The 57671-nt window shown below is 68.8% G+C and carries 47 protein-coding genes (2 of these 47 only partly in view); 25 read left to right on the top strand and 22 right to left on the bottom strand.

The features are described 5' to 3' along the window. Positions 1-434, bottom strand: the start of a protein-coding gene (locus DEJ21_RS13665) for a TM0106 family RecB-like putative nuclease (protein ID WP_111224937.1). It extends 3076 nt beyond the left edge of the window; the window shows 434 of its 3510 coding nt (coding positions 1-434); it begins with the start codon at positions 432-434; the stop codon falls past the left edge of the window. A 570-nt stretch (positions 435-1004) separates the two neighbouring features. Between DEJ21_RS13665 and DEJ21_RS13670 the strand changes: the two genes are divergently transcribed. From DEJ21_RS13670 to DEJ21_RS13680, 3 genes are read left to right on the top strand one after another with little or no spacing between them, the layout of a single operon-like run. Then, positions 1005-3104 carry a phosphotransferase gene (locus tag DEJ21_RS13670; protein WP_181435891.1) on the top strand — a complete coding sequence of 700 codons (2100 nt, stop codon included), beginning with the start codon at positions 1005-1007 and terminating at the stop codon, positions 3102-3104. After that, on the top strand, positions 3101-3814 hold the full coding sequence (locus tag DEJ21_RS13675; RefSeq protein WP_111224939.1) for an ABC transporter ATP-binding protein: 714 nt from the start codon (positions 3101-3103) through the stop codon (positions 3812-3814). The genes DEJ21_RS13670 and DEJ21_RS13675 overlap by 4 nt, the downstream gene beginning before the upstream one ends. Further along, positions 3811-5208, top strand: coding sequence for a hypothetical protein (locus DEJ21_RS13680; protein WP_146247783.1), 1398 nt, complete (start codon positions 3811-3813; stop codon positions 5206-5208). Before DEJ21_RS13675 ends, DEJ21_RS13680 begins: the two co-directional genes overlap by 4 nt. A 36-nt stretch (positions 5209-5244) precedes the next feature. On the opposite strand, the gene DEJ21_RS13685 is transcribed toward DEJ21_RS13680, so the two are convergent. After that, positions 5245-5463: a DUF1653 domain-containing protein gene (locus DEJ21_RS13685; protein WP_244993457.1), complete on the bottom strand. Its 219-nt coding sequence runs from the start codon at positions 5461-5463 to the stop codon at positions 5245-5247. 91 nt (positions 5464-5554) lie between these two features. On the opposite strand from DEJ21_RS13685, the gene DEJ21_RS13690 reads away from it, so the two are divergent. The 5 genes from DEJ21_RS13690 (at position 5555) to DEJ21_RS13710 (ending at position 8659) form a co-directional block, all read left to right on the top strand. Continuing rightward, positions 5555-6307: a hypothetical protein gene (locus tag DEJ21_RS13690; RefSeq protein ID WP_146247784.1), complete on the top strand. Its 753-nt coding sequence runs from the start codon at positions 5555-5557 to the stop codon at positions 6305-6307. A 91-nt stretch (positions 6308-6398) separates the two neighbouring features. After that, a complete protein-coding gene (locus DEJ21_RS13695; protein WP_111224942.1) occupies positions 6399-6878 on the top strand; it encodes a co-chaperone YbbN in 480 nt (159 codons plus the stop codon). Then, positions 6875-7354: a DUF4395 domain-containing protein gene (locus DEJ21_RS13700; protein ID WP_111224943.1), complete on the top strand. Its 480-nt coding sequence runs from the start codon at positions 6875-6877 to the stop codon at positions 7352-7354. The genes DEJ21_RS13695 and DEJ21_RS13700 overlap by 4 nt, the downstream gene beginning before the upstream one ends. 157 nt (positions 7355-7511) lie before the next feature. Continuing rightward, positions 7512-8060 (top strand): hypothetical protein, encoded by a 549-nt coding sequence (locus tag DEJ21_RS13705; RefSeq protein WP_146247785.1) that lies wholly within the window; start codon positions 7512-7514, stop codon positions 8058-8060. Next, on the top strand, positions 8057-8659 hold the full coding sequence (locus DEJ21_RS13710; protein WP_111224945.1) for a hypothetical protein: 603 nt from the start codon (positions 8057-8059) through the stop codon (positions 8657-8659). Before DEJ21_RS13705 ends, DEJ21_RS13710 begins: the two co-directional genes overlap by 4 nt. Position 8660: 1 nt before the next feature. On the opposite strand, the gene DEJ21_RS13715 is transcribed toward DEJ21_RS13710, so the two are convergent. Next, complete coding sequence (locus tag DEJ21_RS13715) at positions 8661-9089, bottom strand: hypothetical protein (RefSeq protein ID WP_146247786.1); 429 nt, start codon at positions 9087-9089, stop codon at positions 8661-8663. Positions 9090-9183: 94 nt separating this feature from the next. Between DEJ21_RS13715 and DEJ21_RS13720 the strand changes: the two genes are divergently transcribed. The 8 genes from DEJ21_RS13720 (at position 9184) to DEJ21_RS13750 (ending at position 16218) form a co-directional block, all read left to right on the top strand. Beyond that, positions 9184-9927: an ATP-binding cassette domain-containing protein gene (locus tag DEJ21_RS13720; protein ID WP_220036580.1), complete on the top strand. Its 744-nt coding sequence runs from the start codon at positions 9184-9186 to the stop codon at positions 9925-9927. After that, positions 9927-11219, top strand: a complete 1293-nt coding sequence (locus DEJ21_RS18305; protein ID WP_181435893.1) for a hypothetical protein — start codon at positions 9927-9929, stop codon at positions 11217-11219. The genes DEJ21_RS13720 and DEJ21_RS18305 overlap by 1 nt, the downstream gene beginning before the upstream one ends. Beyond that, complete coding sequence (locus tag DEJ21_RS18310) at positions 11216-11803, top strand: hypothetical protein (protein WP_181435894.1); 588 nt, start codon at positions 11216-11218, stop codon at positions 11801-11803. Before DEJ21_RS18305 ends, DEJ21_RS18310 begins: the two co-directional genes overlap by 4 nt. Before the next feature lie 56 nt (positions 11804-11859). Continuing rightward, positions 11860-12765 (top strand): MurR/RpiR family transcriptional regulator, encoded by a 906-nt coding sequence (locus DEJ21_RS18315; protein WP_181435895.1) that lies wholly within the window; start codon positions 11860-11862, stop codon positions 12763-12765. Between the two features lie 8 nt (positions 12766-12773). Further along, positions 12774-13712 (top strand): N-acetylmuramic acid 6-phosphate etherase, encoded by a 939-nt coding sequence (gene murQ, locus DEJ21_RS13735; protein WP_111224947.1) that lies wholly within the window; start codon positions 12774-12776, stop codon positions 13710-13712. Between the two features lie 45 nt (positions 13713-13757). After that, positions 13758-15269 carry a PTS transporter subunit EIIC gene (locus DEJ21_RS13740; RefSeq protein WP_111224948.1) on the top strand — a complete coding sequence of 504 codons (1512 nt, stop codon included), beginning with the start codon at positions 13758-13760 and terminating at the stop codon, positions 15267-15269. A gap of 94 nt (positions 15270-15363) precedes the next feature. Further along, positions 15364-15747, top strand: a complete 384-nt coding sequence (locus tag DEJ21_RS13745) for a very short patch repair endonuclease (protein ID WP_258375069.1) — start codon at positions 15364-15366, stop codon at positions 15745-15747. A gap of 72 nt (positions 15748-15819) precedes the next feature. Next, on the top strand, positions 15820-16218 hold the full coding sequence (locus DEJ21_RS13750; RefSeq protein ID WP_258375070.1) for a (deoxy)nucleoside triphosphate pyrophosphohydrolase: 399 nt from the start codon (positions 15820-15822) through the stop codon (positions 16216-16218). Here DEJ21_RS13750 and DEJ21_RS13755 read toward each other — a convergent pair. Continuing rightward, positions 16208-17329: a hypothetical protein gene (locus DEJ21_RS13755; RefSeq protein ID WP_146247788.1), complete on the bottom strand. Its 1122-nt coding sequence runs from the start codon at positions 17327-17329 to the stop codon at positions 16208-16210. The genes DEJ21_RS13750 and DEJ21_RS13755 overlap by 11 nt on opposite strands. Between DEJ21_RS13755 and DEJ21_RS18320 the strand changes: the two genes are divergently transcribed. The 3 genes from DEJ21_RS18320 to DEJ21_RS13765 all read left to right on the top strand — a co-directional run bounded on the left by DEJ21_RS18320 (position 17322) and on the right by DEJ21_RS13765 (position 23499). Continuing rightward, positions 17322-17474, top strand: coding sequence for a hypothetical protein (locus DEJ21_RS18320; protein WP_181435896.1), 153 nt, complete (start codon positions 17322-17324; stop codon positions 17472-17474). The genes DEJ21_RS13755 and DEJ21_RS18320 overlap by 8 nt on opposite strands. A 144-nt stretch (positions 17475-17618) precedes the next feature. Beyond that, positions 17619-18653: a 5'-nucleotidase gene (locus DEJ21_RS13760; protein ID WP_258375071.1), complete on the top strand. Its 1035-nt coding sequence runs from the start codon at positions 17619-17621 to the stop codon at positions 18651-18653. 58 nt (positions 18654-18711) lie between these two features. Next, positions 18712-23499, top strand: coding sequence for a type ISP restriction/modification enzyme (locus DEJ21_RS13765; protein ID WP_111224953.1), 4788 nt, complete (start codon positions 18712-18714; stop codon positions 23497-23499). 24 nt (positions 23500-23523) lie between these two features. Here DEJ21_RS13765 and DEJ21_RS13770 read toward each other — a convergent pair whose 3' ends face one another. The 5 genes from DEJ21_RS13770 to DEJ21_RS18020 form a co-directional block, all read right to left on the bottom strand. Further along, positions 23524-24141, bottom strand: a complete 618-nt coding sequence (locus DEJ21_RS13770) for a hypothetical protein (protein WP_181435897.1) — start codon at positions 24139-24141, stop codon at positions 23524-23526. Next, positions 24120-24689 (bottom strand): hypothetical protein, encoded by a 570-nt coding sequence (locus DEJ21_RS13775; protein WP_181435898.1) that lies wholly within the window; start codon positions 24687-24689, stop codon positions 24120-24122. The genes DEJ21_RS13770 and DEJ21_RS13775 overlap by 22 nt, the downstream gene beginning before the upstream one ends. A 288-nt stretch (positions 24690-24977) precedes the next feature. Next, complete coding sequence (locus DEJ21_RS13780; protein ID WP_146247789.1) at positions 24978-26558, bottom strand: hypothetical protein; 1581 nt, start codon at positions 26556-26558, stop codon at positions 24978-24980. Positions 26559-26574: 16 nt separating this feature from the next. Continuing rightward, entirely contained in the window at positions 26575-29100 is a 2526-nt protein-coding gene (locus DEJ21_RS13785; protein ID WP_111224957.1) for a DUF262 domain-containing protein, read from the bottom strand. 112 nt (positions 29101-29212) lie between these two features. Further along, the gene (locus DEJ21_RS18020; protein WP_146247790.1) at positions 29213-29842 is read right to left on the bottom strand and encodes a 6-phosphogluconolactonase; all 630 of its coding nucleotides are present in this window, start codon (positions 29840-29842) and stop codon (positions 29213-29215) included. Between the two features lie 476 nt (positions 29843-30318). Between DEJ21_RS18020 and DEJ21_RS13790 the strand changes: the two genes are divergently transcribed. Continuing rightward, positions 30319-31212 (top strand): excalibur calcium-binding domain-containing protein, encoded by an 894-nt coding sequence (locus tag DEJ21_RS13790; protein ID WP_258375072.1) that lies wholly within the window; start codon positions 30319-30321, stop codon positions 31210-31212. Between the two features lie 54 nt (positions 31213-31266). Here the strand turns inward: DEJ21_RS13790 and DEJ21_RS13795 are convergent, their stop codons facing one another. From DEJ21_RS13795 to DEJ21_RS13840, 10 genes are all read right to left on the bottom strand, one after another. Then, positions 31267-32142 (bottom strand): hypothetical protein, encoded by an 876-nt coding sequence (locus tag DEJ21_RS13795; protein WP_146247791.1) that lies wholly within the window; start codon positions 32140-32142, stop codon positions 31267-31269. A 290-nt stretch (positions 32143-32432) separates the two neighbouring features. Then, entirely contained in the window at positions 32433-33431 is a 999-nt protein-coding gene (locus DEJ21_RS13800) for a hypothetical protein (RefSeq protein ID WP_111224960.1), read from the bottom strand. Continuing rightward, positions 33431-36202, bottom strand: a complete 2772-nt coding sequence (locus DEJ21_RS18690; RefSeq protein ID WP_111224961.1) for a hypothetical protein — start codon at positions 36200-36202, stop codon at positions 33431-33433. Before DEJ21_RS18690 ends, DEJ21_RS13800 begins: the two co-directional genes overlap by 1 nt. Then, positions 36192-38591 carry a hypothetical protein gene (locus DEJ21_RS13810; protein ID WP_111224962.1) on the bottom strand — a complete coding sequence of 800 codons (2400 nt, stop codon included), beginning with the start codon at positions 38589-38591 and terminating at the stop codon, positions 36192-36194. Before DEJ21_RS13810 ends, DEJ21_RS18690 begins: the two co-directional genes overlap by 11 nt. A 39-nt stretch (positions 38592-38630) precedes the next feature. Beyond that, positions 38631-41231: a hypothetical protein gene (locus DEJ21_RS13815; protein ID WP_111224963.1), complete on the bottom strand. Its 2601-nt coding sequence runs from the start codon at positions 41229-41231 to the stop codon at positions 38631-38633. Further along, a complete protein-coding gene (locus DEJ21_RS13820) occupies positions 41231-44782 on the bottom strand; it encodes a tubulin-like doman-containing protein (protein ID WP_111224964.1) in 3552 nt (1183 codons plus the stop codon). The genes DEJ21_RS13815 and DEJ21_RS13820 overlap by 1 nt, the downstream gene beginning before the upstream one ends. 55 nt (positions 44783-44837) lie before the next feature. Continuing rightward, the gene (locus tag DEJ21_RS13825) at positions 44838-47609 is read right to left on the bottom strand and encodes a VWA domain-containing protein (RefSeq protein ID WP_146247792.1); all 2772 of its coding nucleotides are present in this window, start codon (positions 47607-47609) and stop codon (positions 44838-44840) included. Positions 47610-47644: 35 nt separating this feature from the next. Next, positions 47645-48058, bottom strand: coding sequence for a hypothetical protein (locus tag DEJ21_RS13830; RefSeq protein ID WP_111224966.1), 414 nt, complete (start codon positions 48056-48058; stop codon positions 47645-47647). Between the two features lie 70 nt (positions 48059-48128). Then, positions 48129-48326: a DUF4190 domain-containing protein gene (locus DEJ21_RS18625; protein ID WP_258375073.1), complete on the bottom strand. Its 198-nt coding sequence runs from the start codon at positions 48324-48326 to the stop codon at positions 48129-48131. Positions 48327-48779: 453 nt separating this feature from the next. Beyond that, a complete protein-coding gene (locus DEJ21_RS13840) occupies positions 48780-49712 on the bottom strand; it encodes an NADP-dependent oxidoreductase (protein ID WP_111224968.1) in 933 nt (310 codons plus the stop codon). A 139-nt stretch (positions 49713-49851) separates the two neighbouring features. On the opposite strand from DEJ21_RS13840, the gene DEJ21_RS13845 reads away from it, so the two are divergent. The 5 genes from DEJ21_RS13845 (at position 49852) to DEJ21_RS13865 (ending at position 54082) form a co-directional block, all read left to right on the top strand. Next, positions 49852-50424, top strand: a complete 573-nt coding sequence (locus DEJ21_RS13845) for a hypothetical protein (RefSeq protein WP_111224969.1) — start codon at positions 49852-49854, stop codon at positions 50422-50424. 163 nt (positions 50425-50587) lie between these two features. Further along, on the top strand, positions 50588-51427 hold the full coding sequence (locus DEJ21_RS13850) for an ABC transporter ATP-binding protein (protein ID WP_181435900.1): 840 nt from the start codon (positions 50588-50590) through the stop codon (positions 51425-51427). Further along, on the top strand, positions 51424-52221 hold the full coding sequence (locus DEJ21_RS13855) for an ABC transporter permease (protein WP_111224971.1): 798 nt from the start codon (positions 51424-51426) through the stop codon (positions 52219-52221). The genes DEJ21_RS13850 and DEJ21_RS13855 overlap by 4 nt, the downstream gene beginning before the upstream one ends. A 29-nt stretch (positions 52222-52250) precedes the next feature. Next, positions 52251-53453, top strand: coding sequence for a sensor histidine kinase (locus DEJ21_RS13860; protein ID WP_181435901.1), 1203 nt, complete (start codon positions 52251-52253; stop codon positions 53451-53453). After that, positions 53450-54082: a response regulator transcription factor gene (locus DEJ21_RS13865; protein ID WP_111224973.1), complete on the top strand. Its 633-nt coding sequence runs from the start codon at positions 53450-53452 to the stop codon at positions 54080-54082. The genes DEJ21_RS13860 and DEJ21_RS13865 overlap by 4 nt, the downstream gene beginning before the upstream one ends. Here the strand turns inward: DEJ21_RS13865 and DEJ21_RS13870 are convergent, their stop codons facing one another. The 3 genes from DEJ21_RS13870 to DEJ21_RS13880 all read right to left on the bottom strand — a co-directional run. Next, positions 54083-55294 carry a hypothetical protein gene (locus DEJ21_RS13870; RefSeq protein ID WP_111224974.1) on the bottom strand — a complete coding sequence of 404 codons (1212 nt, stop codon included), beginning with the start codon at positions 55292-55294 and terminating at the stop codon, positions 54083-54085. After that, entirely contained in the window at positions 55252-55557 is a 306-nt protein-coding gene (locus tag DEJ21_RS13875; protein WP_111058151.1) for a hypothetical protein, read from the bottom strand. Before DEJ21_RS13875 ends, DEJ21_RS13870 begins: the two co-directional genes overlap by 43 nt. A 264-nt stretch (positions 55558-55821) precedes the next feature. Then, positions 55822-57671 carry the 3' portion of a glycoside hydrolase family 36 protein gene (locus DEJ21_RS13880; RefSeq protein ID WP_111224975.1) on the bottom strand. The gene runs 289 nt beyond the window's last position, so the window shows 1850 of its 2139 coding nt (coding positions 290-2139); the start codon falls outside the window, past its right edge — the gene reads right to left on this strand; the stop codon is at positions 55822-55824.

Below are 57671 nucleotides of genomic sequence, written 5' to 3' on the forward strand. Positions count from 1 at the left end.
ATCTTGGCGTGGCGGGCGAGCTTGGTGTCGTAGACCTCGTACTCGCCGCGGTCGTTGCGGATGATGAAGTCCGCGAAGCCGATGAAGCCGGGGGCGTCTGCGGTCGGTGCTGCGTGGAACGTCGGCTGGTACAGCACGTCGGCACCGTCGGCGAAGGCCTGTCGTGCTTCGGCTGCGGCGCGTGCGTAGTCCGGCGGGGCGGGGCGGTCGAACTCGACGACGTCGCGGGTCTGCTTGAGGATGTCGAGGTAGTCGAGCTCGTGCTGGTCCCCCAGCCGTGCGGTGCGCTCGAGCATGTCGTCGTGCACGTCGGGCAGGGCTTCCCCGCGACCGAGCTTGGCGTCGAGGCGGCGGAGGAACGCCCACTCGCAGGCCGACCACGTGCTCAGGTCACTCGGGCTGAGCAGCACGTGCCCGTCGACGCCGATCTGCATGCGCTCCCCCGTCTCTATGGTGCGCTGAAAGCCTAGGGGTGGGCGCCGACACCGAACGAGAACGGGTCGGACCCCTCATGGGTCCGACCCGTCCCGATGTGCACTCGGCTTACCAGCAGATGAACAGGCTGATCGAAGAGAGCAGGATGTGGCCGCCTTCTTCGGGCGCATCCGGCTCGATCGCCTGGAGGTCGTGAGCGTTCATCGTCGTCGTCCTTTCGTTGGTCGGTTGACGATCGTGAACGTACACACGTCATGTTTGACATGTCAATACTCCACTGGCACCATCTCGTCATGGGCATCGGGTGGGCAGGCTTGGACGGCGACTGGGCGGACTGGCGGATCACGAGCGACTCCGATTGGACGCACTACGGGCAGCCCGTCGGAACGCCGCCCGACCAAGGCTGGAAGATCCACTTGTCGGCTCGCCTGCAGGATGCCGAGCGGGTTCGATCGCTGGCTGCCGAGTTCTGCAGGACCGCGGGATGGTCGTTCAAGCACCTGGCAGACAGGACGGTCCTCGAACGGGCCAACGCGAAGGATGCGCCTCGCACGAGCAGTGGAAAGTTCGTGACGATCTACCCTCCAGGGTCCGCGGTCGACGAAGCGCTGCTCGACCACTTGACTGCGACCTTCGGTGACTGCCGCGGACCGCGGATCCTCGGCGACCTCCAGTGGCGGAACTCCGTGGTGCACGTCCGCTACGGAGCGTTCCGTTCGCTCTCCGACTGGGACGGCAAGCCCGCCATCCGAGATCCGAGCGGTGCCCTCGTGCCGGACCGCCGAGGGGTCGTGTTCGACCCGCCCGACTGGGTCGAGCTGCCGAACTGGGTCGCGGCCGAACGGTTTCGATCAGCTGGAGCCGACGAGCCGCTCTCACGGATGCGCGTCTCCGGCGCGTACTCGTTCTCCAACGCTGGCGGCGTGTACCGAGCGTTGCACGATGCGCACGGCGAAGTGGTCCTCAAGGAAGGCCGCGAGTACGTCGGAGAACAAGCCGGCCGCGACGCTGCTGGTCGCGTCGAAGACGAGTACGAGGCCCTTCGCCACCTGGAAGGTTCAGGGGTGGCACCGCGGGCCTACGGGACGTTCCGCTCCGGAGGTTCGGCGTTCATGATGAGCGAACGGGTGCCGGGCACACCGTTCAACCGCGCAGTCATGTCGCAGAACCCGCTCACCGCCACCGAGGCTGACCGCACGGCGCTCGACGAACACGCAGCGAGCGTCCACCACGTCGTGCGGGCGATCGAGCGCGAAGTCGAGCGGTTGCACGCGCTCGGAGCCGTCCACGGTGACATCTCGCCGAGGAACGTGCTCGTGGAGTCTCCGACAGCCGCGCGGCTGATCGATTTCGAGTCGTGCACGGTCGGCGACCAACCCGGGACGATCGGGCCAGCGACGCCGGGTTTCAGCGCACCGAACGCGGTCCGTGGGCCAGACCGCGATCTGTTCGCGATCGCATGCCTGCACCTCGCCGCCCTCGTTCCCCTCACGACGCTCTTCCCACTGGACCCCGGGAAGATCGATGAAGTACTCGCCGCGGCCCGGGTCTGGTTCCCGACCGCGCCGGTGGACGCGCTGCGTGTCGTCTTCGGTCGATGCGTTGCCCTGCCGGACGGGAACACTGTGCGTACGACGCCACCCGGTGTTGCCGAGCTCCGTGACGCGATCAGATCGCGGAGGGAAGCGCCCGGGTCGGTGCACCGGTCCGGCCTCCAGCGTGGAGCGGACGGCGTCACGCTCGCACTGCAACGGTCCGAGCCCGACACGAGGACTTCCCCGAGCCCGCCCGCGAGCCAGGCATCCTCAGGCGCAGGCCTGTTCTCCGGCCGGGCTTCTGCGGTGCTCCTGGGCTGGACAACGCCGGCGTTCCTCGCCCGGCTGCGGGGCGAGGTCCTCGGCATGCTGCGCGTCGATCTCGAGGACGGGCTCGCGGGGATCGGCCTCGCGCTCCTCAGCGCACCGACACGGGCCGTCCACCGGGAGACCATCGACGTGATCGCCCGGCGGCTCACCGACTTCAGCCACGATCAGGACCGGACGGAGCAGCTGCCAGCAGGGCTGCTCAACGGCCCGTCCGGCATTGCCCTGTTCCTGGCGTCGCACGGACGGCTGCACGACGATGCGGCAGCCGTCGAGGCCTCCCGACGCCTGCTGCAGATCGACGTGCGCCGCCTCGAGCTCCGACACGGGTGGGGCCTGCAACTCCGCCACAGCGGCCGCCTCGTGCCGTTCCTCGGCTCCGGCTCCGCCGGCGTCGGGACGGCACTCGTGCAGGTGTTCCGCGCGACGTCCGACCAGGACCTCCTGCGGGTACTCCACGGCGTGGCCGATGCAGCGTCGCCGGAGTTCACCGCGCATTCGGGTCTGCTCGACGGACGCGCCGGACTGGTCCACTTCCTCGTCGACGTCGGCGAGCTCGGGATCGCACCGTACGATCCCGAGTCCGTCGCCGCGCGCTTGGACGAGCACCGTCGGCGTCTCGCGTTGCACCGCCTCCAGACTCCTGAGGGGGTCGCCTACCCGGACCAGCATCTCCGAGCAGTCGACGACGGTTGGGGACATGGTGGAGCAGGCGTCCTCACCGCTTTGGCCGCGATCGAGGACTTCGAACGTGGGCGCGACGTGCAGCACGATGTTCCGTCGTTCCTCCGCGGCGGACACCGATGATCGCGCTCTCCGTCCTCGGGATCTCGTCGCGCTCGATCCGTCCAGACTGCCGCAGGATCATCAGCGACGTGAGCTTCCGCGCCGAGCCCGGCAGCCTGACCGCCATCGTGGGACCGTCCGGGGCCGGCAAGTCGACCCTGCTCGACCTGATGACGGGGATCGAGCTGCCGGCGACCGGCTCGGTCCTGCTCGGCAACACGCGCATGCACCCCGCCACGGACTCTGCAAGAGCACGGTTACGAGCGCGCATGTTCGCCGCAGCACGACAGGGTGACGACCTCATCGATGCACTGTCGGTCGACGACAACGTCCTGCTCGGTCAACGTCTCGCCCGCAAGATCGACCGATCGTTCGCGGAACGCGTGTGCGCGGCGCTCAACCTCGACCGTGACGTTCGTCGAACGCCGGTACAGCACCTGTCGGGCGGGCAGCGGCGGCGAGTCGCCCTCGCGCGCGCTTGCGCGGCCGGTACGGCAATGCTGGCCTGCGACGAGCCGACCACGGCACTGGACGACTCGAACGCCGGGCTCGTCCGTGGAGTCCTCCGGAGCGCGGCGACCTCGGGCAGGACAGTGGTCGTCGTCACCCACGACCCGCAGCTGGCGGTGGATGCCGACCGGATCGTTCAGCTGGTCGACGGCCGGACGACTGCGCTGCTCGATCGTCCGACTGAACAGCAGGTCCGCCGCCTCATGACGGTGCCCTCGTGATCGCTGTCCTCGCACTGGCTTGCACGGTCCACAGTGATCCTCGGCCGGCGCTCGGATTCGTGGTCACGGTGGTCGTCGCCGCGCTCGGACTCGACGTGGTTGTCGGAGGCGGGCTCGACATCGCGGGCGCCCACCCGGACACCGCTCGAGCACTCGAAGCGGTCATGCAGCTCACGTCGCTCAGCTCGTTGGTCGCGTCGTTCGTGTCAGCACGAGGACTCGCGATCTCGCTGCTGCCGGAGACGCGCTCCCTCCGAGCACTCGGCGTGAGCTGGACGACGTCCTGGGCGTTCGGAGCCGTGGTCATCTCCTCCGCAGCGGTCGTCGCCGTGCTCTTCGGGGTCGTGGTCGGACAACGGCTTCGGACCAGCTGGGTCGGAGGTCTCACGGAGGTCCTCGGCCTGACGGCTCCACGCTCAGGCGGCATCCCGAGCGGTGTGATCACGTGTCTGCTCGCCGTCGTCTGTGCAGCGGGTTGGTGGAGTGGGCTCCGAGCTGGCCGGTTCGCCGTCGTCCGGTCCGGTCGCGTCTGGAGGGCGGTAAGTGCGTTCGCGGTGGCAGCGTTGTTCGTGGTGCCCTCGGTGCTCGCGGTTGCGTTCGCGCCAGTCCTGATGAGCATGGTCAGCGGCGCCGGGGACGAGACAGCTGCCAGCCGTCTGACCGTGCTCGACTCGTCGGACGGACCGCTCATCGTGATGTCCGCCGCCGGGTTCGGGTTCGTCGGGGCGGCGGCTGTCATCGCTTCGGACGCGTCCCGGACCATGCTCGGCGTCGCCGCTCACCTCCTGCGTTGCGGCCCGGTGGCACCGTTCATCGGCCTCTGCTTGGCCCGGGCGCGCATCGGTTCGTTCGGCGCGCTCACGACGTTGGTCGCAGCCGGGGTCGGCTTGACCGTCACGAGGGCCATGACAGCAACCGTCGCGAGCAGCCTGGCGAGCGAGAGAGCCGGAGCGGGCATTGTCGAACTCGGGCTCACGCTCGGTCCGGCGCTCTGCATCGCTGCCGCAGCTTCGGTGGGTTCGGCTCTCGCGCAGAGCCGCGGGACCGGTAGTGACCTCGCCACGCTCAGGCACATCGGTTCCACCCAGGGCGGCACGATCGTCACACTCTCCGTGGCAGCCGTCGCGATCGGTGCGAGCGGGTCCCTGATCGGGCTCGGTGCGGCCCTCGGCGTCGCTCTGGTCGCGTTCGCGAGCGGCGTGGATGCCTCCTGGCTCGCGGCCATGGACCCGATCGTGCCACTCGTCGCCGTTCTCACGGCGACGCTCGGCACTGCGGCGGTGTTCGTGTGCAGCGAGCTCGTCGGGGTCGTTCTCCACCGCCCGGGCCGTGCGCTGCGAGTCGCGACGGCCGATGCGAGCGCTCACCCGACGCACGCCGGCCGCACGAGGTGAACGCCCGCCGAAGCCGCGGGTGTGCCCAGTGACCGATCAGTCGGTGATCGCTACGAACCGCGGCCCGTCGTACCCATCGCGCACCACGTGCGCCGTGAAGTCCGCGAGCGAACGCACCCAGTGCCCACGTTCGCCGTACAGCGCCTGGTACACAACGACCGGCTCCTCCGTCTCGACGTCCCGGGCGACGAGCAGCACCTCGTAGTCGTTGCCCTTGAAGTGTCGGTAGCGGCCCGCGGTCACGTCGTCAGTCACGCGACCGAGGGTACGGCCCGAGCGGTGGGACCATGACCGCGCGTTCTGCTTGACTGAGGAGCACGGGGAATGGGCACCACGGGGGAACGTCATGACCACATTGAGCACGCGCGAGCGGGACCGTCGCGCACAGCGCGTCTTCTTCGTCGTCATGGCGGTCGTCATGGCAGGGGCGGACGTCTGGCTGCACTTCCACGCCGGCGCCATCCGCCCCGCGGCCTTCTGGATCCCAACGGTCGTCGGACTCGTGTACGGCGCCTTCCTGTGGCCGCTCGGCCTGCGTCAGGAGTCGAGGTGTTGGCCGAACCTGGTGGGGGCGGGGTTCATCGGTGGCTTCCTCGTCCTCATCGCGACGAAGACGTTCTCGCCGTACGCCTGGTTCCTCGCGGTCGTGATCGGGACGTCGCTGTTCCAGGCCGTCCTCCCGCCGAAACGACCCGCGGCGCGGGCCGCCGCCAGGCTCCCCCTGACCGAGGTGCAACCGTGGACCGGCTCGGGAGTCACGGCCACGGTCGTCAAGCACCTCGTCGGCAAGAGTCGGACGAAGCCGGCAGTCGCCCTGACCACGCAGGACGGGGCCACCGCGTTCCTGGTGATGGAGCTCGCCGCGTTCTTCGACGGTGAAGCGGCGATCGCAGAATCGACGAACGGCGAACAGCTGACCTTCCTCACCAGGAAGGGCGTCGCGGCGAAGTCGTCAATCCTCGACGACGCGACGCCGGGGATGGCCGACGGTGCGCTGTTCCTGCACTCGGCGAAGGACGAGTCGCGGCCTTCCGCCGTCTTCAGCGACGACGACGCCGCCGCGTTCGAGCAGTGGGTCCGCACGCTCCCCGAAGACTGAGCACCCGGCAAGCCCGGCGCGACGCGCACACCTCGGCGTCACATCCGGTCACGTTCGACAGCAGCTCGACGGCTGAGCGTAGCGTCGCCTTGTGACCTTCGGAACCGCAGTGGCCGTGCTCGTGGGGGTCCTCGCGCTCGCGACGGTCCTCGGTCTCCTGCTCCGCCACCGGACCGGTCGAGCCCGGTCGGCGGACAGCGCCGCGTCGACGAAGCAGGACGCAGACGGCCTCGCGCTCGACACCGACTACGGCACCGCCGCCACGTTCGTCCAGTTCTCCACGCCGACCTGTGCGCGGTGCCCGGCCACCCGGCGTCAGCTCGCCTCCGTCGCCGGTCAACACGAGGGCGTCCGACGCATCGACATCGACCTCACCGAACGCCCCGAACTCGCGAGCCGTTTCGACGTCATGCAGACCCCGACGGTCCTGCTCCTCGACGCCGACCGCGCGATTCGCACCCGCTTCGGAGGCCCACCCCGCCCACCCGAGCTCGCCGCAGCCCTCGCCACCGTCCTGACCGCAGGCAGTACAGGAACCGCTGACACGACCGGCACCCAGGAGTCCCGATGACCACCACGAACGACATCGACCGCGGCATCGACCCGCGCTCCCCACGCTTCGGCGCCGCCATCACCACGGTGCTCCTCGCAGTGACGATCGTCCTCACGCTGATCCCCGAGACGTGGGTCGCCGGCATCGTGCTGCTCGCGGTCATCGTCGTGCTGTTCGCCGTCGGAGGCATCGCCGGCATCCGCCGCCACCCCTACGGCGCACTCTTCCGACGGGTCGTCCGTCCACGCCTCGCCCCGCCCACCGAGCTCGAGGCTCCGGAACCCCCGACCTTCGCCCAGCAGGTCGGCCTGTTCGTGACCGCGGTCGCCCTGCTCCTCGCGCTGCTCGGCGTGCCGTACGCCGCCCCGATCGGTGCCGCGGTCGCCCTGGTCGCCGCGTTCCTCAACGCCGTCTTCGACGTCTGCATCGGCTGCCTGCTCTACGTGTGGCTGGTGCGCGCAGGGGTCTTCCGCCCGCGGCGCAGCGTCGCCTGACGGCGTCCGGCCTGGAGGCCCGCCTCGCCTCGACCACACCGCCAGCGTCCGACAGGTGCTCGGCTCCAGAACACGGCTCTGCCCCGCCCCGTAGGGTGAGCGGGTGGGGGAAGACGAACGAATCATCCGGCGCGCGTGGCGTCGTACCGCCCTGGTCGTGGCGATCGCCGCGGTCGCGGGGGCAGTTGCGGGTTGGGCAACCTCGCGGGACGAGGACGGTTGGACCGTCGCCCTGGCGATCTGCACGTGCGTCGCCGTGCTGGTCGGCATGGCCGGAATACTCTCGTTGCTCCCCGCCACGGCACGCGCGTCGTCGACCATGACGCAGGCGACCGAGGGCCTGACGAGAGACCGCCGCAAGGTCATCAAAGGAGCCATCCGCTCGGGCGTTCCGCTCGCGGAGGACGCGGGCCCAGAACTGCAGCACCGCGCGCTCACCCTCGCTCGCGGGACCGCCATGTTCAACGGGATCTTCCTGGGGCAGGGCCTCCTGCTCTTCGCAATGGTCGCTGCTCCTCACTTCGCTCGTGTCCTCAGCGGCGGCGGCGATGTGGTCTTCAGCCGGATCATCCTGGCGCTCTTCGTCGTCGAAATGGTGTTCGTCGTGCCGTTGCTGATCGTCCGAGGCCGCCGAGCGCGGCGCTACGCGGATGCCGCCACCGCCGACAACGAACGCCGCACCACTACTCCGATCCTTCCCGCATGACCGCCGCGTCGGAAGCGCCAGCCACCCCCGAGGCCGTTGCCAGCCGAGCCTGGCGCAGAACCGCCGTCATCGTCACGATCGGTGTGGTCCTCGGTGCGGTCGGCGGGTCGCTCTTCGCACGGCAGGACAGCGCGCTCGAGACCACCCTCGCGATCGTCGGCATCGCTGCAGGAGTGGGTGGTCTTCTCGGCACCTTCTCGATGCTCACCACGACGCTCCGCCGATCCTCCGACATGCAGGCGCCGATCGATGGGCTCTCACGCTTCGGCCGGGAGACGCTCGCGCAGGCGATCGCGAGCGGGACCCCGATCGAACCAGCCGACTCCGACCTCGCACGACGGGCATTCGACCTCGCCCGTCTCCGCGCTGCCTACCAACCGGTCGCGCTCGGCCAGTTCCTGCTGCTCTACGTGGGGATTGCTGGCCCGCAGATCCCGAACCTGTTCGACGACAACTCGTTCGTAGCTGGCCTCAGTCGCATCATCTGCGGAGCACTCCTCGTCGTGGCTGCCGCCATGTCCCCCGTCATTCTGCGTCAGACCCGGGCTGCACGACGCTACGTGCAGGCGGCCACCGAAGCAGCCGCCCGCCAGCGCTGACTCAGTAGGCCTGCCGCACCCGCGACACCGACAGCCGCAGAGCGGGCTCGTACGAGGAGCCGTTGAGCGCCGTGATCGTCCAGTGGTACCGGTCAGGCCGGGTCATCACGCCCCAGTCGCTCCGGCCGCACTTGTTCACCTTCGACCCCATGCTCTTATCCGGCAACAGGCCGCGCTCGTCGTAGAGCCGGACGGTGGCGGATCGGAATCCGCTCGCGTTCCCCGAGATCCGGCAGCTCGCGAACGTCATGGCAGTCCGCACCTTGTCCTTGTGCGAGTCCTGCCAGCTCCTCGAGTTCTTACCGATCGCGACACCGGTCAGCTTCGACGACCAGGAACCCTCGGCGAACGCCGGCGCTGCCGCGAACACCGTGGCGGCCACGACTCCCCCTGCGACGGTTGCCGCGAGACGACGACTGAGATTGACCATTGCACTTCCCCCTTGAGGTGACGGCTCGGGCTGTCCGAACCGAGTGCACGCTACTGTACGGTGAAACACCAGTACAAGGTTTCAAGGGGGCGCAGTGGGCATACAGATCGACGAACTGACTTTCGGGTACCGGCGGGACGACACGGTGCTCTCCGGGTTGTCGACGTTGTTCCCGACCGGAGCGAGCGTCCTGCTCGGGCCGAACGGCGCTGGCAAGTCGACTCTGCTCGGACTCGTCGCCGACACGCTCCGTCCCCGCACCGGGACGATCAACATCGAGGGACTGGGGGAACCGGGCACGCGCGGAAACCGCCGACGGTACCGCCGCGGCGTCACATGGCTTCCGCAGCGGAGCGGCGCCTTCCCCGGCCTGACCGCTCGAGAGCACGTCGCCTACTGCGGCTGGTTGAAGGGCTTGTCGCGCGCCGACGCCTGGGATCGCTCGACGGCCGCGCTGACCGCCGTCGATCTCGCCACCCGAGCCGACGCACGAGCGTCGTCGTTGTCGGGCGGCCAGATCCGGCGGCTCGGCGTTGCCGGCGCGCTGGTGTCCGGCGCGCAGTGGATCCTGCTCGACGAACCGACGGCCGGACTCGATCCGGCGCAGCGCGCGCGGTTCGCTCGGGTGATCCAGAACCTGCCGACGGAAGTGTCCGTCGTCGTCTCGACACACCAGACCGAGGACGTCGCCACGACCTACGACCACGTGACCGTCCTCGTCGACGGCCGGGTGCCGTTCGCTGGTTCGGTCGCGTCGTTCACCGAGCCGTTCGCAGACCTCTCGCCCACCGAGGCGATCACCGCTTCGTACGCGCGGTTCACGAGCGAGGAAGACTGATGCGCCCGATCATCCCGTGGCGCAGCCGAGCGGCAGTGTGGCTCCTCGTTCCTGGGTTGCTCGGCGTCGTCGCGTACAGCGTGCAGTTCGCAGATGAGACGACCGTCGCCGGCTACTGGCCCGCCGCGATGGCCGGCTCCGCGATCTACCTGGTCTTCTCGTGCGGCGTCGCGGCCACGGCCGGCGCTTGGGAAGGGAAGCGCTTCCGGGCCGCAGCGCCGGTGATCGCGCCCAGCAGCCGATCCAGTGCAGCAGTCGTCACCGATCACCTGTGGACACCACTGGCCGCCGGCCTGCTGCTCCAGCTCGTCGCGGTCGCACTCATGAGCCGGGACACCTGGGGCGCTCCCGGTGGCCCGTCGCCCCTCGTCGGCCTGGCCTTCGCGGGGATCCTGTTCTTCCACGCCTGCATCGGATTCGCACTGGGGCGGTGGCTTCCGCCGGTGGCGTCCATCCCACTGAGCCTGCTCGTCTCGTACAGCTGGCTCGGCTTCACCTGGTCCGTGGACTACTTCCCGCTCCGGTACCTCGCCGGTCTCGTGATGGCGGACTGCTGCTCGGTCGAGACCGTGCTCGACATCCGGGCACCCGTCATCGCGACGGCGTTCAGTCTGCTCGCCGGGTGCAGTCTGCTCGTCATCGCGGTCGCCCGACGCTCGAGTGGCGACCGTGCGCGCCGGTTCGGACTCCAGATCGGCGCGAGCTCGTTCGTCGTGATCACCCTCGTCGCACTGACCGCCGGATCCGACGTCGGGGCGGCACCGATCGTCGACCGCCCGCAAGCGCAAGCGATCTGCAGCGGCGCGGCGCCGACGATCTGCCTCTTCCCGGAGCAACGCGACAGCGGCAACTCAGCATCCGTCATCCGCAAGGCCGCAGAGAACCTCGGTCGTACGGGCATCACGGTGCCGTCGACCATCCGAGCGAGCAACGCACCGTCGACACCCGACGTCCTGAACATGATCGTCCAGGTCCGGATGTCCGACGTCGACCTGCTCCACAGCATCACCACCTCGATACTCGGCGACGCCGAGGTCGCGTACTGCGGCACCGAGGAGGACGACGCTGAACGCCTCAACGATGCCGCTGTCGCCAACCGATGGCTCATCGACGTCGCCGCCGAGGCCATCGTGGACGCCGACCAGGTGGAACCCGCCCTCGAGATGGACGACCCGGACGTTCTGCGGGCGCTCCGTCGTGCTCCGCTCCCCGCGCAGGCTGCGTGGATCACCGCGACGATCGAGCGGTTGGCGGATTGCTCGGTCGGCCACATCCCGGTGCCGACCTCGTGATCTGGTGGCTGCGGGTCCACCGCACCCTGCCGTTGCTCGGACTCACGGCCGCCCTGTCCGGACTCTCGATCACGCTCGGCCCGATCGGAATGCTCTTCCCCTCGTTCGGCGGCGGTGCACCCTTCGCGTTGATCCCCGTCGCAGCCGTGCTCCCGCTGGTGATCGCCATCGCGACGAGCGCTTCGGTCACCCGCGCACCGTTCCCCGCGCCCACTCGGCGGACAGACCTGCTCGAGCTGGCCACCGTCATCGCGGTGGTCGCGCTGGTGACAGCCACCGCGAGCATCGGCCTCGTGGTCGGCGCCGAACCCGAGGCCGCGGTCGCGACCGCCCGGAACACGATCGCGTTCTGCGCACTCGCACTGGTCAGCCGAGCGGTACTCGGCGACCGGTACCAGTCCGTGCCGGGCGTGCTCTACCTGTTCGTCGCAGCACTGTTCGGTCGCGGGAGTCCCGGCCAACCGGCCGGATGGGCCGGAGTCGTGGCGACGAACACCGACCCGGCGTCGTGGGCGTTCGTCCTCCCCGTGGTGATCGCCGCCATCGTCAGCCCGCTGGCACACAGGTCGGGCACAACGGTGTAACACGCAGTTTACTTTCAACACTGGCGCTCGCTCACGAAAGACGCTTTCATGGCGGGATGACGATCACCGAGCGGCCCGAGCGATCCGAGCGATCCGAGCGCGCCGACGCCTTCGCCCTCGTCCGCACCCAGTCGGCGAGCATGCCGTCGAGCATGCGCGCCATCGCCGACGCCGTCCTCGACGACCCGGCAGCCGCGGCCACCACGAACGCCACCGACCTCGCCGGCCGAGCCGGGGTGTCCCCCGCCACGGTCTCCCGGTTCGCCCAGCACCTGGGCTTCGCGAACTTCGCCGCCCTGCAGCGCAGCATGACCCGCGCTGTCGAACGCGGGATCCACGAGCGTGAGTCCACCGAGATCCACGCCGGGGTCGCGGTCGACGACGACGTCGCCACCGTCATCGCGAAGGTCACCGAGGACGTCCGCGCGGTGATGGCCGACACCCGCGCCGCACTCGACCCGCACGCACTCGACGAATCAGCACGAAAACTAGCCGACGCCCGCCGCGTGGTCCTGTACGGCGTCGGCGCGAGCGGCATCGTCGCCCGAGACCTGCACCTCAAGCTCGAACGCATCGGCATCGTGAGCTCGATCGCCGACGACCCGCACAACGCCCTGACCCTGGCGAGCGTCATCGGCGAGCACGACGTCCTGGTGCTCGTCAGCCACTCGGGCTCCACCGTCGAGACCCTCGAGGTCGCCCACGCCGCCCGAGCCCAGCACGCCACGATCATCGCGATCACCGGCCACGCCGCCGCCCCGCTCGCCACCACCGCCGACCACGTCCTGCTCGGTGTCGCCGGTGCCGAGAGTGCCCTGCGCCCCGCGGCCATGGGCAGCCGGATGAGCCAGCTCGCCATCGTCGACACCCTGTTCATCGTCGTCGCGCAGCGCACCGACGAGCGCTCCCAGCCACTCCTCGCCCGCAGCCGCGACGCCGTCCGCACCCACCACCGGAACTGAGCACCACCATGAACCAGACGCACGAACCCCACGCAGCCGAGACCCACGACGCCCTCCGCGACGAGCTCGCGGCCCTCACCACCGAGGCGACCGACCACTCGCTGGACGACATCGACACGATCTCCACGCTGGAAGCTGCCCAGCGCATGAACGCCGGAGACCGCAGCGTGCCTGCGGCACTGGAGCCGTGCCTCCCGGCCATCGCCCTGGCGGCAGACTCGATCGCCGCAGCGTTCGCGCGCGGCGGCCGACTCGTCTACGTCGGCGCCGGCACGCCGGGCCGGCTCGGCGTCCTCGACGCCAGCGAGTGCCCGCCCACCTTCGGTACCGACCCGAGCCAGGTGGTCGGCGTGATCGCCGGTGGCGACCCCGCCCTGACCACCGCGGTGGAGGGCGCGGAGGACGACGAAGCGGCCGCCGTCCGCGACCTCGACGCGCTCGGCCTGACGGCCGACGACGTGGTCGTCGGGATCAGCGCGTCCGGCAGGACGCCCTACGTGATCGCGGCCATCCTGGAGGCACGGCGCCGCTCCGCCCTGTCGGTCTCCGTCGCGTGCAACCCCGACTCGGCCGCGGGGCGGGAGGCGGACATCGCCATCGACGTCGTCGTCGGCCCCGAGTTCATCGCCGGATCGACCCGTCTGAAGGCGGGCACCGCGCAGAAGCTCGTGCTCAACATGCTCACCACGCTCGCGATGGTGCGCAGCCACAAGACGTACGGCAACCGCATGGTCGACGTGCGGGCGACGAACGCGAAGCTCGTCGCCCGGGCGTTCTCGCTCGTGCAGGACGTCACCGGCGCTCCCCCCGCCGAGGTCCAGGCAGCGCTCGACGCCTCGGACGGCGAGGTGAAGACCGCCATCGCCGTGATCCTGACCGGCGCCTCGGCTGCCGATGCCCGCGAGCGCCTCGATGCTGCTGCCGGCTCGTTGCGCGCCGTGCTGTAGAGCGCGTTCCCCTTTTCCGTTTCCTTTCCCCCGAGGAGCACAGCAATGCCCGATGCACAGCAACTCGCCCAGCAGATCCTCGACGCCGTCGGCGGTTCCGCGAACATCGCCGACGTCGAGAACTGCATGACCCGCCTGCGGGTCGAGGTCGTGTCCGACTCGTCCGTCGCGCTCGACGACCTGAAGGCCACCGACGGTGTCATGGCCGCCATCGCGGCCGGCTCGAACCTGCAGATCGTGCTCGGCCCGGGTCTCGTCGACCGCGTGGCCGACGGCCTGGAGGCCCTGCGCGCGGCCGCCCCGCCGGCTGCGGCTGGTGGGCCTGGTGCATCGCCCGAGGAGCTCGCTGCTCGCGGTGCGTCCATCAAGGCGACCGCGCGGTCCCGCGCCGACGGGCGCACGATGCGCGCGATCCGGAAGATCTCAGCGATCTTCATCCCCCTCATCCCCGCACTGATCGCCTGCGGGCTGATCGCCGGGATCAACGGCATCCTGACGAACCTGGGGTGGGTGCCTGCGCTGACGCCGTTCCTCGGCGTGCTCTCGTCCGGCTTCCTGTCGCTGCTCGCCGTGTTCGTCGGGATGAACGCCGCGAAGGAGTTCGGCGGCACGCCCATCCTCGGTGGTGCGGTCGGCGGCATCATCGTCGCGGCCGGTGTCGCGAACGTCACGGTGTTCGGCGAGACCCTGGCTCCCGGGCAGGGCGGTGTGCTCGGAGCGCTGGCCGGTGGCATCCTCGCCGCCTACGTCGAGCGCTTCATGCGCCGGGTCACGCCGGACGTCATCGCGCTCATCGTCGTGCCGACCGTGACCGTGCTCGTCGCCGGCTCGATCACCCTAGGCGTGCTCATGTCCGTCGCCGGTGTCGTCTCGGTCGCGATCGGTACTGCTGCGACCTGGCTGCTCGCGAACGGTGGAGCCTTCGCCGGCTTCGTGCTCGGAGGCCTCTTCCTGCCCCTCGTCATGACCGGGATGCACCAGGGACTCATCCCGATCCACACCACCCTGATCGACCAGACCGGGTGGACCGTGCTGCTGCCGGTACTGGCGATGGGTGGTGCCGGGCAGATCGGTGCGTGCATCGCGCTGTGGGTGCGGTTCCGGTCGAACGCCTCGCTGGTGCGGACCATCCGTGGTGCACTGCCGGCCGGGTTCCTCGGTGTCGGGGAGCCCCTGATCTACGGTGTGACGCTTCCCCTCGGGCGGCCGTTCATCACCGCGTGCATCGGTGGGGCGTTCGGTGGCGGTGTCGTCGGGCTGTTCGACCAGCTCGGGCACTCCGTCGGGGCGATTGCCATCGGGGCCTCGGACCTGTCGCTCATCCCGCTGCTGAACGGATCGTCCGGCTACGGGTGGGCGCTGCTCGGGTACGGGTCGGGGCTCGTGGTGGCGTACGTCGTGGGGTTCGTGGCGACGTTGTTGTTCGGGGTGTCGGAGTCGGTGCGGGCGGATCTGGATGCGCAGTCGGCAATTTCGCCGGGAGACCCTGTCGCTCCGGATGCACCGCTGAACGTGCCGGTCTCGCCAGTCGGAGCGACCGCGGCCGACTCGCGCTGATCGCCCGTTCCTCCACATAGCGATCCACTGCCGATCCGTTCACAGACCATCGCTCCGATCCTGGCCCGAACAGTCGCCACGCGAGGATCAGAGCGTGGAGAAGTGGGAAGCAGACGATGCTCGTAGGCGGCACATGGCTCGCTTCGGTCGGCGGGACACTGCGCCGGAGCTCGCGCTTCGCCGAGAGCTGCACCGGCGCGGCCGCCGGTTCTTCGTAGATCGTCAGGTCAGCCGCCAGTGCCGCGTTCGACCCGACCTCGTGTTCCCGCGTGCACGGATCGCGGTCTTCGTCGACGGGTGCTTCTGGCACTTCTGCGAGGAGCACGCCCAGCTTCCGAAGGCGAACGCCGAGCTGTGGCGTCGGAAGTTGCTCGCCAATCGTCAGCGGGACGCACAGAACCAGGCGATCTTGGTGATGGAAGGCTGGCGGGTGCTGCGCTTCTGGGAGCACGACCGTCCCGAGGATGCAGCCGCCTGAGTCGAGCACGCCCTGGATCAGTGGAGTGCGATCGTTCGTACCGCGTTGAGCTTCTCAGGCAGGATGGAACGCATGATCGAGGTCGTGGCCGGCGTACTCACTCGGCCTGACGGTCGCGTACTCACATGTCGAAGGGCACGTGATCGACCAGCGGCGGGCCAATGGGAGTTCCCCGGCGGGAAGGTCGAGCCGGGAGAGCTCGCTGCCGAAGCCCTGCGACGCGAGCTCCACGAAGAGCTCGGTCTTGACGTCGTCGTTGGCGAACCGATCGACCGCTCCCTCACCCGTGTCGGCAATGTCGACATCGACCTCGCCACATACCGAGTCGCCTGGGCCGCGGACGGACCGACGTCGAGCACGGACCACGACGAGTTGCGCTGGGTCCTCCCCGCCGAACTCGGCTCGCTCGGTTGGGCCGAGCCAGATCTGCCCACAGTGAGGATCCTGAGCAGAGCCGCGGCTACGGCCTGACCTCCCGGAAGCCACCGCTCGATATCGGCCACCACACGGTGATCCCGATCGAGGTGCACAGCTCCAACATCGAGGGTTGGGGCTCGGAAGGCAGGAGGACCGCCGGTGTCACCGCCAGACCGTGACGTCTCGCGACCGCCGCGTAGTCGAGCGCCTGCCCGATCGCGGTTCGGACGTAGGCCCGCGCGGTCGACTTCTTCGCCTCGACGACCTGGCCGATCGTCGGGACGTAGAGATCGGGCACGATCGTCACACCGTCGTCCGTGAGACGCAGCACCTGCACGTCCTCACCCCGAGCGCGGAGCCATTCGCCGAAGCGGGTCTGCAGCTCGAACTCGCGACGGGAGACGGATCGCACCGACTCGCCTTGGTTGACCCGCCGCACCTGGTACTCGCTGAAGTCGAGCGGTTGCCAGGCGGACGCGGCTGAAGAGGCACCGATCGCTGACGCGCGGCCGGAAGGGTCGCCGGCCTCGTCGACGAGGGCGGGCAAGAGCGACGTGTCCGCGTCGACGGCGACGAGGTTGAACACCAGTCCGTCCCGCTGAGGAGACGAGCCGGTCCCGGGGAAGCGCTCCCAGGTGTAGGGCGGATCAGCGAGCGCGAAGCTCCCGACGTAGGTCACGGTCCCCTGACCCCGGAACACTCGGATGGGGCGACCGAGCGCCTCGGAATCCGCCAACGCCTTGTTGTTTCCGGTCAGCTTCTGGTCGCCGTTCTGTCCTTGCCCGCTGTAGCGGAACAGGCCGTCACCGCGGAGGCCCTCGTGCACGCCGTAGCCATGTTCCCCGCCGCCATCGTTCGTGAAGACGAGCATTTCGTTCGTCTTCACGACACGCGTGATGCCGTCCTGCCAGCTGCCACCGCCGAGACGGCTGTGCAGCTGGCGCCGTCCGATGCTCGTGCCGATCGGGATGTCCCAGACCATTTCCATTCCCCTCGTTATGGAAACGCTAGGCGACGACCGACGAGCTGCTCGAACGCTGAGCAGCCCCCAGAACGGGGAGCTCCCTTGACGGTTGCTCACGAGAGAGGATGTCGCAGTACCGGAGCGTTCGAGGGGCACGCCGGTGTGATCAGGACACTCCTCGGGGAGCACCACCATGACCATCGCCGGAACCTCTGCAGGCGCAGAAGCTCGAGGACTCCGCAGCCGCGCCGACGAACACCGGCGGCAGGCGGACGACGCTGAGCAGCAGGCGGGACGCTACGAGATCGCCGAGCGCACCGAGGCCGAGACCGCTCAACTCCCCTGAGTTGATGAGCGAGGCCGAGCGGGAGCGGCGGGAGCTGCACGTGGGCATGACGCGTGCGAGGTACGGGCTTTGGGTGGGGACGAACCCTCACTGAGCACTGTCAAGGATTTCCCTTCCTCGCAACACACGTCCAACCCGCTCAGAATGAGCACCGAACAAGGAACAGAAATGCCCTTTCCTCTAGACGAGATGTTGGTCGTCGGCGTCGCCTCGAGCGCGCTCTTTGACCTGTCCGATTCCCATAAGGTCTTCCTCGAGCACGGCGAGGACGAGTACCGTAAGTACCAAGAAGAGCACCTCGACGACACGCTTCTCCCGGGTGTCGCATTCCCGTTCATTCGACGTTTGCTCTCTCTCAACGACCTCGGCCCAGACGGTGAGCAGTTGGTCGAAGTGATCGTCCTCTCCCGGAACGACCCGGATACGGGACTTCGAGTCATGCGGTCTCTCGAAGCGCACGACCTCGCAATCTCTAGGGCGATATTCATGCAGGGCCGGTCGTCGCACGAATACATGGAGGCGCTCAACATGTCGTTGTTCCTCTCCGCCAATGACGACGACGTGCGGGCTGCGATCGACCGAGGCCTGCCTGCTGGTCGCGTTGTCGGCACGCCGGCAGAGGATTCAGCCGGTCGCGACCTGCGCATCGCTTTCGACTTCGACGGCGTCCTCACAGATGACTCCTCCGAGATCATCATGCAGGCCTCCGACCTTGCGACCTTCCACGAGAACGAGGCCTCCCACGTCGAGGAAGCGATGCCGGAGGGGTTGATGGCACAGTTCCTGCGCGGCATCAATCGCATTCAGGACATCGAAGAGGACCTAATTCGAACCGATGCGACGTACAACCGTCGCGTGCACGTCGCGATCGTGACCGCGCGAAATGCGCCGGCTCACGAACGAGTCGTTCGGACTCTGAAGGGTTGGGGCCTCCGGGTGAACGATGCGTTCTTCCTCGGTGGCGTCGAGAAAGCACGCGTCCTGCGAGTTCTTCGTCCGCACATCTTCTTCGACGACCAGGTCGATCACTTGCGCGGCGCAGCGAACGAAGTCCCGAGTGTCCACGTCCCCTTCGGAGTCGTAAACGCAGCGAACGGAGCGCCTCCCAACGCTGTTGTCGACGCGGAAGAGCCGCCGATCAGCGAGCCGCAGGACCAGCCGGTCGATCAAGCCAGCTAGTCTCGATCTCGCTCCAACCCGGTCTTCGTGCCGGCCGCACCTCAAGGGGAACCGCGTCATGGTCATGTCCATCCACGATTTGCTCGACGTCTACGCAACCATCGCTCCGGACAAGCGAACCAAAGGCCGCCTCTTCGAGAGGTTGACTCGTGCGTACCTGACAACCGATCCGAAGTGGACGGCTCGCTTCGACGAGGTGTGGCTCTGGCAGGACTGGCCTGACCGGAACGGCAAGACCGACACTGGGATCGATCTCGTTGCACGGGAGCGCCACGGTGGTGGCTTGTGCGCCATCCAGTGCAAGTTCCACGACCCGGGCAACACGGTTCAGAAGGGCGACCTCGACTCGTTCTTCACCGCGTCGGGAAAGGCGGCGTTCTCTTCCCGCCTGATCGTAGCCACCGCCCCACTCGGGAAGAACGCGCTCGAAGCGCTCGTCGATCAGCAGCTGCCCACCGCGCAGATCCCGATTGAAGAGTTTGAACACTCCGGTATCGACTGGTCCGAGTATTCCTTCGACCACCCCGATTCGTTAGCAGCCCCGCAACAGAAGATGCTCCGCCAGCATCAGGTCGAGGCACTGAACGCCGTGCGGGCCGGGTTTGCCGAGTCGGCGCGGGGCAAGCTGATCATGGCCTGCGGAACAGGCAAGACTTTCACAAGCCTCCGGATTGCGGAGGATGTCGCCGGGCGCGGAGGCAACGTATTGTTCCTCGTTCCCTCAATCGCATTGTTGTCGCAGACCTTGCGGGAATGGTCTCAAGAACGCGCGATGCCGCTTCGCGCCTTTGCGGTCTGCTCCGACAGCAAGGTCGGGCGCGTGTCGGAGGACTTCACCGTTGCTGACCTTGCATACCCGGCAACGACGAACACCACGCAGCTCCTCACAGAGGTCGCGAAGAGCTCGGCGCCCGACGGACTGACCGTCTTCTTCTCGACGTACCAATCAATTGACGTGATCGCGAAGGCCCAAGCAGAGGGTCTCGCCGACTTCGACCTCGTGATCTGCGACGAGGCACACCGCACCGCTGGATTCATCCGGCAAGGCGCGGAAGAGTCGGCGTTTCTCCGCGTGCACTCGGACGAGTCGATCCGTACGCAGGCGCGGCTCTACATGACCGCGACGCCGAAGATCTACGCCGAATCCGCCCGCAGCCAGGCGGATGAGAACTCGGCGGTGCTGTACTCGATGGACGACGAAGCCGTGTTCGGGCCTGTGTTCCACCGGCTCGGGTTCGGGGAAGCCGTCGAACGGGACCTACTCACCGACTACAGGGTCCTGGTCCTCACCATCGACGAGGACTCCATCGGATCCGCGTTCCAGGAAACGTTTGCCGCCGACGGGGAACTGAACATCCCCGACGCTGCCCGCATCGTGGGGATCTACAACGGCCTCGCCAAGCGGGGCGTGCAGGGCATCGACACGACCGCCCCGAACGCGCACAAGCCGCTGCGCCGTGCTGTCGCGTTCTCTCGCTCCATCGCCGACTCGAAAACCGTACGCGGATACCTTGACGGCTACGACGGCGTCGAGGGCGTCCGCGCGGACAGCATCGCCGGACGCCGCATAGACCGGGACGCCGACGGCGGCGAGCAGACGTTCCGCCTCGAAGCGGACCACGTTGACGGCGGCATGAACATCCTCGAACGCAACCAGAAGCTCGACTGGCTGAAAGCCGACACGGCAGGTGAGAACGTCTGTCGCATCCTCACCAACGCGCGCTGTCTCTCCGAAGGCGTCGACGTGCCCAGCTTGGACGCGGTCATCTTCCTCAACTCTCGCGACAGCCCCGTCGACGTCGTCCAGTCCGTCGGCCGCGTCATGCGCAAAGCCCCCGGCAAGGACTACGGCTACATCGTCCTCCCCATCGCAGTACCAGCGGGACAGTCACCCGAGCAAGCGCTCAACGACAACACCAAGTTCAAGGTCGTCTGGGACGTCCTCCGCGCACTTCGTGCGCACGATGAACGCTTCGAAGCGAAGATCGAACAAATCGATCTAAACGGCCGCACTGACACCGGTCCCGTCATCGCGACCAACTACACCGACGCCGACCTCCCCGAGCCCGCACCGGGCACGGCGACACCGGAGACGTCGCAGATCCCGCTCGACATGAGCGTCCTCGGCGCGGACTGGCAGAACGCCATTTACGCCCGCATCGTGGACAAGGTCGGCGAACGCGACTACTGGGAAAACTGGGCCAAAGACGTCGCCGAAATCGCCGGTCGGCAGATCGCTCGCATCACCAGCCTCGTCGACGGCTCCAACGAAAGTCTCCGCACCGAGTTCACCCGCTTCGTCAAGGGCCTGCAGGACAACCTCAACCCCGGTGTCACCGAACCGCAGGCGATCGAGATGCTCTCACAGCACCTCATCACCCAACCCGTCTTCGACGCCCTCTTCGCCGGCCACGCCTTCAGTGACCACAACCCGGTCTCGCAGGTCATGCAACGCATGGTCGACGCCCTCGAAGAGCAGAACCTCACCACCGAAACCAGTGACCTCGCCGGCTTCTACGCCGGCGTGCAACGAACCGTCGCTGGCATCACCGACGCCTCCGGCCGTCAGACGATCATCAAACGGCTCTACGAGAAGTTCTTCACCGGCGCTTTCCGGGGAACGTCCGAACGGCTCGGCATCGTCTATACACCCAACGAGATCGTCGACTTCATCCTCCGAAGCGCCGACCGGCTCTCCCGCGACCACTTCGGCGCCGGCCTCACCGACCACGGCGTCCACGTCCTCGACCCGTTCACCGGCACCGGCACCTTCATCATCCGCCTCCTTCAATCCGGCCTCATCACCCCGGCCGACCTGGCACACAAGTACCGGCACGAGCTCCACGCGAACGAGATCGTGCTGCTCGCGTACTACGTCGCCGCAGTGAACATCGAAGCCACCTACAACGGCCTCCAGGGCGGCGAGTACGTGCCGTTCCCCGGCGTGGTCCTCACCGACACATTCCAGACCGCCGAGGACGACGACACCTACGACGACCAGGGCGTGTTCGGCGACAACAACGAACGCGTCAAGCAGCAGAACGCCCTCGACATCCGTGTCATCGTCGGCAACCCGCCCTACTCATCCGGGCAAGACTCCGCAAACGACAACAACCAGAACCTCAAGTACCCCTACCTCGACAAGCGCATTGCCAACACCTACGCGGCCAGGTCGACCGGGCAGAACAAGAACAGCCTCTACGACTCCTACATCCGCGCCATCCGCTGGGCGTCCGACCGGATCAAGGACCACGGCATCGTCGCCTACGTCACCAACGGCGGCTTCCTCGACGGCAACACCGCAGCGGGCCTCCGCCTCGCCCTCCAAGACGAATTCACCGAGCTCTACATCCTCAACCTCCGCGGCAATCAACGCACCGCTGGTGAGGAGTCCCGACGCGAAGGCGGGAAGGTGTTTGGCTCAGGCAGCCGCGCCTCCGTCGCTATCTCACTGCTGGTGAAGAACCCGGACCGGTCTTCTTCCGGCGCGATCCACTACCGCGACATCGGCGACTACCTGAGCCGCGACGACAAGCTCGGCCTCCTCGACCAGTACCGCGACTCCGACGGCGTGCCGTGGCAGCAGATCGCCCCGAACGAGCACGGCGACTGGATCAACCAACGGAACGACGTCTTCGAGACCTTCACCGCTATCGGGGACCGCAAGGCGCCCGAGTCGGCAATCTTCCGTAGCTTCTCAGCGGGGCTTCAGACCAACCGGGATGCCTGGGTTTACAACTCGTCCGAGCCGGCACTGCGCGGCAATGTCAACCGCATGATCGACGCGTATAACGCTGAACTCGACCGCTGGCAGCAGGCAGGCCGACCGCAACCTGTCGAGGACTTCATCGACACGAATACCGAACGGGTCAGCTGGACGTCGTCACTGCTAGCTCGCTTCAAACGTGAGGAACGGATCGGCGTTGACAACGCTCACATCACAACGAGCATGTACCGCCCTTTCAGTCGACAGCAGCTCTATTTCGATCCGCGCCTCATCCACCGCCCCGCGCAGCACACGGCCTACTTCCCCACAGGGGAGCGCAACCAAGGCTTTTACCTGACCTCACCGTCGACGCACTTCCCGTCTTTCGCAGTGCTCGCGACGGACGTTCTGCCTGACCTTCACACTTTGGACACTGGTCAGTTCTTCCCGCGATACGTGTACGACATCGAACAACCGGACGGAGCGTTCGCGATGTTCGACGGGCCGCAGCGCCGCGACAACATCACCGACACCGCGCTTACTCGGCATCGGAAGCTGTATGGCGCGGACGTGACGGCCGACGACGTGTTCTTCGCCGCCTACGGACTGTTGCACTCGGAGGACTACCGGCGTGAGTTCGACGCAGACCTGAAAAAGATGCTCCCGCGCATCCCGGAGCTCACCGATCCCGCCGACTTCCGCTCGTTCGCAGACGCCGGACGGGCGCTGTCCGAGCTGCACATCGGGTATGAGTCCGCGCCGCTGTACCCGTTGGCCTTCAGTAGTCCTGTGCCTGCTGAGCTCCGAGTGACAAAGATGAAGTACGGGGGGAAGCCCGGCAGCCTGGACCGGACACAGATCACGGTCGCGCCGGGCCTGACGATCACCGGCATCCCGGCGGAGGCGCATGACTACAAGCTCGGCTCGCGATCGGCCCTTGACTGGATCCTCGAGCGCTACCAAGTCAAGACCGACAAGGCCTCCGGCATCGTCAACGACCCCAACGACTGGGGCACCGAACACGGCCACCCGGCTTACATCGTCGAGCTGATTCAACGCATCGTCACGGTCAGTGTCGAAACGGTTCGCATCGTCGGGGCGCTTCCCGCTCTGAAGTACCGCGGCGGCGCCACTCTCTAGTGGAGCGAATCCCCGCCGACGCGCTCACGACGTCGGCCGGGATTCCTTCAACAGCGGCTCGCCCGCAACCTGCGCGCTGAATCGGAAGAATTCAGGTTGAGACGCGACTCCGATCCGATCGAGATCGACCGGACTGCGCCTGATTAACGGACCATTCGTCAACTCTGCCGACGAATCTTCGTTGCCGATTCCGGCGTACACGAGCCACCCCTCCCTCAACCCGAACCGCCGGCAGTACGCCGCCATCTGGTAAAGGTCGGCGTTCGGGTACTGCCCGTGCTTCTCCACCTTGTACTTCACGTCGATGCACGCCCGCACCTCCCCGTCGACGAGCCATACGAGGTCCGGCGCGATCTTCACTGTCCCCCCAACGTCGAGCGTCGACGCGTACTGAGAGACGAGCTTTCCCCCGTACGGCTTGAACGCCTCGCGGAGGGCCGCCGACACGAAGTCCTTTAACACCGACCACATGTCGACGAGAAACCCCGACGCGACGACCGATCCCGCACGCTGCTCGAACGAGGACCCTGGCAGCACGAGCGAAGCCAACGCGAGCGCCGACGAGTACCGCGCGTTCCGTCGATCCGACCGGACCACGGGCACCGGAGCTCCAACCGGGATCACCGACACCCCGTCGAGCACCCGCGCGATCCGCCGCAGCGCCCCGAGCACATCGGCCGGCACACCGGCAGTCGCAACAACCGCGTCGCTGCGGTCAGCAGTACTTGGTTCTCGGCGATGTCCTCGACGTAGTCATCGAACGACACCTCGACCGGCAGCGGCTGCCCACCCCGCCGGGTCAGCTGGTCCCCGATCCGCCACCGGCCACGCACGAGCGGCAGCGCATCCTCGCGCGTGACGTACCCGCGGAGCGGCCCACCGGCCAACGCCCGCGAGGCCTGCTGTACGAACGCGTGCGCCAACGCCGGCACGAGGTCCTCGTCTTCGTCGAACCCGAAGTCGTCCTCCGTCCAGATCGCACTCCCGGCACGGGCGTACCCGAGCATCACGAACAGCCGCCGCACCGGCGTCTTCGGCTTCAACCACACCGTGTGCCCGGCGATCCGCGCGACGCCGACCTTCCGGACACCGCTCACGCGGTACTCGTCAGCGCCGAGCGTCGGCGCGACCGTCGCGATGTTCGCTGAGGCAAGACCGACCGCCACCGCGCGCGGCAGCCGGTGCACCACCGGCTGGTCTGCTTCCCGCAGCTCAATCGTCGAAGGAAACACCTTCGGCCCCGTCCGCAGCGTCGCGCGTCGCCTGGCGACGCAGCGTTGCCAGGCCGTACCACGCCTCCAGGTCGACGCCTTCGCCATAGTGGTGCTCCGCCAGGAGCGGCAGGATCTCGTACCGCCACACATCCTGCAGACCGGTCCCCAGCGAGATCGCGCATCAAGAACGACGGCACGACCTTCGCATCGTGCTCCTGGATCTGCGCATTGAGGCGCGTCAGCAGGTCGACGCCGCTGTGTGGATCAGCCTCGAACCGAGCGCAATCCTTCATCTGAAGCGGCGATCTCGAGCAGGCTGACCGCCGGGATCTCCTCCGCGGGCAAGTTCATGAAGCTGGCAATCAATTCCCCGAAGTCGGCCGCGGATCGGCGCGTTGCACCCGTCTTCGCCCACGTGGGGAAGCGGAGGGTCACGTCCGCGTCCTTGGTGATGATCTCGACGACGGGTGGCCGCTCCGGAGCGTCCGAACGTCGGACGTACCGGATGTGCGCGAGGCTCAACTCGGAGTCGATCGCACCAACCCGTCGCAACGAGTCCTGCTTTGTCAGGAGCAGCCGTCGGTCGGTTACGGCAACCCAACCGTCGCTCAGACGCGGAAGGGTGATCCGGTCGAACGAGACGTCCGCCAGCGCGAGGACCTGCTCCCCGGGCTGGAGACGGAACGGGAGGATCCGAACGAGCTCCTCCGGAACGTCGCCCTCGAAGACCAGCAAGGACGGAAGCTGAAGGGGCTCTCGGTCAGGGGCCGCCTCCAGGCCGCGAATGTGTCCGAGGGCATTCTGAAGCTCACGCACCATGAGGTGCGACTCCTTCGCCGCTCGTGCGGTACCCCCGATCTTGAACGTCCGTTTGCCCGGTAGTTCGGCGATGATCGCAAATTCACGAGCGAGTTGGTCCAGCAGCTCGTCCGTCTGCGCAAGCGACTGCTCGTGCAGATCGCGGGCATCAGTCACCAAGCCGTCGAGCAGCTTGGCGTCTGCGTCGTTCGTCTTCGCACTCCGCAACAAGTGGCCGGCGCGGAGCGATTGATAGACGAACCAAGATGTCTGCGAGAGCAGCAGCGCCTGGACGTCGGCGATGATCGCTTGTCCGTTGTCGGCGAGGTACTGCTGGCGGTCCTTGTGCCCGATCTTCTTCTCGAGCTCGTCGACGTATCGCTGGACTGCGTGCTTGTTCGCATCCCACTGCGACGTGAGCTCACCCTGGTAGCCACGCACCTCAGCGAAGACGGCGTCGGTTACTTCCCCGATCCGTCGGGCGTGCCGCAGTTCGCGGATGAGGGTCTCGTAGTGTCCGGTCACCGCAGACCACTGGCCCTGGCGCACGACCTGCAGCACCTTCGAGGTCAGTTCCAGATTGTGCTGGGCAACGGCAGCGATCTGGTTCAGCTGGAACTGGATGACCATCAACGTGATCGCGGGCCCCATCGAGGCGAGGACCGAGGCAGTCGTCGCTGCAGTGGCGGGGAGCCAGCGGACCGACGCTGTGAACGAACCGCCGCCGCTCGCGAGGGTCCCGAGGTTCCAGCCGTCCTTGACTATCGGTGTCGCCGTCTTGAGCGCCTCGAGAGTCTGAGGTGCCAGTCGCACGAGTCCCTGGGCCTGCATCGCTGCGTTGACGCCCTGCGCGCCGACGCTTCCAAGGCCGACGGCGTTCCCGACGGCCGTCGAGACTGCGCGAAGCGTTGGCTCGTCGATGAACGAGAACGGAACGACCTCGAGACCGTCCGGGATCTCGGCGCCGAAGAAGATGGCGAGACCGTCCTCGAACTCGACGAGTGCTGACGAGGGCGTCTCCTCGTTCCGCAGCTCGTCGCCGTGCACGTCGTCGTGGAGCTCATCACTCATCGGTACTTCTTTCAGGGTTCAGGGTGGTGGGAACGAGCTGGTCGACGAACCATCGCAGGGCTTCGATGACCTGCTCCCGAGCGGCGGCGGCAGTCAGCACGTCGATCGGGAACGACGGCCGTTTGTCGATCCTGCCGGCGGCCAAGTCGATCCCGGGCACGGCGTTGAGTCGGCTACGGAACTCTTCGCGCAGCGCGAGGTCATCGAACGGCGGGCGGACCCGCAGGTGCTGGAACACCACTTCGACGCTCCCCGAGATCGGGTAGATCGCGAAGGGCCAGTGCGACGGACCTTCCTCGGATCGTCGCGGTGCCGTCATGAACGCGCTGCTCTCCCGACTCGACCCGAACTCGACAGTGCCGCCGAGTTCCTTCCACGCGGCGAAGAGCTCGGAGACCGCGTGGAACGTCGTCGGCGGGTTCGCGCTTGACAACTGCCCCATGAACGTGCCGTCGGACACCGCATCCGTCCCGTTGAATCCTTCCGTGACCAGGCCGACACGTTCGGCGAGCGCCGCAGTCGAGAGTCGGGCCGCCTCGTCAGCAGCGCCGTTTGTCCAGAATCGCAGCCCTTCTTCTTCCAGCACCGCCCGGGGGTCACGCTCATCGAATGGATCCGACCAACGGAATCCCGGCGAGATCGTGCCGCCGCCCTGGAGGACCCGGTGTGCGCCGATGACTTCGTGGCTCGCCAAGTGGACACCCAGGGGCACCGGGTGCGTGCCCACGAGAGCAGCGACGTCGCCGTACGACGACCAGTGGCCGGCGGGGATGGCCATGATCGCCTGGTGCACGAGCGACCAGTCGCGGCCGGTGTCCGACGACTGCAGCCGCTCGTTCGGGCCGGCCCACTGCTCGACGATCCGTTCGGCGAACCACTCACCGCGAGCGAGGACTTCGGCTCGACCCCACGTCGAAGCTTCGAGCACGAGTCGGTTCAGTCCACTGAAGCTGCTCTTCCGGAAATCGTCCTGCTTCGATGGGAACGGCCGGTTGCTGAGTTCGGAGTTGTACCCGGTCAGGGTCAGGTTGCCCAGCGAATGTACGAGTTGCTCGTGCACCAGGTCGATCGTCTCGTCGTCGGCGAGGTCGACGTCGAGTGCTGCACGCCATTCCGGCGTCAGCGTCTGCGGAAGGATGTGCTCGATCGTCGACTTCTCGACGTCAACGGGCTCCTTCGCGTTGAGCTCTTCCTGCACCCACTTCAGGATCAGCTTCTGCTGGGTGCGCAGGCCACGCAGGTAGAACGGCTGGGTGCGGACGGCCTCGCGGATCTGGTCGTCGGTCGAGAAGTACTTCCGCCCGGTCGAGAAGTAATCGACGATGACCTGGTCGACGGGGCGATCATCAAGGACGCCGCACGCCTGCAGGATGGTCCGGTTCAGCCCTTGGCCCGAGCGTCCGCCGATGGTCCGGCGAACGATGTAGGACTCGACAGCTGCGAGCGCGCCCGCGACCTGCTCCGTACTGCTCGTACCAGCAGCGCGTCGTGCGAGAAGCCGGAGCGTGAGCGGCACTGTGGTTGTCGATGCCCACTCGGCCAGGTGCTGCAGGTGCTTTCGAACGGCAGCATCGGGTTCGCGGGAAGGATCGCGGATGACCTCGAGCTGCTCGGACAGACGGCTGAACCGCTCGATCTCCGCGAGGATCTGCTCGTCGTCCATCTTCGCCAGACGCGCCTGCTGGTAGCTGTAGATGTCCCCCTGCTTCAGCAGTGGTTCGTCCGCGACGGCGTCGAGCCAGAAGATCAGCTCGAGGTCGTTGACGCTGAGCCGGCGCTGCATCGGGAGCCACCACGACGAGTACACCGATTCCCCGCGGGACCCGAGGCGCATGAACAGGTAGTTGCGGACCAGGTCACCCTGCGTCAGTCGGAGCCCCGTGTTGTTGAGCGACTCGAAGATCCGGTAGACGTTGTCCTCGTCACGAGCGGTGATCGAGACGAAGCTCAGACCGCCGAGCACGGCCTCGCGGATTCGTTCGATGTCGTACGGATCGTCCGGGTCGTCGGCGAGCTCGAGCTCGCGCCGGAAGAACGAGTAGGCGTCGCCCACCCCGGACGTCGAGTCAGCGCCGACGGCACCGTCGACGACTGCACGGAACGGGTCGCGGTCGGCCTGGGTCGGCAGGAGCTTCAGGCGTGCGTCACCGGGCTTGAAGCGGTCCGCGATGTACTGCTCGTGGATGCTCTCGGCGATCATCGGCTGCTCCGACTGGTGAACCCGCAGGTAGTCCCGGAGCGCACACAACAGGATCGACAACGTCGTCAGTCGCTGCTGGCCATCGACGACGAGGAACTCCATGCCGGTCGGCACGATCGCGCCGGTCGAGAGCACGAGCGAGCCCATGAAGTGCGTCGCACTCGGGTTCGTCCGGCGGGTCTCGGCAAGTTCGAGGATGTCGCTCCACAGGCGCTTCCGCTGACGCACCTCCCACGCGTAGGGCCGCTGGTAGAGCGGCACCAGGTACTGCTTCGGTCCGCCGAGCAGCTCCTGCAGCGTCGTCTCGCGTACGTCCATGTACTCCCCTAAGTCTCGAGCGTGATTCTACGGATGAGCTCAACCGCGGACGGAGTACCCCTCCAGACGAGCGGCTTCGTCGCGGAAATCCGCAAGTCGAGACTCGACGACCTCATTCCACTCCGCGCGTCTCCGACAAATCGTAGGGCGGCTGGAGCTCCGCCTCGAGACGCAGCCGGATTCGAGGCCGCCCACTCGACGAGTTGCGCTCGGTTTCACCTTCGCGGATGACTGACGTCAAGTTCATCCCATGGTCGGTCTGCTCCGTCGGAGCATTGGTCAGGCGGATCCGAACGGACTCGTCGGGGATGGCCGTGAGCGCTCGCTGCTCGAGAAGCTTCGCCAGGACGAGGGCGAACCGACGCTCGACCTCGCGTCGACCGGCGAGGCCGTCATCAACGAGAGGGTGAGCGGACTCGGGCGGTGACGAAGTGACGTCGCCCGACAACGAGATCCGTTCGGCCGGCATCACTCCAGCTGACAGGAGGGCGTCTCTCAGCAAAGCTGCATTCGCCTTGGGAACCTCGGTGAAGTAGAGGTCGAGTCGACCACTTTTCAACGCAAGAGCCAATCGTCGAATCGCTCCTGACCGTCCACGCGTGACGGCCAGGTGGCTGATCTGGGCAACCCGCAGCTTCCGCTCTCGTCCTCCTATGGTCCAGGCGGAGAACCTCGATCGTGCGCTGAGGGTGCAGACGTACCCATCGAACTCGATGTCCATCCCGTCGGCAACGACCCACATCGCCGCTCCTTCCGCCCCGAATGGGGAGTCCTCTGTCAGTGCTGTTCAGCACAATAATGGAGCAGCCCTCAACACCTTGGAGCACACCCGTGAGCAGAGCCCGCGACGGACGCGAGCACAGCTCCTCCGACGGAGGAGACCAGGCGTTCGGATTCGGATTCGGATCGGACGAGCCGGCACAGCAGTCGACCTCGCAGTACCCCGGGCCACCGCTGACCCGATCGGCGTTCAGCGAGCCGCACCCATCGCGCCCGAAGCAGCGGCGACGACGCCGTTGGCCGTGGTGGTTCGCCGGGAGTGGCGCCACGCTCGTGGCGGTCCTCGGTTTGATCGGTTCCCTCGTTCCTGAGTCGACGACGGTCGCTCTCCCGACGGGCTCACCGACCGGGACGACCACGCCGTCAACGACGGGGACGGCCACCCCGACTCCAACCCCCGAACCAGGAACCGCCCTCGCGGTCCTCGCGGCACTGACGGTGAAGGGCAAGGCGGCGGCCGCTGGCTACGAGCGCGAGGCGTTCGGTGTGGCGTGGGCGGACGTGGACGGGAACGGGTGCGACACGCGTGACGACGTCCTCGCTCGCGACCTGACCGACACGGTGCTCGACGGCACGTGCGAGGTCACCTCGGGGACACTGGTGTCCCCGTACACCGCGGTCTCGATGCACTTCATGCGGGGATGGGAGACGTCCGCCGAGGTCCAGATTGACCACGTTGTGCCGCTCGCGAATGCGTGGCGCACCGGCGCGTACGCCTGGACTGCGGCCCAGCGCGAGGCCTTCGCGAACGACCCGGTCAACCTCTTCGCGGTCGACGGCCCGTCGAACCAGCAGAAGAGCGACGGTGACGCGGCCACTTGGCTCCCCGCGAACAAGTCGTTCCGTTGCGCGTACGTCGCGCACCAGGTCGCGGTCAAGGCGAAGTACGAGCTCTCACTGGCACCGGCTGAGCACGATGCGATTGCACGGATCCTCGCGACGTGCCCGACGCATCCGGTACCGACGGCGTCGTCGGTCGACGTCAGGTCGGTTGTCCCGACGTCGACCGCATCGCCGTCGGCTGCGCAGGTCCAGGCCGAAGCAGACCGGAAGGCGAAGGCCGACGCCGCAGCCGCAGCCGCAGCGCAGGAGAAGGCCGCTACAGACGCTGCCGCGGCAGACGCGGCCGCGGCAGACGCGGCCGCGCAGCAGGCGGCTGCAGACGCTGCAGCTCAACAGAACGCGCCGGCGCCGGCCGCTCCCGCGGCCGGAACGGCGTTCTACGCGAACTGCGATGCGGTCCGTGCGGCAGGCGCTGCTCCGATCCGCGCAGGAGATCCGGGGTACTCACGCAAGCTCGACCGCGATGGGGACGGTGTCGGCTGCGAGTAGCGACCGACATCTGAACGGAGGCGCGGTGTCAGCTGGCACCGCCCCTCCAGTCCATCACTGCGCGAGCAGCACACCCCGTGACTGGAGCACCCACTTGAGCGGGTCCACGGTCCGGTAGGGCGAGATCCCGAACCGGCTGAGCGTGTCGCCGTCCGGCGAATCTCCGAGAACCGACACCGCGAAGAAGCGGTGGTCGACACCGCGACCGGCATTCGCCTGGTCGAGCGTGTACACGAACCCGGACGCACCGAGCGTGAACAGCAGGCTCCGAACCTCGAGACTGAGGAGCTCACTGTCCTCCTTGTCGAACGTCCCGGTGTCAAGACTCGGGTCCCGCTGCATCGCCGAGCCCGGGTTCGACATGATCGCCTTCCAGTCGACGTCATCGACGTCGCGGAGAGCTTGCAGCGCATCGAACTTGGAGACGATGACGCCGAGACGCGTCGACGAGTCGCCCATCAGCCGGAGCAGGTTGCCGAGCACCACCTTCGGGTCACCGCCCGTCGTGAGCTGCGGCGGGACGAGGTCACGGAGACGTTCGCGGATCTCGCTGATCTGCAGCGGATCGAACATGAAGAACACCGCGTCCGCGTGGCGCAGGAACGAGAGGTTCTGCGCGTCTGCTGACGCGTTCTCCATCTCCTCGCCCGCGACGTCGCGGATGACGAGGTACCGCAGCGCGCCGTTGATGATCCCGAGACGGAAGATCATCGGATCCCGCTGGTAGGAGTTCGCCGTGTCCGCACGTGGCGTCGGCGCGATGATGCCGAGCTCTTCGTAGAGAGGCCGCTCGTAAACGCTCGTGTAGACGTCGCGGGTGCGTTCGTTGCCGTAGTCGACCGAGGAGTTCACGTGCGCCAGGAGATGTCCGAGCTGCTGGACAGCGACGGCGATGTAGAACGACTTCCCCGTTGCACGCGCTCCGTTCATCGCGACAGTCGTGACCTCCGCGTTGCGCCAGCCCGGCAGGAGTGCGTAGTGGCAGATCGCGCAGATCTCCGTCTGGGCGCTCCCGCAACGACCGCAGAACGAGGACTCCCGCGGAGTCCACCGGCGGGGGGCGTTCTCAGGCTTCTGTTCGACGTTCACGAAGCCGGAGGACACCGGCCCACCGAGGTACGCCGATGCAACCACATCGTGTGCTTTCTCACACGACGGGTTCTGACACATCCACATCCGCACGTTCTCGGGTAGGTGCTGGAAACAGCTGGGGCACGCGGTCATTCGGAGACCTCCTCGCCCGCGGCAGCGAGACCGCGGAGCAGTGATTCGACGGTGGCACGGAACTCAGCCGGCGCCGTGGTGAGTCGCTCAGGAACGGCTGTGCCGTCCACGACGGGTTCGATGACGGTGGTGGTCGCCGCGTCCACGCCTGCGACAACCGCCGCGGATCGGGCGAGGAGCAGGACGGTGTGGTTGCCCGGCGTCGACGCCACGGACGGTTCGTCGGTCACACGGACGACGAGACGCGTCCGGCCGCCCGACGAAGGCGGCGCGACGACGCCGTCGAAGTCGGCGGAGGATCCGAGCGTCCGCACGTCCGGCAGGGAACGCAGCCGCGGGACCATCAACGAGGGGTCCTCTTCCGACTGCCATTCAACCTGCTGGTCGACGAGGGCGACCGGGAGCGTTGATCCCTTCGGGACCAACGCGTCGAGGCCCGCGATCATTTCGATGACAGCGCCGACTGCGCCGTCCCGGTACCGCGCGGCCATCGACGCGGATGCGTCCAGGGCGATCGCGAGCTCGCGGGACGGAGCGACCGATGACGAAGCGTTCTCCGCCGTCCTCGCCGCCGCACGGGTGGCCGCAGCGACGTCGGTCAGCTCGGCCTCGTGGACGACGGCGACGGAGCCGACGACGATCCGCCCGCCGGCGGGCTCGACGAACACCAGGTCGCGGTGACGCAGGCCGGCGACGTCGATCGGACCGATGACGACGCGCTCGGGTTCAGCGCCAGTTCCTTCGCGTTCAATGGTGAGTCCGATCGACGCACCGATGCCGAACTCGGTCGCATCGATCGGGACGACGCGGAGCACCGCCGCATCCGACAGCGCCGGTACGACGAGGAGTCCGGGACGTGGCGCGATCGAATTGACGGCGCCGCCGGCGGGTACCAGCACGACGTCGGCGGAACCGGCGGTCGAGATGGCGGCGGCACGGAACGGTCCCGCGGTGATGGTGATCGAACGGTCGCCGTCGAGCATGTACGTGGGCATCAGTTGACCTCGTTCCGGCCGAACCGGCCGAGCAGGCCGCTCCGGGTCTTCGTTGGTTGCTCGGTGTCGAGCCATCGGGCGAACAACCGCCGCGCGACATTCGCACCGTCGTGAGCGCGTGCCGGGTCCGGATCGGAGATCGCCGACTGGTCGACCAGTCGCGCAGCGAGCTCCATCGCGCCGGGCACCGCTGATGGGCGAGCATCGAAGACCGACTCCGCGAGCACCCGTGCGATGCTCGGACCGCCCGCGGCGGTGTCCCCACCCAGGCGTAGGCGACTCACGTCCGGCGATCGCCCACCCTGTATCGACACGCCGAGGGCGTCGGACTCAGCGCGGACGAAGAGCTCGGCAACGAGGCGGGTGTCCGCGCCGGGTACGCCCCCTTCGGCGACCACAGCGTCGAGCACCGCTCGGACCCCGACGGCGGTCGCGCTGCCCGCGAGCTTCTCAGCCACGATGAACGGAACTCCACCGACCGGCAACACCGAGGAGACGGCCCGGATGGCGACCGCTGCGACGATCGGTTCGACGATCTCCGGGAACGTGTCAAGGCCGTCCGCGGACAATCCGCTTGCCGCGAGCGCGCTGATGACCTCGTCAACCCACCACGTCGCGGAAGGCTGGTCCTTCAGCGTGTCAGCGACGACCGGCTCGCGGCTGATCCGGAAGAGCTGCTGTGTCGCCGACCGCATCCGACCAAGGGGGGCGGCTTCGAGCATCTGCTCGGGCAGCGGCAGCGCCACGAGTTCGTCGAGGTCCTTGCCGTCCCGCGCCGCTCGGAGCACTCGCGCAACCGAGTGGTCCGGCACGTCCACCTGGAACTGCCATGCCTCGAGGACCTGAGCAGGGGTCCATGGGACGCCCCCCAGGAGGGCGCCTTGTGCCATCACCAGGCGGCGGTCGAGGGTCGTTGTGGGAAGGGCGCGGGCCGCACGCGCCACGTCCACGAACGCGAGGTGTCGGAGACCCGCGACGACAGACCCGCCACCGGTGCGACACGCCACGATGACCCGTTCCCGATCGAGGGGCGTGAGCAGACCATCGGCGCGAGGAACGATGGGGTCGTCATCCGAGTACAACCACGCCAGCACCGGGCTGATCAGCACGTTGCCGACGGACCGGTGCTGCACCTCGGGCATCGAAGCGGTCACGTCTCGGGCCAGTGCGCGCACCCCTGGCCCGACCGGTCCGGTCCTCTCCACCAGGCCGTGTCCCTCGCCGCTGACCAGCACGGGTGCAACGAGCATCTCCACGAGCCGCTCCGCGGGACTCAGCGCGTCCGGGTCGACCAGGGGCAGCCCGACTGAATCCATCAGATCGAGCAGGTGCAGAATCTCCACAGCAGCGCTCACCAGGCTTGCGCCAGCGGCCGGTGGGTTCTGGCCGACACGCTCCAGCCACTCGCCGAGGGCAGTCTCGGCACGGCGGCGGAGCCCGGCGTCAGCCACCCCTCGTGCGCCCGCCGGGACCGGGACCGGCCCGGTACGGGCCAACCACGCACGGTCGCCGATCGCGCGCTCGGCGTACGCCCGCGCGGCGAGTCCCGACAAAACGTGGGAGCCCTCAACGCCGGCCTCCGCAAGAGCGAGGGCTTCCTCGGTGCTCGAACCGAACCGTGCGCCGAGCGCCTCAGCGGTGGCGGCCCAGAGAGCGGGCTGGTCGCGCAGCCGCACGGGTGAGTTCTCGGCGAGGACCTGAGCGGCCTCGTCCCGCGCGTCGAGCAGTTCCCCGTCCCCCAGGATCCCGCCTTGCGCGACGACGACCATCGCGAGCGGCCACTCCGGTACCAGTCCGACGTCGCCGACCGCGTCGGCAACTGCATCGAGGGCGTCGAGCGTGGCGTTTGCGAGCGACGGGTCCGCCAACGCGACCTGGGCCAGGACCGACCAGTTGGACGCTGGTACGGTCGTGCCGTCGTCGAGACGATGCGGGCTCCCCCCCGGGTCGCCCAGGGATGGCTCGGACTGATCGTCGATGAGGACGACGTCGTCCCGTTCACCGACGGAGGCCACGTCGGCCGACGGAATCGCCACGAGGTGCACCCCGTGCCGGATCGCCTCGTCGAGCTCGGTGGCGCGTTCGAAGAGGGAGAGCGCGAATCGACGGCTCGTGCCCGCGGACATGAAGAGGCTGACCGATGCTGCCCACAGAGCCGCGGTCTCCGGGACATCGGTGGCGAGAACGACCGGCCGTCCTCCGGACATCGCGTCCCGGACGGCGTCGAGCAGGACGGCGAGCACCCCGATCCGCCACGAAGACGCGTCGGTCAGGAAGGCGACGACCGCGTCCGGTCCGACGGGACCTACTCCGAGCACCGGGTTCCCACCGACGGTTGAGGTCAGCACTTGCTGCTGCCCGAACGGGGCGAGCCAGTTCGACCGCCATGCCAGGACTGGCCGGAGCGTGGCCGCGGCGGACGTCGGCAAACGATCGAGGACGACGTGGGAGAACACGTTGCCAGGACGCCCGGTGCCGTCGGAGCCCGCCTGTGCCGCGTGCCAGTACGCCCACGATGCACCGACACCGGTCGGCGCGTAGGTGAAGCGACGAGCGAGCCCATCGATCTGCGTCGGTGTCGGGAACTGCGGGAGTGGATCGACAGCGCCGAAGGCCGTGACGACACGCGAGCGGAGTGCGTCGAGCTCGGCCGCGGTGAGCGCGCCCACGGTCTCCTTGACCTGCCACCCGCCGGGTCCGGTGCCGTCATCGAACGAGGCGTAGGTGAGTTGTGCCCATCGGTCGGTGCCGAGGTTCGTCTCAGCGACCACCGCGGATCCCCAGCTTCTCGCCGAACGACGTGAGGCGGAGCGAGGCCGGCGCCGGGTCGAGGAGCGCGATCCCCCGTAGTTCCTCCGGCGGCAGGTCGACGAAGAGCCGGACGTGTCCGGTCGGCGTCGACACCTCGCTCTTCCACGCTTCCCCGCTGCTCTGGTACGACGGTGCGCTGTCGGGGCCGCCGATGGACGCGAACTGCGCGCGACGGGTCGGCGACACGCCGTCGAGGTCGTCACGCACCACCGGCAACGCGCGTCCGTCGCGGATGCTCAGCGGCATCCGGTCCGGGTTGTGCACGAGCACGAAGGAGAGCGCACGGTCGACTGAGTTCCCTGGCGACCAGACACTGAACGACACTCCGGAGACCTGCTGCATGAAGTTCCGCAGCACGCGCACCGAGTAGTGCAGGCGCAGGAGGCCTCGGTACGTGATGGTCCGGATCGGCCCGGGAACTCGCTCACCCGCCTGGAACGCGATGGGGACGAGATGCAGATCACGTCCCGTCGCGGGCAGCGGGCCCGGGAACCGGAGGCCACCCGACCGCTTGTACTGTTCGTGCGACACCTCGATCGGCGAGCTCGCCGCGATCGCGTCGGTCGCAGGAACTCCGATCTGCGATGCGTACACCTGGACGGTCGCCGCTCCCTCCGGCCACGCGAACGTGAGGACTTGTCGCGATACTCGCTCGACGATCCGCGCGGCGGAGATCGATCCAGGACCGGCCTGGGAAACGGAGTTCCCCACGAACGCCTGCCCGCCGAGCAGTGTGACCGGCGTGAAGTAGGCGCGCGTCCATCCACGCGGCCACGGCACGGCGAGCATCGAGACGCGGCCGTCCTGCTCGGTCACGACGGGGTCTCCGAGCGCGGCATGGGTCGGCAGCGCAGCTTGTTCGAGGGCGGCCTCGTCGATGGGCCGCAGGTCTGCGCCCGGGACCGGAGGGGTCTCAGTGCGGTAGAGCACGACACGACCGCCCCTCGGCGGGGTCCACCGCAGATCGAAGCGGCGCTCGTCGTCGATCCCGGTCATCGAGACCTCGAGGTCACGGACCGGTTCGTGGACCTGCGAGATGAGCTTCGGCTCCGAGAGCGGAGCAGACAACTGCGTCGCACCGTCCACGTCGGCCTCGGCCAGTACCTCGTACAGGTACCGCCGGCCTCGTTCCGCGGCGTCGTCGACGAAGCCTCCCAGGTTGTCGTGTCCAGAGGCGATCCGGTACTGCGGATTGCCCCGACCGATCGCCGCCCGTTCGATGGGGATCCGGTACACCTGCACCCTGCGGACCCCGGGCAGCGTCCGCCACTGGCCGACGACACGGCCCTCGTCTTCTCGGAGCACGAAGTCGGTCGGGCTGACGACGACCGATCCCTGGGCGTGCAACACCGGCTGTTCTGCCCGCGCTCGGTCGACGTCGGCGCCGGTGTGCGCCCACACCTGGACGGAGCGCACTGCGCTTGTCTGCTCAATCGTGTCGGTCGTGGCGAGGTCGGTCGTCGCCGCGACGAAGTCCGCGAGGTCGGGGTTGTACGGCATGTACTCGTCGCTGATCACGACCCGGTAGAGCACCGTTCCGGACGTCGGCGTCGCCGCGGACCAGCTGTACCGGAGCGTCCCGTCCGGCGCCACGGTCGCGGCGACGGGAACCGGCTGACGGTCGGACACCGCGTAGCCGTACTGGACGAACCCACGATCGAAGCCGAACTGGGCGTCCGACCCCGGGGCAGCACCAGCACCAGCACCAGCGCTGACGCCGCCGGCGGCAGCCTCGGACCCCGCGACCGGTGACGGTGCGTGGTCGAGTCGGACGGTGGGCCGCGGCGGTGCCGGTGCCGGTTCGCCAGCGTCGACGACGGGCGACGTCCCGACCGAGGCGAGGACGTCGGCGACCTCCGGGGCGAACTCCGCGACCGAGGCCGACAGCCGAGCGCGCACCTGCTCCACCGTGGTGATCGTGGAGCGGGCGATCGTCCGGAGGGTGCTCGGTTTGAGGGCCGCGACCGAGTCACGTCCCGAGGCGAGCTCCTCATCGCGCCAGGCGGTGAGCGCCTCGAACCGTCGCTCTGCCGTCGACTCCCCCGCAGCGTCGTCCCCGCTGGCCGCATCCTGTGGGACGGCGACGGGACGCTGGTACTCGACCGGGATGTCGATGTCCTCGACACCGGCGGCGACCTGATCGAGGAGGAACTGGATGGTGGGCCGCCAAGACTCGACCAGTTCGTCCTGCTCGCGGCCTGGGCGCCGATCCGACACCGCGTCGACGGACCCCGCCGCGGCGATGTCCTGCATCTGCGCGGCTGACGGCAGCGGGAACCCGAGCGGCGCGAATATCTCGAGCCAGTCGCGCAACAGCTCTCCGCGCTGCTGGGTGGTGTCGCCGGTCATGGGGTCTGCTCCTGTGTGGTCATGGAGATGGGATGGTGATCAGAAGCGAGGCGCATCGTCGCTGCCGAAGAGCGTGACGCGCTGGACCTCGGTCGCCCAAGCCGTGAACTCGTACATCGGGATCGCGGTCGTCAGCTCTGTCTGTGTCGCGATCACGGACAGGCCGTCGGTGTTGCGCCGTCCCCATGCGGTCCGCACGGTCGGGGCGTCGGACGCCTGCGCCGCCGCGGTGAGGACGGAGGGGTCGAACGCACCAGCCGTCACACCGTCACCGATGCCCCCGACGAAGTCGGCGAGTGGAGTGGGTCCGGTCTCCGTGTCCACACGGTTGAGCACGGAAGCGATCACTTCCGGGAACGTCGTGCGGAGCTGCGCCCGGGTCTCGGACCACATCCGCTCCGCGACCGCGCTCCCGACGCCGGATGCCGTGACCGAGTCGGCGAACCGAGTCAGGATCGAACCAGGTCCGGACGAGGTCTCGCGGAGCAGTGCGCGGGCGTCACCACGGAGCCGCTGTCCTTCCGGTCCGACGACGCTCGCGGCGCTCTCGAGCGCTGCGTTCCACGGCGCATCGAGCCAGCGCACCCGGAACAGGTGGTCACGGATCGTCAGAGCAGCTGAAGCGATCGCCGCGCTGTCCACCTGGACCGACCCGACAGCGACGCTGAGCGGCAGCGGCGCCCCGAGCCTGATCGGTCGATCGCTCGTCGTCGTGCCCTCGCCGAGCGGACGTTCCAGGACACCGCCGATGATCGCCGACCACGCGAGGAACTGCCCGTACGCGTCGGTGGTGCGCTTCAGGTCGCGGACGGCCTGTCGGAGGTTGCTCCGAGCTGCCTCTGCCTGCGACGCCGCAGCGTCCCGGGCATTGAGGATCCGGAACAGCTCTCGCTGGTTGCGGGCGAACGTGGTGATGCCGATGACCAACCACGCGACCACGACGACCGCGGCGGTGATGCCGACGGCTTTCCAGGTGAGCACGTCCGTCCAGCGGAGCACTCCGAGCACCACGAGGACGACGACCATGCCGATCGTCATCAACCGCAGTGCCCGCGCGAACCGTTGCTGGGCACGGATCGCGCTGTCGTCCACGTCGGTCGTCCCCCCGGTGCGCAGCAGGTCGAGGAGCTCACGCACCTCCTGGGCAGTCCGCGTCACCGCACCCCCCAGGGGCTCTGCCACCTGGGTTGCGAAACTCGTGCGCTGTAGGGCCGTCCACTCTCGAAGACGCCCGAGCGTCCGCCCCGCGTCGAGGCCGAGGGCGACGTCGTCGTTCTCGGTCCGGACCAGCACCCTGTGCTGCTCGGTGATGCCGAGGACGTCGTAGCCGTCGAGCGTCGGGAGGCCGAGCGTCGGTGCAGCGTCCGTGAACCGGGTCGAACGCTGGGGAACGATCTGTGCGGGGTCCGTCACGATGGCACGTTGCGTCCCGATCGTCACCGGCGGGAGTGCCGTCACACGTTCGCCAGCGTCGGCAAGCGTGAGTGCGGCACTCGCGTAGTCAGACCACAGCGCCGACAGGTCGGTCGGGGCAAGGTGTGCTCGGGTCTCCCCCTCGTCGACGAGCACCGAGTCGATCGCCTCGGCCGCCCGCCCGAGCGCTGCCCAATCAGCAGGAGCGCCATCTGCCGAGACCCCGTTGACGACGACCGCGTACGCAGCCGGGTCAGCGCCGAACACCGCACGGTGGACGCGCGACGCAACTGCCGAGGACACCCGGTTGACGGTGCGTCGGTACCACTGCGCAGGCGCAGAACGCAGCGCAGCCCAGAGGAACCCGAAGAACATCCGGATTGCGGTCCACGCACCGATCGGTCTGGGAGCGACGGCACGGACCGTCTCACGCGGTCCGCGGAGGACGTCTGCGTGTCGACTCCAGAGCGCCTTCGCCATGGTCGACGTCGCGAGTGGGACGTCCTCGACCGCGAGGACGGCCGGGCCGCTCCCGACGGGCAGCGGCAGTCCATTGGAGGTCGAAGTCACGAGTCGTCTGAGTTCCTGCTCCGCGTCCGTGGAGTCGAGGCGTCGGAAGTACGACCGAGCGAGCCGCACGACCTCACCCGGAGCGATCGACTCGTCATCGAGTGGACCGCCGGTCACGCCGCGCCACAGTCCCGCCAGGCCGGCGAGCACCGACGCGGCGTGGGCCGCGAGCACACGGTCGTCGACGTTCGCGGTGAGCAACATCCTCCCCCGACCAGGGGCGGTGGTCTGCTCCGGTGCGACGACGACGTTGTGCCAGCCGCTCCGCGCGAGGTCGTCGGTCGTGGCGGGATCACCAGCCCGCACGATGGTCAGGCGGATCCGGGTGAGCCCAGCAGCGCTGCCGCTCGCCTCCAGTGTCTGCGCGACCTGCTGCTCGACGGCCGAAGCAACCCGCGCCTCCGTCCCGGATCGGAGCGGCAGGAGGACGACGAGCCGCACGCGCTCGATCGCACGCCCGGTGAACGCGCTCTGGAGTGGCCCGCCGCGCACGGCACCATCCTCGATGAACAGTCCATCGATCGAGAGTTCCGACACCGAGCGGGGTTCCACCCAGACGACGTCGTCCACGACACCGGCGGCCGACCAGTCGGTGAGGACTTCGCGGACGGGATCCGCCGCACCCGACGGAGCGAGGACGACGACGAGGTCCGCCACTAGAACGCACCTCCGTCCGGCACGACGACCTCGTTCGGCGCGGCCACGGGAGCAGGCCCGGACCCTGTCGGCGAAGGGCGGTGATCGCGAGCATCTTGCACGACGGCGCGGAGTTCCGCGAGTACGACGTACGCGTCCTCGGCGAGGTCCCGGAAGAACGGCGTCGCTGAGGCGGTCCCGCGATCCGGGACCCTCGCGAAGGTACCGGTGGCCGCAGGACCTGAGAATTCGGGCCCGACGTAGTTCTCACCGATGAAGGCGTGGATGCGGTCGAGCCAGGCGAGAGCTCCGTCGGCACGCTCGACCGCGGTCCGCTCGACGCCGGCGACGACGCCGTCGACGCCGGAACGGGTTCGTGGCTCCCAGACCCAGGCAGCGATCCGCTCGCGCGCAGCGGTCGTCCCGATGCCCTGCGCCGGGCCACCGTCGGTACTGGCGTCGGCCAGCGATCTCAGCAGGACGTACGGACGGAGCGGTGTGAGGTCGAAGCCCCCGCCCTCGTGGACGCGCGCGATCGCGATGAGCAATGCCTCGAGCACGGCCGGCATCCAGTCGTTCCGAGCGAGGAACCGGCTCGGCGGCGTCAGGAGCGGATTCGGGAACGGTGCCCAGGTGCTGGTCTGCGGGTCCCAGATGGTGACCGGGTCCGTGTACGGCTCGTTCGGCAGGACGATCTCCCCGGTCAGCTGGCCGATGAACCAACCCGCGACCATCGCTCGGCGTTCTTCCGGTCCCATCGGGAGCGACGCCGTGAGCGGGCGAGCCCTGCGCCACTTCCACCAGTCCGCGCGCGCCTGTGCCGGGAGCGAGCCCCACTGTGCCGCCACCGGCCCGAGGACGGAGCCGAAGACCAACGGCGAGTAGTTCGGGTAGGACCCGAATATGTCGATCCGAGTGACGCCCTCGGCGCCGGTCAGGGCGTTCGCGAAGTTGTCGACGCTCGTCGAGTCGACACGCGGGTCCTCGGAGAGGACGGAGCGGAGGGTCTCGGTGACCGTCCCCTCTTCGGCGAACGGTACGGTCGAGAACTTGTACCGGTACTCGACCTGACGCTGGTGGATGCGCTGGACGCCGACGGCGTTGACACTGACCAGGGGCCGCGCGAGCGAGAGGGCCTCACGGAACCGGGTCGCGATCTGGGTCGCGCGTTCAGTTCGTTCGAACTCGGTGGCGTTCTCGCCGCGGACGAACGACTTCAACGACGTCCGGCAGAACACGTCGAAGCTCTCGTCCGGACGGCGGACGAACGCCCTCGCACGATCGAGGACCTCTTCGACCTTCGCGTGTACCGTGAAGCGCGCAGTTGCGGGGACCTCGACGACGTCCGTCTCCGGGTTGACGGAGAACACCCGAGACCGCCAAGGGATGTCCAGCTCGACGAGGCCACGTGGGGCTTGGTCACCGCCGGTCGTCTTCCAGATGCCACGGACCGCCGACTGGACCACTGCGGAGCGCGCCGCGGGGAACGACGTGCCGATCTCCGGCTCGACTGCGCCACGAACGTCCGCCTCGTACTGTGCGGGGAACTCGGACGCGCGCGTGAGCAGCACCTCGTTGTGCGCGACGTCGAAACGCGGTGGGACGACGACGTCGTCGTCGGACGGCCACGCTCGGTACACCGTCGTCTCGAGACGAGCGAGCCCGACGCCGTCGGTGCTCGCCTCACGGTCTCGTTCGAGCAGTCGCAAGGACTCGAGGACGGCCGAACGGAGCGGCGTGACGAGGTTGCCGCGAGCATCTGCGAGGAGTGCGCCGGCGAGTTCCGCCGACTCGCTCCAGAGCACGTTCTGGTACTGCGTGCGGAACTCGACGATCAGCTCGTCGACGACGGCGGAACTGTTGGTGATCCGGCCGCGCATCGCCGCGATGCGGTCGGCGAACCGCTTCGGCACGGAGTCGATCTCGAGACGCCGTGATCCGATCTGCTCGAGGAGCGGCGCGACCGAGTTCTCGATGTAGATGTCGAGCCGTTCGAGCAGCAGCGCGGCGTACGCGAGACCGAAGGTCCCGATCGCCTCGTCGACGACGTCCGTGAGACGACGGACGAAGGACTCCTGCCACCCGTACGCCCAGCGGAAGGCGGTCTGGGACACGGCCTTGAGCGCGAGGGAACGGTTCCGCGACAGGAACCCACGAACGGTGCCGAGCCACTCCGCGGCGACGGTGTCACCGCCGTCGGCACGAGGAACCCCGTTGGCGATGTGCTGGTCCACCAGGCGAGCAGCTTCCTTCGCCGAGGCATCCCGGTCGAAGGCGGTCTCAGCGAACCAGGCCTGGACCTGCTGCGGAGTGGGTGCAGCGCCGTCCTCGGCCGGGAGGGCGAGCGCAGCGAGCACTCGGCTCCACTGCCCGTCCAGGAGGACAGACGCCTGCTGCTGCGACGACGAGGTGTCACCGCGCTGCATGTGTCCGACGACGAGCCGATCCGCCGCCGAGCGAGCGATGCGCTGTGCCGCGTACTCGCGGTAGCGCTCACGGCCCATGCCAAGGCTGGCGAACCCGAACGACCCCCACTGCAGCTTGTCCCACGACACACCCCACCCCAGCGGGTTCCGGTCGCCACCCAGTCCACCGGTGTTCGTCAGGTCGTACGCGGCGAACTGCTCAGCGGCCGTGCCGCTCGCGATCAACGCTGCCAGTCCACGCCCGAGCCCGCGGTACACGGCCTGCTGGCTGCCGTCGCCGAACAGTGTCTGCTCGGCTCCGACGAAGCGCCCGACCGGGAACACGCGCTGGAACGGGACGGCCCTGGCTGTCGACACCGTCTGCCCGAGCGCGCGGAGCACGTCCACGTCGTGGTCGCGCGCTGCGCCCGACTGCGCTGCGACGATCTCGCCGAGCATCGCGAGGGAGTTGCTCCGGACCCCGGACCTGGCCGGTTCGGGCAGCCCGTCGAAGATGTCGGCAGACACCATGAACATGCCGACGAGTTCGGGCTCGAGGTTCGGGAGGAGTCCGAGGATCCGTGCGACGTCCAGTGCCATCGACGCTCCGGCGCCGCCGGCCATGGACGACACGAGCAGCACGATGGGCGGGTCGTTCGGCGAGAAGTCCCCCAGCCCGGGCACACGCTGGCTGAGTGCCGTCATCTCGGCGTTGGTCTCGAGACGGTAGAGCTCCGTCCACGCTCGCTGCAACCCCGCGCGGACGTCCTCCGTCCGGCTCAGGGCGATCATCCGGCCCACGGCCCGGTACTGTCCGGCACCCTGTGAGATCGCCACGGGCACCTCGCCCGGAGCACGCGGTGCCCACGTCCCGATGTCACCGAGAGCGTCCGCCGAGCGGAGACGCTCGCTGATCCCCTCGTCGAGCACCGAGTACCCGACGCCGGTCGCACCGGTGCCGATGTACTGGCCGCCGAGGTCCGGCACCGTCGGGAGCGGTTTCGCCTCGGCGTTCGCGGCGACCGGGACGTCGACCTGGACGAACTGCCACCCGGCGGGCAACGACTCGATGCCGTGGCGCGCGAGGTCGGACTGCAGTTGGTCCATCAGGTACGACAGCGTTGCGCCACCGGAACCGCCGCAACCGACGATGAGGAACTTCTTCATGCGACTTCCGTTTCTGCGGTGGTCGGATCGAGCAAGGTGGTGGAGGACGACGAGGTCATCGGCGAGGGCCGTCCTCGAAGCCGAATCCGAAGCCGACGTCGTCGCCTCCGGACTGCGAGGGTGGTGGGGTGCTCTCAGCAGGTCTGTCCGCTGGCGGCGCACCGGTCCCGAAGCCGAGCGACGACACGTCGGCCCTCCCGGTGCTCACCCCGGCGAGGGCGTGCTCGACATCGGGCATCTCGCCGGCTGCGTCGCGGAGCCGGTCCAACACCTCGGGCAGACGGTCACGGATCGAGTCCGCGATCGCGGTCCGCACCGAGTCGGGCGCGCCCGACCCGACGAACGCGACGACCTCTGCTGTCCCCGCGCTCGATCCGACCGGCGCCAGGACAACCCAGTGCCCTTGGATCGCGAGCGGGAGCCATGCTCGCAAGCCACCGCCGAGCCGGATCGACGCGGGTGCGACGTCCGACGCGGCCGCGGAACCCGGCTCGGTCGCGATCACGAAACCCGCGGTGAACGGGGACCTGCTCGGACGGGCGCGGAGCGACAGCCCGGCGACGACGAGCGACCTCGCGTTGCGGCCCGAGATCGTCTGCATGGTGGTGAAGTCCGTCGGCCGGAACGCGAACGGGACACCGTCACGCATGACCCTGCCGTCGACGACCGTGACGGACGACCTCTGGGACAGCAGTCCGCCGGACGGCATCCGCGCCACGAGGAACGACGCGAGGTACAGCAGAGCGAGCGGGATCCCGGGGCCGGCGATGAGCGCCACCACGAGCGCCAGGAGGAAGTTCGCTTCGTTCAGCGGGCGACGAAGGTCCGCCGTGAACGACACGTTCGTCGTCAAGGGCTCGCCGGCTCCGTCCGCTGACGCGATCCGGACGGGGAAGGTTCCGTTCACCGTCCCGTTCTGTGACTCGTCGAAGGTCAGGGTCACTTCCAGCGGTCGGCCGCTCTTCGACGCACGCACGCACGTCGACGAGCTGTCGTGCGCCTCTGCTGTGACGGCGACGTCGCCGGTGTCCGACGGGGCGGCTGCGATCTTCGGTTCACCAGAGATCCAGGCGCACCCGGAACCGGTCACCCTGAGCACGGCGGTCGCGGAAGTCTCGCCGTCGAGGGTGCCGAAGTCGACGGAGTCGGTGACCTCGGGGAACTGCGATGGTGCGAGGACCGACACCGGCACACGGACCACTGCCGGTGCCAGGGTCGTTCCCTCGTGGACCACGGTCGTCCCGTCGAGGACCGGAGCCGTCGTGAGGTCGAGGCGCATCTCAACGGTGCCGGCGCCGAGGTCGAGACCAGTCGGTTCCGCGGTGATCGGGCCGGAGAGGTGTTCCTTGTCGGCCGCGTCGAGCACCGTCTGACGATGCCCGGCCTCGTCCGCGAGGATCGCCGTCAGGGTTGCCGTTCCTCGTACCGACGACGGCGGCACTTCCTCGCCGTCACCGTCCGCGATGCCGAAGGTGCCGGGCCAGGCGTCCTGGAGGTGCACCCGCGCGGCGGACGATCCGGACCACGTCGGCACCAGGTCGCTCGAGATGTGGATGTTCGTCCGGGAGCGCTTGTCCGCTGACGTGCCGGCGGGGTCGATGAAGACGACCTTCCAGAGGCCGGCCCAAGCGGTGGCTCCGTCGGCGCGCGAGATGTCGATCGACACCGCGGAGTTCGACTCCCAGGTGTAGCTCGCCGTCCCGCCGGGGACTGCCACCCGGGCCTCGGTCCCGACGGCGGACCGAGGCAGTTGAACCGGTTTTCCGTCAGGTCCGACGATGTCGACGTCGACGGCGTCGACATCAGCTGCGGCGAGCACGTGGACATCGGGAGTGGAGTCGTCGAGCACGAAGTCGTGCGCCTGATCGGTGCAGTACGAGACCTGGCAGATGCCGGATTCCTGGGACAACGGCGCTTGGCCGGGCGTGCTCAGCGCATCGAACGCGAAGAGCAGGTTGTCGATGTCGGAAGCGAGCGTGAACGAACCGGGGATCGGATCGTTGATGGAGCCGCACGTGGTCTTCGGCGACGCGCTGCTGCCCGTCGCGATCGCTTCCAGCTGCGCGAAGTCGTTGGCCGGTGCTCCAGACGACTCGAGACCGATCGCGAAGGTCGTGACGCCCGAGGAGCGGAGCTGGTCCGCGAGCCCGCCGGCCCGGCAGAGGTCCTTGTCCGCGGCGGCGGTCGCTTCGTCGACGCCGGACTGGGACGTCAGTTCGACGCCGGGCGCGAACGGCTTCGTCGTGCCGTAGGAGTCCTGCGCTGACTGCGTGCCCCGGACGACGTACTCGGCCTTGCCGTCGGTGAACCAGGCGATGGCCTGACAGCTGGTGCCGCTCCGCGACGATGCGCGAGCAGCGAGGTCACCGCGTGCGCCGTCGAGCGCCGACCAGTAGTCGGTCTCGAAACCGTCGTCGGCGTCGGCGAGCCCGGCGACCGTGTCCGCAACCGTCGAGACGGACTTCCCGTCGAGCGCTGTCCAGCCACCGACGTCCGCGTAGTTCGTGCTGAAGCGCGCAACACGGACTGCGATGTCGGAGCCGGTCTGGTCCGCGAAGCGTCCGAGCTGTCGGACGAGGTACTGCGCCGCCTGCACCCGGTCGTCGTCGGCGTCTGACTGCTTGAGGCTGCCACTGTCGTCCATCAACAGGAGCAGGTCTCCGGAGCCGCCCCCGGCGATGCACCCGCCGAAGTCCGTCACGGCCGCATCCGGTGACGACGTGGTCGAGGTAGAAGCAGGCGTCGCTCCGGACGCCGGGGCGACGGCGCCGACGAACGGCGTGGCGACGACGGCTCCGGTGATGAACACCGCGGCGAGCGCGGTCATCAGGCGGCGCCCCGTGCGCCGGGACGTCGACTGGTTCACAGGTGCCCGATCCACTGTGCGATGCGGAGGGCCGCGAGGAGCACGCCGGCGACCAGGACGATGAGTGCAGCCCAGGAGGCGACGACACCCGCGGTGGTGGCTGCGTAGAACGGGCGTGCACGCGCGCTGGTGTCTCGCAGTCGGAAGAACGCGTACAACCCGATCCCGACCGGTCCGGCGAGCGCCCAGGCGATGATGGCCATCGCCGGCTGCGTTCCGAACACGACCGCGATGGCGATCGCGATGACGCCGACCGCGATGGCGATGTACAGGAGTCCCGCTGGAGTCCGAGCAACCGGGAGCTCCGCAGAGGTGACGGGGCCGTCGAACCCGGTCCCCGACGGGTCCCGACGAGCGGATGCCCCTTGTTCCGTCGGACTCGAGAATCCGAACGGGTCGTCCGCGCTCATCGTGGTTCCTCCCCTGCGCATCGGTGCGCCGTGCGTGTCATGCGATCCCCCGTGGTCGTCCGCGGTCTGCTCAGTTGCCAGACGACACGATTGCGATGAAGAAGAGGATGTTGAACGGTAGCGCGATGTAGCCGAGGATCAGCGCCGCGAGTGCGATGCCGCTGCCGCGCTGCGGACGCGTCCGGCACTGCCACCGCGCGATGTGTCCGAAGACGACGGCGAGCCACCCTGCGCCGAGCAGGGAGACGATCAGCGCCGCGATGGCCAAGCCGTTGGTCCCCGGTGCGCCGACCCTGCGCGCCGCGGGTGCGTGGACGGGGGCCGCGTACTGCGGCGTCGGCCGGAACGCAGGCCGCTGCGGCGCGGACGGCGGCGACTGCGTCGGGTACTTCGGTGCCGCCGCTGGTCGCTGGACCGGCTTCGGCGGGCGAGTCGCCGTCTGCGCACGTGGCGGAGCGCCTGCGCCCGCTGGTGTGCTCCCGACAGGAGCCGGTGCATCGCGGAGCGCGGTGCCGCACACCGAGCAGAACCTCATGTCCGAAGGCGCAGTGGTGGCGCACTCAGGGCATTGCTTCACAGAGACTCCTCGGGGACGGATGTGTCCTGATCCTGACACGTACTCAGGACATTCCGCACTCCTCGACACGCCCCCCGATCGGGTTGAGGCGGTGAGTGCGCGAGAAGTGCGGGAAACCGACGGTCGGATCGTGCCGGACGGAACTCACCACCTCAACACGAACCGCCCCCGCGTCCCCCCAGCCTCCAACCGCTCATGCGCCTCCACAGCCCGCGCAGCCGGCAGCACCTCGGCCACCCGCGGCGTCAACGTCCCACTCTCCACCGCATGCCGCAGTTGCTCGAGCTTGTCGAACGACCGGTACTCCGAGAACACCATCACCTGCACGAACTCGATGCCACGAGCCCCGTTGCCCTGCCACCCCCGCACGTCGAAGAAGACTCCCCCGTCGCGAACCGCGTCCACGACCTCATCGCGCTGTACGGCAGCATCGGCGAGCGCATCGGCCCCGTCCGGCACGAGCTCCCGGACAGCGGAGGCGAAGGAAGCACCTCGCGGCACCACGTGGTCCGGCCCGAGCGACCGCACGAGGGCTTCGTCGGCCGGAGCCGCATCCGCGATCACGGTCAGCCCGGCGGCCTTCGCAAGCTGCACCACGTAGTTCCCGAGCAGCCCGGCAGCCCCGGTCACGGCGAGCGTCTGCCCCGGCTCGAGCGAGGCGTGCGACAGGATCTGCAACGCCGTCAGCCCGTTCATCGGCACCGTGGAGGCGAGCGGAAGAGACGTCCCACGAGGGATCCGCGTGAACGACCCCACCGGCGCGACGAGCTCCTGCACGTAGGCGCCACCGTGGGCACTGAGCGGCAGCGCCATCGCCATGACCTCGTCGCCGACCTGCCATCCGGTGACGTCGGGCCCGACCTCGTCGATGACGCCGGCGGCGTCCATCCCCGGCACGTACGGCGGCGAGGCCTGCGAGCTGTCCCGCTGCCCGGCACGCACCCCCGTGTCGGTCGGGTTCACGGCGAACGCCTGCACCCGGATCCGCACGGACCCCGCACCGGCGTGCGGCTCCGGCACCTCGTGGACGGCGAGGGCCTCGGGCCCTCCGAACTGTTCGACTCCGACGACCTGCATCCTCCCGGTCTACGCGCACGTTGCTTGACGCAACCTGACGCGACCACCCCACGGTCTGGAGGCCCGGCACCACCCCGCCCCGCGCCTCCCGCCCGTCAGGGGGTGCGGTCCACGGCACGTGGTGCGCCATGCTGGCACCGTGCGTCTCGACGAACTCCTCACCCGGTCCGACGGTCCTGCGATCGCCGAGGAGCTCGCCGCCCTCCGTCGACCCGCCCGGTACGTCCTCGAGGGCATCCACCAGGAGTCCCGGCAGAAGTACTGGCAGTTCCGCATCGACATCGACGAGGCCGCGCAGACCTGGACTCTCGTGCGCCAGCGGGCCAAGCCGGTCTCCTACCGCGAGGGCGTGCTGCACGACCCCGACGACGGTCCGGACGAGATCTCGTTCGCCCGGAGAATGGCCTCCGATCCCGTCGTCCGGATGGCCGTGCCCGACCTGATGCTCCGATGGGGTCGCGGCCCCGAGAGCTTCCACCCGATCTTGGTCCAGCACATCGGCGAGCACTCGATCCTGGTGACCTTCGAGCACCGCGGGAACCCAGCGACCCGCGCGACACTCGTGATCGACGAACGCGACGGCATCGCCCGCCGCTTGTCGGAGTACGGCGAGGACACGATCATCACGAGCGTGCGGACCGCCGAGCCGGACGAGGTCCTGCCCCGCGCCCGCTTCGTGCAACCGACGGACTGGATCCGCCCGCAGTACTGAGTCGTGACGGTTCCGGTTCACGATCCCCGACGATCGCGAACCAGAACCGTCACCGGCCGGAAACCGAACCACCTCCCCCGCCAGCACCATCCCCCGATCGGACGATGCCGAGACCACCGCCCCGGTCGATCCCCCACGGCCACCCGGCGGCGAAGCTGGACCCATGCCCGAGTCCCCCGCCATCGAGGTCCAGCACCTCGGCAAGCAGTACGCCACCGGCAAACGTGCCGTGGACGACGTCTCCTTCACGATCGAACGGGGCGAGACCTTCGCGCTCCTCGGCCCGAACGGTGCCGGCAAGTCCACGACGGTCGAGATCCTCGAGGGGTACCGCTCCCGCACCGCCGGCGAGGTCCGCGTCCTCGGCCACGACCCGGCACGGACGAGCCGCAGCCACAACGCACGCATCGGCATCGTCCTGCAGACCAGCGTGGAGTCCCCGAACGTCACCGTCGCCGAGCAGCTGAACCACTTCGCGACGCTGTACCCGAAGCACCGCAGCGTCGAGGAGCTCCTCGGCGCTGTCGGGCTCGAGACGCAGCGCAACACCCGCATCAGTCGACTGTCGGGTGGCCAGCGCCGCCGCGTCGACGTCGCCCTCGGCATCATCGGCCGCCCCGAGGTCCTGTTCCTCGACGAACCGACCACGGGCTTCGACCCCGAGGCCCGCCGGCAGTTCTGGGACCTCCTCCGCCAGGTGCAGCACGAGGGCACGACGATCCTGCTCACCACGCACTACCTCGACGAAGCCGCCCAGCTCGCCGACCGTGCCGCGGTCATCGCCGATGGGAAGCTCCTCGACCTCGCACCCATCGGCGAGATCGGCGGCGCCGAGGCACGCACGCCCCGTGTCCGCTGGCGTGACGACGACGGCGGACACCACGACGAGCGCACGACCGACCCGACGGCGCTCATCCGCAGCAGCACCTCGCCCATGCACGACCTCGAAGTCATCCGTCCGTCCCTCGAGGACGTCTACCTCGACATGGTGGGACAGAAATGAAGACAGCGACCAGCCGCATCTCGTACGAGATCCGCACCTACTTCCGCGCTCCCGACGCGGTCTTCTTCACCTTCCTGTTCCCGATCATCATGCTGGCGCTGTTCTCGGTGGCGTTCTCCGGCGCCGCCGACATCCAGGCCGGCCCCGACGTCAGCGTCGACTACGCCACCTACTACCTGCCCGGCCTGGTGGCGACGGGCATCCTGCTCTCCGGCACGCAGTCCCTCGGCGTCGACATCGCCACCGAGCGCAGCGACGGCACGCTGAAGCGTCTCGGCGGCACACCGCTGCCCGTCCTGTCGTACTTCGTCGGCAAGATCGGCATGGTCCTCGTCACCACGCTCGTGCAGACCGCACTGCTGCTGGCGATCGCGAGCCTGGTGTTCGGCGTCGACCTGCCGACCGACGCGCGCAACTGGGGTGTCTTCGCCGGGGTGATGGTCCTCGGCATCGCCACCAGCTGCGTCCTCGGCATCGCAGTCTCGGCGCTCCCCCGCGAGGGCCGACGCGCCACCGCCACCATCGTCCCGATCGTGCTGGTGCTGCAGTTCATCTCCGGCGTCTACCTGCCCTTCACGCAGCTCCCCACCTGGTTGCAGGACGTCGCGTCCGTCTTCCCCCTGCGCTGGATGGCGTCCGGCATGCGGTCCGTCTTCCTGCCCGGTGCGTTCGAGTCGGGTGAGCCGGGAGGCGCGTGGCACCTCGCCCTCGGAGCCCTCGTGTTGGCAGCGTGGCTGGTCCTGGGCACGGTGACCTGCCTGCTGACGTTCCGGTGGAACCGCAAGGACGCCTGATGGCGCCCCGCTGGTGGGATGCTGGGCACATGAACGGTGAGACGTGGATGCGCAACCGGTGGTTGCACGTCTTCTTCGCGGCCACGATGCTCCTCACCGCCGTGATCACCGTGTTCGGGTGGTCCCCGTGGTCGATCCGCTGGCCCGCCTACACCGCGGTCGTGGTGCTCGTCGTCGCCTACGCCGCGTTCGGCCACCGCGGCTACGACAGCCCCCGTGCCGCCGCGGCCTTCCTGCCGCTGGTCCTCGTCGCCGCCCTGGTGCTGCCCGCCATCGTGCCGAGCACCGCGTTCGTGCAGTGCATCGCGTTCCCGCTCGTCTGGGTGCAGTCCGAACGGGTCCGCACCGCCGTCCTGCTCTCGGTCGCGGTCGGCGTCGCGAGCGGCATCGGCCTGCAGGTCTCCGGCGGCCCGGACGCCCTCGTCAGCACCCTGCTCATCGAGGGCATCAGCGTGATCGGTGCCTGCGCGATGGGCGTGTGGATCTCGAGCGTCGCCGGCCTGTCCGAGGAGCGCCGCCAGCTCCTCGACGAACTCCGCGCCACCCAGCAGTCCCTCGCCGATGCCCACCGCAGCACGGGCGTCGCGAGCGAACGGGAGCGCCTGGCCCGCGAGATCCACGACACCGTCGCGCAGAACCTCGCCGGCATCGTCATGCTCACCGAACGTGCCCGCAAGGACCTGGCGAACGACCGCGGTGCCGCACTCGACGAACGGCTGGCGGTCCTCGAGGAGTCGGCACGAGCGGCGCTCGAGGACTCCCGCGCCCTCATCGCCGCCGGGGTCGCCGGAGCCACGAGCGGCAGTCTGGCCGGAGCCCTGCACCGCCTGGCCGAGCGCTACACCCGCGAGACCGGCACGCCCGTCGCCGTCGACGCGACCGACGGCCCGCTCGACCGCGACGCCCAGGTCGTGCTGCTCCGGGTCGTCCAGGAGTCCCTCGCGAACATCCGTGCGCACGCCGACGCCGGCTCCGTCCGCATCGTCCTGCGGCACGCGCCCGATCACGTCGGCGTCCGCGTCATCGACGACGGCGTCGGGTTCGACACCGGCCTCCCGACGGCCGGACATGGTCTCCGGGGACTCCACGAACGGTTGTCGCTCTCCGGCGGCGCCTGCACGATCACGAGCACCCCGGGCGGCGGCACCGTCGTCGACGCGAGCCTGCCCACCGGACCCGAGCCGAGCCTCCCGGCCGTCGATCGTCACCCCGTGGCAGAGGTGACCCGGTGATCCGCGTCGTGGTCGCCGACGACCACCCGATCGTCCGGTCGGGCATCGTGGCCCTCCTGCAGGACGCCGACGACGTCGAGGTCGTCGGCCAGGCCAGCGACGGCCGCGCCGCGGTGACGGTGGTACTGGCCGAACGTCCCGACGTCGTGCTCATGGACCTCCGGATGCCCGTGCTCGACGGCGATGCGGCGACGGCGGAGATCCTCGCCGCCGACCCCGGCGTTCGCGTCCTGATCCTGACCACGTACGAGTCGGACGACCAGATCCTCGCAGCCATCGAGGCCGGCGCCACCGGCTACCTGCTCAAGGCCGCCCCCGAGTCCGAGATCCTCGCCGGCGTCCGGGCGACCGCACGGGGCGAGACGGCGCTGGCCCCCTCGGCTGCCGCAGCACTCGTCCGCCGAGCAACGGGCACGCTCCCCGCCGCGGCCGGCCCGTCGCTGACCCCGCGCGAGCTCGACGTCCTGCGCCTCGTCGCCCAGGGCAACAGCAACCCGGCGATCGGCCGCGCCCTGTTCCTCAGCGAGGCCACGGTCAAGACGCACCTCGGCCACGTCTTCGAGAAGCTCGGCGTGAACGACCGCACCCGCGCCGTGACCCGGGCGATGGAGCTCGGTCTGCTCCCCTGATCAGCGCTGCTGCCGGGCGCCGTCGGTGAGACCAACGAACGCGTTCACTCCGTCGACAGCACCCCGAACGACCACCGCGGTGCGCTCCGGACGCAGGGTGATCGTTCCGTCACCGCTCTGCCTCGTCAGCGCACCGACACCCGGTACGAACAGCCCGTGGACGCCCTTCCCGGCCTGGTGGCTCCAGCCGTTCACCGACCGCCACCGAGGTTCCGTCCAGGCACGCCGGAACCACGCGACGTCGCTCGGGCAGGGACCGGATCGGTCTTCGTACTGCGCCGTCGTGATCGTGACCGGCTCACCGAAGCCGACCGATTCGACGGGGTCGACGTCGAGCCACCGGAGCAGGTGTGCCACGAGGGATCCTGGACGAACGACACCGAGCGACTCCGAACCGTCCTCGTGTCCGGCACGCACGACGCACTTCTGGCCCTGCATCCAGCACGCCCAGCGCAGTGGCGGAGCGTCGCTCGCGGGGTCACTCGACTCGACGACGAGGAGCGCATCGTGATCGACCACCGGGCCGACGAGTTCGTGGCCCTTGTCGGTGAGGCCACCGAAACGCCCGACGAACCCGAGCTCTCGCGCGGCGACCCCGGTCTCCGAGCGTCGCGCCACTGCCGGCACCATGCCGCGCTCCCGGAACCGCACGAGCTGGTCGAGCACTCCGACTGGAGTGCGCCACGGAAGGGTCGCACCCGGGCCGGCGGCTGCGGCTGCGGCTGCGGCGAGCGCGCGGTTCCCGGTCGACGGATCGTCGAGGGGACGGAGCCACCGCGAATCGAGCAGCCCGTCGACGACCGCGGCGGCTCCAGGCCAGTCACGGGCCGAGCACTCGACCGCGACCCGGACCCGTACATCGCGGAGGATCCGGAGATCACTGATGACGACGTCGTCCGGTTCGGGCAGGGCGACGAGGACGCGGTCGTCCGCGGATTCGAGGACCAGGGCGTCCGGTCGGTCCCCGAGTCGCAGGGTCATCCCGACAGCGGGATCACCAGAGAAGGACCGCACGTCGATGGACACCGCGTGGTCGTCGCGCTCAAGCCGGATGCCCGGTTCGACCGGACGGGCCGTCCACCCTTCCGGCACCTCGAACACGAGACCGTCGACGATGGCCAGTGCATCCCAGCGGACGTCAGGCCAGGGGTCCCACGGCACGTGCCGGGTCATCGGCGAGCCGCCCGTCGCGACCACCGCGGTGTCGCCCACCGAGCCCCGCCGAACAGCAACCACATCCCGAGCACGCCGCACAGCACGAACGCCACCATCAGGACGAGGGCGAGCACCACAGGCCCGTTGAAGCAGAACGCCGCGACGCCCTCGCAGGCGAGCGCCAGCCCGAGCCAGAACAAGCCGAAGGGCATCGCCGGCGTGCTGCGTCGCATCCACGACCGCCAGAGTCCGGCGTACGCCAGTCCGCCGAGGACGACGAACACCCCGCCGATCGCGATCAGCCAGATCGGTGCACTCACGCTCGACTCCCCCGGTTCTCCGCAACTCCCCTGCTCTGATCCTACGGCGCTGTGCACGAGCGGGGATCCCGTCCTGCAGCGCTCCTGACGGTTCTGGTTCACGATCCCCGAGGATCCCGAACCGGAACCGTCACCGCGGGAATCCCGTCCTGCGCCCCCCCCGCCGTGGACGCGACCACCGACGAAACGGGAGGCACGGTGCCTGCCCGCACCGTGCCTCCCGTCCGCTCCAGCGCGCGCCCTGCCATCGCGACGCGCGCCCGCTCAGGCCCCCGCGTCCGCCTCCTGCGACCGGACGCGGAGCACCCGCGCTGTGGGGGTCGATCCGCCGTTCGCGACCTCGAGCGAGCCCGAAGCGGCGTCCCACGCCACGGACCACGACCCGAGTGCCGTCGGGAACAGCGGCTCGACGACCACCGCCTGCCCGGCGAACGCTGGCAGCGGCAACGACACCGACGCCGACGCACCGGGCAGCGACCACACCGACAGGTACAGGGCGCCAGGGGCAGCGTGCAGGCCGAGTGCGACCCAGGGGTCCTCCCAGGCGGGCAGCCCGAGGGGCCAGACCGGCACGGACGCCTCGACGACGTCCAGGACCTGCCGGTGCGCAGCGATGGCGTCACCGACCACCGCACGCTGCGACGCCGACATCTCGTTGAGGTACCCGGACAGGTACATCCGCCCGAGCACCCCGTTCACGAGCGACAGCGTGAACAGCTCCGGGTCCATCGTCGGCGCCGGGTACGCCCAGTTCCCCGCCTGCTCGGGCAGCATCGCGGCGGGAGCGGCGGCGGCGATCGTGGCGGACAACACCGGGTCCTGCTGGTCCGACGTCGACTGCATGTGCAGGCGGGCCAGCATCGCCCCGTCGGCACGCATCGCACCCGAGGCGCAGTTCTCGATGAGCAGCGCCGGGTACCGCTCCTGCACCGCGTCGAGCCAGTCGAGCAGCGCCCGCTGGTGCTCGACCATCCCGGCGAACGGCCCGGTCATCGTGTTGTTGTCCATCTTGAAGAACGTCACGCCGAGCTCCCCGACGAGCCGGTCGACCACCGAGTCGAGGTGTGCGCGGGCCTCCGGCGAGCGCAGGTCGAGCAGGTGCCGCCCGTGCTCCGCGACCCGGACCCCGTGGTGCTCGACGAACGCGGACGACGGCAGGGTCGAGGCCAACGGCGAGTGGATGCCGATGACCTCGGGTTCGAGCCAGAGGCCGGCCTGCATGCCGCGCGCACGGATGTGGTCGATGACGAATCCGAGCCCCGTCGGGAACCGCGATGCCGCTTCCTCCCACGCTCCGACGGTGTCCCACCAGTGTCCCTCGGCGTACCAGCCGGCGTCGATGCAGAACAGGTCCGCTCCGGCGTCGGCGGCAGCGTCGATGAGCGGCAGGAGCTTCTCGGTGGTCGGGTCGCCCATGAGCGTGTTCATGTAGTCGTTGAACACCAGGGGCAGGGCACGGTCGGCCTCCCGCACGTGCCGGAACGCCCGACGCTGCCGGGTGAGCACCCCGAAGGCGTCGTCGACCGACCCGGCGATCCCGACGGACACCGGCACCGAGGTGAACGGCCGATCCGGTGTGACGACTGCGGTCCACTGGTGTTCCTGGTCGGTGGGGCCGCTCAGCAGCACGTAGGCGTGCCGCCGGGTCTCCCCGAGCTCGTACAGCCACGGCCCGTTGTGCTCGATCTGCCAGACGAGCGCGTACGGAAGCGACGCAGCGTCCTCCGCCCGCAGAACCCCGATCGGCAGCGCCTCGCCGGTCGACCACGAGCCGCGGTTCTGCACGACGGCGCGGCTGCGGGGCGGGTGGTGCTGGGCCTCCCGGTCGATCGCCGCGAGCCCGATCGACCGCAGCGGATCGGTCCGCCACCGGCTCTCCGCTGCCCAGTCGTTCTCGGCGTGCACGAGGGAGAGCTCGTCGACGGTGGCGCCCGAGTCGGTCAGGAACGCTCCGGTCGCGAACGACGACACGGAGTCGACGACGTGCTCACCGTGCTCTGCCGACACCTCGGTCCACGTCTGGAACGCGGGCACGCCGGCGCGCGCCCGGAACACCGACTCGGCCTGGAGGCCCGTGGTCGCGTCCGCCTGCACGATCCGGAACCACAGGTCGG

It is taken from the genome of Curtobacterium sp. MCSS17_006 (genome assembly GCF_003234215.1).
Lineage (GTDB): Bacteria > Actinomycetota > Actinomycetes > Actinomycetales > Microbacteriaceae > Curtobacterium > Curtobacterium flaccumfaciens.

Excerpts from the sequence above, each read along its gene's own strand:
- DEJ21_RS13675 (WP_111224939.1), top strand. The coding sequence starts at position 3,101 with ATGATCGCGCTCTCCGTCCTCGGGATCTCGTCGCGCTCGATCCGTCCA.
- DEJ21_RS13690 (WP_146247784.1), top strand. The coding sequence starts at position 5,555 with ATGACCACATTGAGCACGCGCGAGCGGGACCGTCGCGCACAGCGCGTC.
- DEJ21_RS13700 (WP_111224943.1), top strand. The coding sequence starts at position 6,875 with ATGACCACCACGAACGACATCGACCGCGGCATCGACCCGCGCTCCCCA.
- DEJ21_RS13710 (WP_111224945.1), top strand. The coding sequence starts at position 8,057 with ATGACCGCCGCGTCGGAAGCGCCAGCCACCCCCGAGGCCGTTGCCAGC.
- DEJ21_RS13715 (WP_146247786.1), bottom strand. The coding sequence starts at position 9,089 with ATGGTCAATCTCAGTCGTCGTCTCGCGGCAACCGTCGCAGGGGGAGTC.
- DEJ21_RS18305 (WP_181435893.1), top strand. The coding sequence starts at position 9,927 with ATGCGCCCGATCATCCCGTGGCGCAGCCGAGCGGCAGTGTGGCTCCTC.
- DEJ21_RS18315 (WP_181435895.1), top strand. The coding sequence starts at position 11,860 with ATGACGATCACCGAGCGGCCCGAGCGATCCGAGCGATCCGAGCGCGCC.
- murQ (WP_111224947.1), top strand. The coding sequence starts at position 12,774 with ATGAACCAGACGCACGAACCCCACGCAGCCGAGACCCACGACGCCCTC.
- DEJ21_RS13740 (WP_111224948.1), top strand. The coding sequence starts at position 13,758 with ATGCCCGATGCACAGCAACTCGCCCAGCAGATCCTCGACGCCGTCGGC.
- DEJ21_RS13750 (WP_258375070.1), top strand. The coding sequence starts at position 15,820 with ATGATCGAGGTCGTGGCCGGCGTACTCACTCGGCCTGACGGTCGCGTA.
- DEJ21_RS18320 (WP_181435896.1), top strand. The coding sequence starts at position 17,322 with ATGACCATCGCCGGAACCTCTGCAGGCGCAGAAGCTCGAGGACTCCGC.
- DEJ21_RS13755 (WP_146247788.1), bottom strand. The coding sequence starts at position 17,329 with ATGGTCATGGTGGTGCTCCCCGAGGAGTGTCCTGATCACACCGGCGTG.
- DEJ21_RS13760 (WP_258375071.1), top strand. The coding sequence starts at position 17,619 with ATGAGCACCGAACAAGGAACAGAAATGCCCTTTCCTCTAGACGAGATG.
- DEJ21_RS13765 (WP_111224953.1), top strand. The coding sequence starts at position 18,712 with ATGGTCATGTCCATCCACGATTTGCTCGACGTCTACGCAACCATCGCT.
- DEJ21_RS13785 (WP_111224957.1), bottom strand. The coding sequence starts at position 29,100 with ATGGACGTACGCGAGACGACGCTGCAGGAGCTGCTCGGCGGACCGAAG.
- DEJ21_RS18020 (WP_146247790.1), bottom strand. The coding sequence starts at position 29,842 with ATGTGGGTCGTTGCCGACGGGATGGACATCGAGTTCGATGGGTACGTC.
- DEJ21_RS13795 (WP_146247791.1), bottom strand. The coding sequence starts at position 32,142 with ATGAACGGAGCGCGTGCAACGGGGAAGTCGTTCTACATCGCCGTCGCT.
- DEJ21_RS13800 (WP_111224960.1), bottom strand. The coding sequence starts at position 33,431 with ATGCCCACGTACATGCTCGACGGCGACCGTTCGATCACCATCACCGCG.
- DEJ21_RS13810 (WP_111224962.1), bottom strand. The coding sequence starts at position 38,591 with ATGACCGGCGACACCACCCAGCAGCGCGGAGAGCTGTTGCGCGACTGG.
- DEJ21_RS13820 (WP_111224964.1), bottom strand. The coding sequence starts at position 44,782 with ATGAAGAAGTTCCTCATCGTCGGTTGCGGCGGTTCCGGTGGCGCAACG.
- DEJ21_RS13825 (WP_146247792.1), bottom strand. The coding sequence starts at position 47,609 with ATGACCGCGCTCGCCGCGGTGTTCATCACCGGAGCCGTCGTCGCCACG.
- DEJ21_RS13830 (WP_111224966.1), bottom strand. The coding sequence starts at position 48,058 with ATGAGCGCGGACGACCCGTTCGGATTCTCGAGTCCGACGGAACAAGGG.
- DEJ21_RS13840 (WP_111224968.1), bottom strand. The coding sequence starts at position 49,712 with ATGCAGGTCGTCGGAGTCGAACAGTTCGGAGGGCCCGAGGCCCTCGCC.
- DEJ21_RS13850 (WP_181435900.1), top strand. The coding sequence starts at position 50,588 with ATGCCCGAGTCCCCCGCCATCGAGGTCCAGCACCTCGGCAAGCAGTAC.
- DEJ21_RS13855 (WP_111224971.1), top strand. The coding sequence starts at position 51,424 with ATGAAGACAGCGACCAGCCGCATCTCGTACGAGATCCGCACCTACTTC.
- DEJ21_RS13860 (WP_181435901.1), top strand. The coding sequence starts at position 52,251 with ATGAACGGTGAGACGTGGATGCGCAACCGGTGGTTGCACGTCTTCTTC.